The sequence below is a fragment of the Streptomyces sp. NPDC055506 genome (assembly GCF_053643595.1).
On the sequence record NZ_JBSHKH010000055.1, the window covers coordinates 1 to 50,590 of the forward strand.

At 68.1% G+C, this 50,590-nt stretch carries 43 protein-coding genes, 2 tRNA genes and 3 pseudogenes; 37 read left to right on the forward strand and 11 right to left on the reverse strand.

Annotated elements, in window-relative coordinates; all coding sequences use genetic code 11:
* Positions 1–134: 134 nt before the first annotated feature.
* Positions 135–695, forward strand: a complete 561-nt coding sequence (locus ACWIF2_RS21505) for an HD domain-containing protein (RefSeq protein WP_454362241.1) — start codon at positions 135–137, stop codon at positions 693–695.
* On the opposite strand, the gene ACWIF2_RS21510 is transcribed toward ACWIF2_RS21505, so the two are convergent.
* Entirely contained in the window at positions 683–1,153 is a 471-nt protein-coding gene (locus ACWIF2_RS21510) for an NUDIX hydrolase (RefSeq protein ID WP_454362243.1), read from the reverse strand. The genes ACWIF2_RS21505 and ACWIF2_RS21510 overlap by 13 nt on opposite strands.
* A 92-nt stretch (positions 1,154–1,245) precedes the next feature.
* Positions 1,246–1,977, reverse strand: coding sequence for an XRE family transcriptional regulator (locus tag ACWIF2_RS21515; RefSeq protein WP_401445113.1), 732 nt, complete (start codon positions 1,975–1,977; stop codon positions 1,246–1,248).
* Positions 1,978–2,137: 160 nt separating this feature from the next.
* On the opposite strand from ACWIF2_RS21515, the gene ACWIF2_RS21520 reads away from it, so the two are divergent.
* From ACWIF2_RS21520 to ACWIF2_RS21570, 11 genes are all read left to right on the forward strand, one after another.
* Positions 2,138–2,491 (forward strand): SCO3933 family regulatory protein, encoded by a 354-nt coding sequence (locus ACWIF2_RS21520; RefSeq protein WP_338783408.1) that lies wholly within the window; start codon positions 2,138–2,140, stop codon positions 2,489–2,491.
* Between the two features lie 2 nt (positions 2,492–2,493).
* Complete coding sequence (locus ACWIF2_RS21525; protein ID WP_454362246.1) at positions 2,494–3,849, forward strand: FtsK/SpoIIIE domain-containing protein; 1,356 nt, start codon at positions 2,494–2,496, stop codon at positions 3,847–3,849.
* Positions 3,850–3,931: 82 nt separating this feature from the next.
* Positions 3,932–4,621 (forward strand): DUF2637 domain-containing protein, encoded by a 690-nt coding sequence (locus tag ACWIF2_RS21530; protein ID WP_454362248.1) that lies wholly within the window; start codon positions 3,932–3,934, stop codon positions 4,619–4,621.
* A 19-nt stretch (positions 4,622–4,640) separates the two neighbouring features.
* On the forward strand, positions 4,641–4,835 hold the full coding sequence (locus tag ACWIF2_RS21535; protein ID WP_454362250.1) for a hypothetical protein: 195 nt from the start codon (positions 4,641–4,643) through the stop codon (positions 4,833–4,835).
* Positions 4,835–5,026 carry a mobile element transfer protein gene (locus ACWIF2_RS21540; protein WP_193507144.1) on the forward strand — a complete coding sequence of 64 codons (192 nt, stop codon included), beginning with the start codon at positions 4,835–4,837 and terminating at the stop codon, positions 5,024–5,026. The genes ACWIF2_RS21535 and ACWIF2_RS21540 overlap by 1 nt, the downstream gene beginning before the upstream one ends.
* Before the next feature lie 14 nt (positions 5,027–5,040).
* The gene (locus ACWIF2_RS21545; RefSeq protein ID WP_454362251.1) at positions 5,041–5,196 is read left to right on the forward strand and encodes a hypothetical protein; all 156 of its coding nucleotides are present in this window, start codon (positions 5,041–5,043) and stop codon (positions 5,194–5,196) included.
* 24 nt (positions 5,197–5,220) lie between these two features.
* Positions 5,221–5,544: a SpdD-like protein gene (locus ACWIF2_RS21550; protein ID WP_454362252.1), complete on the forward strand. Its 324-nt coding sequence runs from the start codon at positions 5,221–5,223 to the stop codon at positions 5,542–5,544.
* A gap of 88 nt (positions 5,545–5,632) precedes the next feature.
* Positions 5,633–5,818 (forward strand): hypothetical protein, encoded by a 186-nt coding sequence (locus ACWIF2_RS21555; RefSeq protein ID WP_454362253.1) that lies wholly within the window; start codon positions 5,633–5,635, stop codon positions 5,816–5,818.
* On the forward strand, positions 5,811–7,190 hold the full coding sequence (gene repSA / locus ACWIF2_RS21560) for a replication initiator protein RepSA (RefSeq protein ID WP_454362254.1): 1,380 nt from the start codon (positions 5,811–5,813) through the stop codon (positions 7,188–7,190). The genes ACWIF2_RS21555 and repSA overlap by 8 nt, the downstream gene beginning before the upstream one ends.
* Positions 7,187–7,399, forward strand: coding sequence for an excisionase family DNA-binding protein (locus ACWIF2_RS21565; RefSeq protein WP_454362255.1), 213 nt, complete (start codon positions 7,187–7,189; stop codon positions 7,397–7,399). The genes repSA and ACWIF2_RS21565 overlap by 4 nt, the downstream gene beginning before the upstream one ends.
* Positions 7,399–8,556 (forward strand): tyrosine-type recombinase/integrase, encoded by a 1,158-nt coding sequence (locus ACWIF2_RS21570; RefSeq protein ID WP_454362256.1) that lies wholly within the window; start codon positions 7,399–7,401, stop codon positions 8,554–8,556. The genes ACWIF2_RS21565 and ACWIF2_RS21570 overlap by 1 nt, the downstream gene beginning before the upstream one ends.
* A gap of 66 nt (positions 8,557–8,622) precedes the next feature.
* Here ACWIF2_RS21570 and ACWIF2_RS21575 read toward each other — a convergent pair.
* Positions 8,623–8,696: transfer RNA gene (locus ACWIF2_RS21575), tRNA-Gly, on the reverse strand.
* Positions 8,697–8,859: 163 nt separating this feature from the next.
* On the opposite strand from ACWIF2_RS21575, the gene ACWIF2_RS21580 reads away from it, so the two are divergent.
* The 5 genes from ACWIF2_RS21580 to clpX all read left to right on the forward strand — a co-directional run bounded on the left by ACWIF2_RS21580 (position 8,860) and on the right by clpX (position 13,754).
* Positions 8,860–8,936 (forward strand) — tRNA-Pro (locus ACWIF2_RS21580).
* A 202-nt stretch (positions 8,937–9,138) separates the two neighbouring features.
* On the forward strand, positions 9,139–10,527 hold the full coding sequence (tig, locus tag ACWIF2_RS21585) for a trigger factor (protein WP_454362257.1): 1,389 nt from the start codon (positions 9,139–9,141) through the stop codon (positions 10,525–10,527).
* Positions 10,528–10,864: 337 nt separating this feature from the next.
* Positions 10,865–11,470 carry an ATP-dependent Clp protease proteolytic subunit gene (locus ACWIF2_RS21590; RefSeq protein WP_454362281.1) on the forward strand — a complete coding sequence of 202 codons (606 nt, stop codon included), beginning with the start codon at positions 10,865–10,867 and terminating at the stop codon, positions 11,468–11,470.
* A gap of 109 nt (positions 11,471–11,579) precedes the next feature.
* Positions 11,580–12,287 (forward strand): ATP-dependent Clp protease proteolytic subunit, encoded by a 708-nt coding sequence (locus ACWIF2_RS21595; RefSeq protein ID WP_454362258.1) that lies wholly within the window; start codon positions 11,580–11,582, stop codon positions 12,285–12,287.
* A 180-nt stretch (positions 12,288–12,467) separates the two neighbouring features.
* On the forward strand, positions 12,468–13,754 hold the full coding sequence (gene clpX, locus ACWIF2_RS21600; protein ID WP_010041898.1) for an ATP-dependent Clp protease ATP-binding subunit ClpX: 1,287 nt from the start codon (positions 12,468–12,470) through the stop codon (positions 13,752–13,754).
* Between the two features lie 61 nt (positions 13,755–13,815).
* On the opposite strand, the gene ACWIF2_RS21605 is transcribed toward clpX, so the two are convergent.
* The gene (locus ACWIF2_RS21605) at positions 13,816–14,766 is read right to left on the reverse strand and encodes a hypothetical protein (RefSeq protein WP_454362259.1); all 951 of its coding nucleotides are present in this window, start codon (positions 14,764–14,766) and stop codon (positions 13,816–13,818) included.
* A 138-nt stretch (positions 14,767–14,904) separates the two neighbouring features.
* Between ACWIF2_RS21605 and ACWIF2_RS21610 the strand changes: the two genes are divergently transcribed.
* From ACWIF2_RS21610 to ACWIF2_RS21675, 14 genes and pseudogenes are all read left to right on the forward strand, one after another.
* On the forward strand, positions 14,905–17,535 hold the full coding sequence (locus ACWIF2_RS21610) for a valine--tRNA ligase (RefSeq protein WP_454362260.1): 2,631 nt from the start codon (positions 14,905–14,907) through the stop codon (positions 17,533–17,535).
* 147 nt (positions 17,536–17,682) lie between these two features.
* On the forward strand, positions 17,683–19,206 hold the full coding sequence (gene folC, locus ACWIF2_RS21615; protein ID WP_454362261.1) for a bifunctional tetrahydrofolate synthase/dihydrofolate synthase: 1,524 nt from the start codon (positions 17,683–17,685) through the stop codon (positions 19,204–19,206).
* A gap of 5 nt (positions 19,207–19,211) precedes the next feature.
* Positions 19,212–19,586 (forward strand): DUF4233 domain-containing protein, encoded by a 375-nt coding sequence (locus tag ACWIF2_RS21620; RefSeq protein ID WP_454362262.1) that lies wholly within the window; start codon positions 19,212–19,214, stop codon positions 19,584–19,586.
* A gap of 77 nt (positions 19,587–19,663) precedes the next feature.
* Positions 19,664–20,077, forward strand: a complete 414-nt coding sequence (gene ndk, locus ACWIF2_RS21625; RefSeq protein ID WP_184592637.1) for a nucleoside-diphosphate kinase — start codon at positions 19,664–19,666, stop codon at positions 20,075–20,077.
* Positions 20,078–20,342: 265 nt separating this feature from the next.
* Complete coding sequence (locus tag ACWIF2_RS21630; protein WP_121888712.1) at positions 20,343–21,362, forward strand: rod shape-determining protein; 1,020 nt, start codon at positions 20,343–20,345, stop codon at positions 21,360–21,362.
* Between the two features lie 144 nt (positions 21,363–21,506).
* A complete protein-coding gene (gene mreC, locus ACWIF2_RS21635; protein WP_454362263.1) occupies positions 21,507–22,454 on the forward strand; it encodes a rod shape-determining protein MreC in 948 nt (315 codons plus the stop codon).
* Between the two features lie 13 nt (positions 22,455–22,467).
* Complete coding sequence (gene mreD, locus ACWIF2_RS21640) at positions 22,468–23,139, forward strand: rod shape-determining protein MreD (RefSeq protein ID WP_454362264.1); 672 nt, start codon at positions 22,468–22,470, stop codon at positions 23,137–23,139.
* 76 nt (positions 23,140–23,215) lie between these two features.
* Positions 23,216–25,462 (forward strand): penicillin-binding protein 2, encoded by a 2,247-nt coding sequence (mrdA, locus tag ACWIF2_RS21645; protein WP_454362265.1) that lies wholly within the window; start codon positions 23,216–23,218, stop codon positions 25,460–25,462.
* Positions 25,459–26,658: a rod shape-determining protein RodA gene (gene rodA, locus ACWIF2_RS21650; protein WP_454362266.1), complete on the forward strand. Its 1,200-nt coding sequence runs from the start codon at positions 25,459–25,461 to the stop codon at positions 26,656–26,658. The genes mrdA and rodA overlap by 4 nt, the downstream gene beginning before the upstream one ends.
* A gap of 54 nt (positions 26,659–26,712) precedes the next feature.
* A complete protein-coding gene (locus ACWIF2_RS21655; protein WP_454362267.1) occupies positions 26,713–28,218 on the forward strand; it encodes a CYTH and CHAD domain-containing protein in 1,506 nt (501 codons plus the stop codon).
* An 87-nt stretch (positions 28,219–28,305) separates the two neighbouring features.
* Positions 28,306–30,276 carry a TIGR03960 family B12-binding radical SAM protein gene (locus ACWIF2_RS21660; RefSeq protein WP_454362268.1) on the forward strand — a complete coding sequence of 657 codons (1,971 nt, stop codon included), beginning with the start codon at positions 28,306–28,308 and terminating at the stop codon, positions 30,274–30,276.
* Positions 30,277–30,706: 430 nt separating this feature from the next.
* Positions 30,707–31,054, forward strand: a complete 348-nt coding sequence (locus tag ACWIF2_RS21665; protein WP_454362269.1) for a trypco2 family protein — start codon at positions 30,707–30,709, stop codon at positions 31,052–31,054.
* Positions 31,055–31,081: 27 nt separating this feature from the next.
* Positions 31,082–34,378, forward strand: a complete 3,297-nt coding sequence (locus ACWIF2_RS21670; protein ID WP_454362270.1) for an NACHT domain-containing protein — start codon at positions 31,082–31,084, stop codon at positions 34,376–34,378.
* Positions 34,379–34,513: 135 nt separating this feature from the next.
* A pseudogene (locus ACWIF2_RS21675) lies at positions 34,514–34,729 on the forward strand (aminoglycoside phosphotransferase family protein); the annotation flags it as partial.
* Between the two features lie 57 nt (positions 34,730–34,786).
* Here the strand turns inward: ACWIF2_RS21675 and ACWIF2_RS21680 are convergent.
* The 6 genes and pseudogenes from ACWIF2_RS21680 to ACWIF2_RS21705 all read right to left on the reverse strand — a co-directional run bounded on the left by ACWIF2_RS21680 (position 34,787) and on the right by ACWIF2_RS21705 (position 42,607).
* Positions 34,787–36,406 carry a recombinase family protein gene (locus ACWIF2_RS21680; RefSeq protein WP_454362271.1) on the reverse strand — a complete coding sequence of 540 codons (1,620 nt, stop codon included), beginning with the start codon at positions 36,404–36,406 and terminating at the stop codon, positions 34,787–34,789.
* A 100-nt stretch (positions 36,407–36,506) separates the two neighbouring features.
* Entirely contained in the window at positions 36,507–38,288 is a 1,782-nt protein-coding gene (locus ACWIF2_RS21685) for an amylo-alpha-1,6-glucosidase (RefSeq protein WP_454362272.1), read from the reverse strand.
* A 60-nt stretch (positions 38,289–38,348) separates the two neighbouring features.
* Complete coding sequence (locus tag ACWIF2_RS21690; RefSeq protein ID WP_454362273.1) at positions 38,349–39,173, reverse strand: carbohydrate ABC transporter permease; 825 nt, start codon at positions 39,171–39,173, stop codon at positions 38,349–38,351.
* Positions 39,170–40,042, reverse strand: a pseudogene (locus ACWIF2_RS21695) (carbohydrate ABC transporter permease); the annotation flags it as partial. The gene ACWIF2_RS21690 and the pseudogene ACWIF2_RS21695, both read right to left, overlap by 4 nt.
* Positions 40,043–40,146: 104 nt before the next feature.
* Positions 40,147–41,394 carry a sugar ABC transporter substrate-binding protein gene (locus ACWIF2_RS21700; protein ID WP_454362274.1) on the reverse strand — a complete coding sequence of 416 codons (1,248 nt, stop codon included), beginning with the start codon at positions 41,392–41,394 and terminating at the stop codon, positions 40,147–40,149.
* A 166-nt stretch (positions 41,395–41,560) separates the two neighbouring features.
* Positions 41,561–42,607 carry a LacI family DNA-binding transcriptional regulator gene (locus ACWIF2_RS21705; RefSeq protein ID WP_454362275.1) on the reverse strand — a complete coding sequence of 349 codons (1,047 nt, stop codon included), beginning with the start codon at positions 42,605–42,607 and terminating at the stop codon, positions 41,561–41,563.
* Between the two features lie 347 nt (positions 42,608–42,954).
* Between ACWIF2_RS21705 and ACWIF2_RS21710 the strand changes: the two genes are divergently transcribed.
* Positions 42,955–46,599 (forward strand): LamG-like jellyroll fold domain-containing protein, encoded by a 3,645-nt coding sequence (locus ACWIF2_RS21710; RefSeq protein WP_454362276.1) that lies wholly within the window; start codon positions 42,955–42,957, stop codon positions 46,597–46,599.
* A gap of 123 nt (positions 46,600–46,722) precedes the next feature.
* On the opposite strand, the gene ACWIF2_RS21715 is transcribed toward ACWIF2_RS21710, so the two are convergent.
* Positions 46,723–47,412: a GAF and ANTAR domain-containing protein gene (locus ACWIF2_RS21715; protein WP_454362277.1), complete on the reverse strand. Its 690-nt coding sequence runs from the start codon at positions 47,410–47,412 to the stop codon at positions 46,723–46,725.
* A gap of 156 nt (positions 47,413–47,568) precedes the next feature.
* Here ACWIF2_RS21715 and ACWIF2_RS21720 point away from each other — a divergent pair.
* The 5 genes and pseudogenes from ACWIF2_RS21720 to ACWIF2_RS21740 all read left to right on the forward strand — a co-directional run.
* A pseudogene (locus tag ACWIF2_RS21720) lies at positions 47,569–47,922 on the forward strand (DUF2975 domain-containing protein); the annotation flags it as partial.
* Positions 47,922–48,140: a helix-turn-helix domain-containing protein gene (locus ACWIF2_RS21725; protein WP_382493662.1), complete on the forward strand. Its 219-nt coding sequence runs from the start codon at positions 47,922–47,924 to the stop codon at positions 48,138–48,140. The pseudogene ACWIF2_RS21720 and the gene ACWIF2_RS21725, both read left to right, overlap by 1 nt.
* Before the next feature lie 25 nt (positions 48,141–48,165).
* Positions 48,166–48,645 carry a GNAT family N-acetyltransferase gene (locus tag ACWIF2_RS21730; protein WP_454362278.1) on the forward strand — a complete coding sequence of 160 codons (480 nt, stop codon included), beginning with the start codon at positions 48,166–48,168 and terminating at the stop codon, positions 48,643–48,645.
* Positions 48,646–48,734: 89 nt separating this feature from the next.
* Entirely contained in the window at positions 48,735–49,847 is a 1,113-nt protein-coding gene (locus tag ACWIF2_RS21735; RefSeq protein ID WP_454362279.1) for a hypothetical protein, read from the forward strand.
* A 48-nt stretch (positions 49,848–49,895) separates the two neighbouring features.
* Positions 49,896–50,590, forward strand: a 695-nt coding sequence (locus ACWIF2_RS21740; protein WP_454362280.1) for a TIGR03936 family radical SAM-associated protein, incomplete at its 3' end; no start/stop codon positions are given.

Genomic DNA, 50,590 nt, shown 5'->3' on the forward strand with positions numbered 1-50,590 from the left:
GCCGCGCCGCAGAGGCGGCGCGCGCCCGCGCCGTGCGCGGGCCTTGATGAAGTAGGGAAAGTCTTACCGCGCCATGATCCCTGGGGCTGGTCCGGGGCTGTCGGCTGCTTGCCCACTGGGTTACCGTGCGATCTATGTCCTCTGCCCTAGACACGCCCCAAGGTGCGGCCGAGCTGGCCGAGTCTCTGCTTCCTCCCCTCGGGAATCGCTGGCTGCACACTCAGGCTGTGGCGGCTCGTGCCAGTGAGGCGTCGGCGGCAGTGTCTGAGGGTGACCGCGATCTGCTCATTGCTGCCGCGTGGCTGCATGACATCGGCTACGCCCCGGAATTGCGGGACACGGGCTTTCATCCCCTCGACGGCGCGCGCTACCTGGAGACGCTTGGTGCGCCGTCCCGGCTCGTGCGCCTGGTCGCTCACCACTCCGGCGCCGTGTACGAGGCTGAGCAGCGCGGCCTGACTGCTGAGCTGGACGTGTACGACCGAGAGGAATCCCCGGTCCTGGACGCGCTGATCTACGCGGACATGACGACCGGCCCGGCCGGTCAGTCCTTCGTCTTCGACAGCCGCATTGATGAGATCTTGGAGCGGTACGAGCCGGGTAGCGAGGTGCACAACGCGATCAGCAAGGCGCGGCCGTACCTCGGCGCCGCTGTCGGTCGGACGCTCGCTCGCCTAGGTGATCAACCGACGTAGGGCCCAGGGCGGTCAGCCAGGCCGTGATCGATCCGCATCCGCATCGACGGATGAATGTTCAGGCTGTCCAGCCGACTGGGATCCACGAACGCCACTTCCTTGCTCTCGCTGCTCGTGCGCAGCTCGCCGCCGACGATGCTTGCTCGGAAGCAGATCGAGAACTGTTGGCGGACCTCGCCGTCGTCGTACGCCATGACGTGAGCAGGGTTGGTGTAGGTGCCGACCAGTCCCGTCACCTCGACGTCGAACCCGGTCTCTTCCTTGGTCTCGCGCACGGCCGCATCGGGTGCCGACTCGCCGACGTCGACCCCGCCGCCGGGCAGGGCCCATAGGTCGTTGTCCGTTTTGTGGATCAGCAGTACTTCCCCGGCGTCGTTGAGGGCCACCGCGGTAACGGACGGCACGATGCTGTTCGCCTTCGGCGCGTTCGGATCGTTGAAGTAGTCGACTCGGGCCATGACTCCAGCGTCGCACGCTCGTCGTCGGCCGGAGACCAGGTGCCGGTTCCGCCGGCGCCCGCAGCCCCGGTCTCCAACGTGTCGGCGCTTGCCTATGCGGGTCGACCGCGCTCCCAGGTGTAGTCGAAGCTGCGCATGTAGTGCCGGAACGTGCGGGCGCCCGGGATGTAGCGGAAGTGCAGCACGGGGTTCTGCCCGGCGGGTGCTCCGAGTACGTGCGGGTTCACCAGCACGTCGTCATCGAACCGGTAGATCGAGTTGTAGAGGATCGTGTCGTGCAACCGGACTTCGACGCCGGGCGTCGTCATCGCCGGTTCGAGGTAGCGCCGCGTGATCCGGGCACGTGCGGCCAGGTCGCCCCCTATGCCTTCCTCTTCACCTCGCTGGCGGACCATCTCGGAGTCCGGATCGCCAAGCAGGACACGAACCTGGGCCCCGGCCTTGGCCTTCTCTGCTAGCTGGTCCGGCAGGTCGGGGTGGTTGTCGAAGAGGAACAGCCCTGCGTACACGAGGATGTCCACCTGGTCCTTCGCCTTTTCGATCAGCGATGACCACAGTGCTGCCGGAACCGCGCCCCGGTGGGGGTAGTACGTGATCAGCTCGGATGTGCTGGCGGACTCGGCCTGCTTCTCGACGGTGGGCCAGAGGTAGACCTCATCGGCACCGAGGAAGCTCGCGGCCTTCCAGCGGTGTCCCCGGTGCGGTGTGCGGTTGGTCGTGATCCAGCGTTCCACGCTCTTGGGGTCCACCCCGACGTGCTGAGCCAGGGACTGGATGGTCTCGCCCTTCGCTGAAATCGCCGCGCGCAGACGCTCGTTCGCCATGGCTGCCCTCTCGTAGGACCTCTCGGGGACGTTTTGACGATAACTCAGACGTCCCTAAACGTCCATACGGACCGTGATACGTCCACTGCCTCTCGCGGTCTCCTGATCTCACCGGCGCTTCCGTCGGTTCGAACAGCCCTCCAAATTCAGGAGACAGACCATGCGTCAGATTCCCGTCGACACCGCCAACGCGACCGTGATGGTTGCCAAGGCTCCGCAGCCCAAGGTCAAGGACCGGCGTACCGGTGAGATCGCCCTCGACAAGGACGGCGTGACGCTGATGACCGTGGAGGTCATGTTCTCCACGCCGGATGAGGTGGAGATCCTCAAGCTGACCGTTCCGCAGCCCGGCGTCTCCGAGGACCTGACCATGGGCACCCCGGTCGCCCTGACGGGCCTGGTCGCCTCGGCGTGGGAGAACGAGTTCAACGGTCAGAAGCGCCACGGGATCGCGTTCCGCGCGGTCGCCGTCACCTCGCTGGCCGCCACCGGCTCGGCATCCGAGGCGGCCTGATCATGACCTGGTTCATGGTCGCTGTGGCTGTGGTCGTCGCCGCTGCGGGTCTCCTGCGGTGGCGGCGCCCCGCCTGGTACTGGCTGACCTTCGGGGTCCTCCTCGCCACGGTGCGGGTTCTGGTTCGCTACGCCTCGGTCATGGACGCCTGCGGGCTGACGGTCCCGCCTTCGCGCTGGCGGCTGGCTCTGGCCCGGGTGGCTAACCGGCCGGTGCCGGAGTCCCGCCCGCCGCGCATCCTGCGGCTGCGGCCCACCCGGACTGGCCTGGTCCTGCGGCTGAAGCTTCGGCCCGGCCAGGACGCCTTCGACGTGGCGGCCTCGACGGACCGGCTGCGCCATTCCTTCGGGATGTACGGCGTGACCTCCCGGGAGGTTCGCTCCGGCGTCGTTGAGGTGCGGATGACCGGCTATGACGTGCTCAAGCAGGTCCAGATGCCCGCGAAGGTCGACCCTGCCCCGATGCGGGTTCCCGTCGCGCTGCGGGAGGACGGCTCGGTGCACTACCGCGACTACCGCGCCGTCCCGCACGGTCTGACGCTCGGGGCCACGGAGTCCGGCAAGTCGGTCTACCAGCGCAACCTGGTGGCCGGTCTGGCCCCGCACCACGTCGCTCTGGTCGGCATCGACTGCAAGCAGGGGGTAGAGCTGTTCCCGCTGGCCCGCCGGTTCTCCGCGCTGGCCGACAACCCGGACACCGCGCTGGAGCTGCTGGAAGCGCTGGTTGGGCACATGGGGGAGGTGTACCAGCTGATCCGGGCTGAGCAGCGCATCAGTGTCGCTGTGCCGGATGCGGAGATCGCCGCCGACATCTGGGACCTGCCGACCGATCTGCGTCCCGTGCCGGTCGTGGTCCTGGTCGACGAGGTCGCCGAACTCGCCCTGTTCGCCAGTAAGGAGGAGGAGAAGCGCCGGGACCGGATCATCACTGCCCTGGTCCGTCTCGCCCAGCTCGGCCGCGCGGCCGGGATCTACCTGGAGATCTGCGGGCAGCGCTTCGGCTCCGAACTCGGCAAGGGCATCACCATGCTCCGCGCCCAGCTCACCGGCCGTACCGCCCACCGCGTCAACGACGAGACCTCCGCCAACATGGCCTTCGGTGACATCTCCCCGGACGCCGTCCTGGCCGCCATCCAGATACCCGCCGAGACACGCGGAATAGCGATCGCCGGGGACTCCACCGGGGGCTGGCACCGCATCCGCGCCCCGCACACCTCGCTGCGCCAGGCCGTGAATACCTGCAACAGGTACGCCGACCGCACCCCGGACGTGCCCGCCCTGGCGGCCTACCGGCCCGCGACTGGCTCTCTGCCCTCGGCCCGGGTGCCGCTGTCCAAAGCAGCCCCCGCCACGGCCTGACTCTTCCCGCTTAACCGGTCGGCGTGACCGCTTCGCGCCAGGTCCCTACCCCCGCCATGCCTCACGAGAGGAAGGAACCGTGATGACTCGCCCCGCTCTCCGCGTCGACGCCGTCCTGGTCCAGGCCGTCATCGCCGGGGCGCTGTCCTTCGCCCACCTGCACGACCTGGCCGCCGCTGCCGGACAGGACGGCTGGAAGGCCTGGGCCTACCCGATCTCGGTGGACCTGCTCCTGGTCGCCTCCTGGCGGCGACTGCGTTCGCACGGCCCGTCCCGGCTGGCCTGGTGCTGGTTCGTGATCGCCCTGGTCGCCTCGCTCGGCGCCAACGTCGCTACCGCTGGACTCCTCGACCTCGACCACGTCCCGGCCTGGCTGCGGATCCTCGTAGCCGCCTGGCCCGCGCTGGCGTTCATGGGCGGAACGCTGCTTGCCCACTCGGCCACCGACCGGGTGCCGGAACCGCCGGCACCCGCAGCCCCGGTCACCGAGCCGGACCCTGAGCTGGTCACCGAGACCGAACCGGAGCCCGAGCTGATCCCGGCTGTCGACGACACCCCGGCCCTTCCGGCTGCCGAGCCCGCCCTGGCCGAGCCCGCCCCGGCCGAGCCTGCTCCGGCTGTGCCGGTCCCGGCCGCGCTGGTCGACCACGCCCGCAAGGTCGCTGACGACCACCGCACCCGTACCGGTACGCCGATCGACACCGACACCCTGCGCGCCCGCCTCGGCGTCCCGCCCCAGCTGGCCGACGCCATCGCCGCCCAACTCACGTGACATCGACGGGAGACACGCCATGACCAGTGACCCGGCCGACCTGACCGCCGCCGACCACCTTGACGCCGCCCGCGAGATGACCGCCGCGAACCGGCCCTTCCTCGCGCACCTGCTCGCCGAGGAAGCCGCCCGCCGCACCGCCAACCCGGCCACCGCCGCCGGGATCCGCGCCGCCTTCCCCAACCCGGCCCCGTCCCGAGAGGAGACCGACTGATGCCCGCCCGCGACCACTTCCACTCCGTGATGCGCATCGGACCCGTGCAGATCGGCACCCACCGCGACCGCCACGGCCAGACCAAGTACGCCGCCGTGTGCACCGCCGACCGCTGCGGCTGGTCCTCCGACTACTCCAGCCAGTCCGCCGCCCAGCTCGCCGCCCGCACCCACCGCTGCAAGGTCCGCTGAGGGAGGCCACCGCCGTGGAAGTACCGCTCTGGCTCGCACTGCTCGTCGTCGGCTACCTCGGCGTCAAGCTCATCCGCCCGCCCGCCTGGCTCATCGCCGTCTTGCTGCTCGGCGGCTTCCTCCTCGCCGACAGCGTCCTTGCCCCTGCCATCGACACCCTCGTCAAGTAACCGCTGCCGGAAGGGAGTTCACCGATGTTCCGTCCGAAGATCCCGACCATGCCCACGCCGACCGGCCACGTCACGCCGCCCGCCGTGGTCGAGCCGACCACCATCGTCCCGGCCGTCCAGACCCCGCTGCCCGCTCCGGTGGCCCCGGCCCCCGCGCCCGCACGGCCGACGGTGCAGCTCACCCCCGGCACCGCCCTGGCTCTCGTCGGCGGCGGCACTGCCGTGGTCCTGGTCGTCGGCGCCGTCCTGGTCTCCATGCTCCTGGCGGTCGCCATCACCGGCGCCTCGGTCGCCGTCTGCGCCGTCGTCCTGCGCTCGCTGCTCGCCTCGGAGATGAAGCGGCGCTGACCGGCCCCCGGAGCGGCCTCAACCGCCAAGTCTCGTCCGCTCCGGGCGCCGTCCCTGTCCGATCTCGCAACCGGAAGGAACGTCCAGCATGACCGACCGCACCGCACCCGCGCCCCGCATCTGCCCGAACTGCGACGGCTTCGCCACCGCCGCCATTACCACCGGCGGCCGCGACCGGCACGGCCACCTGCGGACCATCCCCGTCGGCTGCCGGGCCTGCAACGGCCTGGGCGCCGTCCAGCCCCGCCCCGTGCGGGAGGGCGCCCGTGCCTGACACGCTGCTCGACCCGACCACCCTCGGCGACCTGCTGAGGGTGGCTTCGGCCTCCGACTTCGACCGCTGGCACGAGCAGATCCGCCGCACCGGCGGCTGCGCCGACCCCATCCACCTCACCGGCTGGACGCTCCACAAGGACAAGACCACCGGCGAGACCCTGCACCACTACTCCACCGAGAACGAGCCGGGCGGACGCCTTCGCGTCGCCTGCGGCAACCGCCGGGCGTCCCGTTGCCCGTCCTGCGCCTGGACGTACGCGGGCGACACCTACCACCTCATTCGCGCGGGCCTGGCCGGGGACGACCGACGCGACATCCCCGCCACCGTCCGCGACCACCCCCGCGTCTTCGCCACCCTCACGGCCCCCTCCTTCGGCCCAGTCCACAACCGACCCGACCGAGGAGTCTGCCGCTGCGGCAACCACCACACCGCTGACGATCCCGCCCTCGGCACGGCCCTCGACCCGGCCACGTACGACTACTCGGGCGCCGTGCTGTTCAACAACCACGCCGGACAGCTCTGGCAGCGCTTCACCAACCGGCTCCGCCGCGAGATCGCCGCCCGCGCCGGCATAACCCAACGCGAGCTGAAGGAGTGCGCCCGCCTCTCCTACGGCAAGGTCGCCGAGTTCCAGAAACGCGGCGCCCTGCACTTCCACGCCGTGATCCGCATCGACGGCCCCGACGGACCCGAGACCACCCCGCCGCCCTGGGCGACGGTCGACCTCCTCGCCGACGCCATCCGAGCAGCCGCCGCACACTCCTACACCTCGACCTCTGTCCCGGCCGCCGAGGACCAACCGGCCCGCACCTTCCGCTGGGGGAGCCAGCTCGATGTCCGGCCCGTGAAGGCCTTCGGTGACGGCTCCGACATCACCGAACAGGCCGTCGCCTCCTACGTGGCCAAGTACGCCACCAAGGCCGCCGAGAACACCGGCACCCTCGACCGCCGCATCGGCGAACTCGCCGAACTCGACCGCCACAAGGTCCCCGACCACACCCGCCGCCTCATCGAGGCCTGCAAGCAGCTCGACCCGCTCTACCCCGACCGGCGCCTATGGGCCTGGGCTCACATGCTCGGCTTCCGCGGCCACTTCTCCTCCAAGTCCCGCCGCTACTCCACCACCCTCGGCACCCTCCGCCAGGCCCGCGCCGACTACCGCGCCGCCCAGGAACACGCCGCCCTCGGCCTGGAGGACCGCGAGCCGGACACCGTCCTCGTCCTGGCCGACTGGCAATACGCCGGACACGGCCACACCCCCGGCGAATCCGCCCTCGCCGCCACCATCGCCCGCGACCTCCAGCTCAACCGCGAAACCGCCCGCGAAGCCCTAAGTGACCAGCTCTCCATGGAAGGAGCCGCAGCGTGAAAGACCGTTACCTCAGCGTCGACCAGGTCGCCGAACTCCTCGGCACGACCGTGCGCTTCCCCCGGCGCCTGATCGAAGAGCGCCGCATCACGTACGTGAAGGTCGGCCGCCACGTCCGGATACCCGAGAGCGCGGTTCGCCAGTTCATCGACGTCAACACGGTGCAGCCGCGGCGGCGTGGAGCAGTCCTTCGGGGGGTGGCTGCCTGATGGCACAGAAGCGCCGGCACTTCGGCCGGGTCCGCAAGCTTCCGTCCGGTCGCTACCAGGCTCGCTACCTTGGCCCCGATGGGCAGCTTCGGCCTGCGCCCCACACGTTCCGCACCAAGAAGGATGCCGACGACTGGCTTGCCGACAAGCAGACCGAGCTGCGGCGCGGCGACTGGCACGACCCCGACGCCGGGAAGGTGGCGTTCGGCGAGTACGCCGCTGCCTGGATCAAGGAACGCGAGCTGACCACCACGACTCGGCAGCTCTACGGCTCGCTCCTGCGGCACCACCTCGAACCCGCCTTCGGGGTCGTCAACGTCGCGGAGATCTCGCCCCCGCTCGTGCGACGCTGGCGCGCTGACAAGCTCGCCTCTGGCACTGGCCCGACCACGGTCGCCAAGGCCTACGCCTTGCTGCGCGCGATCATGGGCACGGCTGTCGCCGACCAGATGATCAGGCGCAACCCGTGCACGATCAAGGGCGCCAGCACCGTGCACACCCCTGAGCGGCCGACCGCCACCGTGCAGGAGGTCTACGACCTGGCCGAGGCCATGCAGCCCCGATACCGGGCGCTCGTGCTGATGGCCGGATTCCTCGGCCTGCGCTGGGGTGAGCTGATCGGCCTGAACCGCCGTGACATCGACCTCGACCATGGCGCCGTACGAGTCCGCCGGGCCGTCGCCGAGCTGTTCAACGGCCAGCGCGAGATCAAGGCACCCAAGAGCGCTGCGGGCAAGCGCACCGTGGCTATCCCGCCCGCGATCATCCCGGACATCCTTGACCACCTGGAGCGGTACGCCGAGCCGGGCGCCGACGGCCGTGTCTTCATCGGTGCCAAGGGAGCGACTCCACGCCGGAACCACTTCAACCGGCTGTGGCGCAAGGCCAGTGCAGATGCCGGGATCAAGAACCTGCATTTCCATGATCTCCGGCACACGGGCAACACCCTCGCCGCGTCGACCGGGGCCAGCACGCGAGAGCTGATGTCCCGCATGGGCCACAGCACGGCCCGGGCCGCGCTGATCTACCAGCACGCAAGCGCCGAACGTGACCGGCTGATCGCCGACGCCCTGAGCGCCCTCGTCGACAAGGGCCGGAAGACCAAGAGGAAGCAAGATCCAAAGCGGAAGGGGCACGCGGGGGACACGGCGGACTGAACGCGCCCTCTACAAACGATCAGGGCCAGGCGGAGGAATGATCCTCTGACCTGGCCCTGAGTCGTATGGAGCGGGCGACGGGAATCGAACCCGCGTAGCTAGTTTGGAAGACTAGGGCTCTACCATTGAGCTACGCCCGCACGGTGCGCGCCGCAGGTCGGGTGACCGCGGCACGCAAGCATCGTAGCGGGTTGTGCGCCCTCGTCGCACACCGCATTCGCAACCGGACCCTCCCGGCGCCGACGCTGCGGAAATGCGGCGGCCGTACGGCCTTGCGCCATGTACCCTACGTGTCGCACCAGACGGGGTGTGGCGCAGCTTGGTAGCGCGTCCGCTTTGGGAGCGGAAGGCCGTGGGTTCAAATCCCGCCACCCCGACCAGCCACCCGATCATCTCGAGTCACTTGGGATGATCGCCTTCCGGTCACTCGTGTGATCGCCTTTTGGGCGGTGTAGTCGCTGCCGTTACTATGCAAGCTGCACGCCCGTGTGTCTCAGCGTCTGAAGTCTCCGGGCGGCGAAATCCGCCGGGCCGCTCTGGCCCCGGCAGAACCCAAGAAGTCAGCCACAAGGAGACCGAACCGTGAAGAGCGCCGTGGAGACCCTGAACCCGACTCGGGTTCGGCTCACTGTCGAGGTGCCCTTCGAGGAGCTCAAGGACAGCCTCGACGCGGCGTACAAGAAGATCAACCAGCAGGTCACGGTGAAGGGCTTCCGCAAGGGCAAGGTCCCGGCCCGGGTCATCGACCAGCGGTTCGGCCGCGGTGCGGTGCTGGAGGAGGCCGTCAACGACGCGCTGCCGAAGTTCTACACCGACGCGGTCAACGAGGCCGAGCTGAACCCGCTGGGCCAGCCCGAGGTCGACATCACGGAGCTGAAGGACGGCGAGACGCTGAACTTCACCGCCGAGGTCGACATCCGCCCCTCCATCGAGATCCCGGACTACTCCGGCATCGAGGTCGAGGTCGACGCGGTCGAGGTCACCGAGGAGGACGTCGACAAGGCGGTCGAGGAGCTGCGCGAGCGCTTCGCCTCCACCGCCCCGGTCGAGCGTGCCGCCGAGGACGGCGACGTCGTGACGATCGACCTGGAGGCCAAGGTCGAGGGCGAGGTCCTGGAGGACGGCGTCGCGGACGGCGTGTCCTACACCATCGGCTCCGGCGAGCTGCTGGACGGCATCGACGACGCCGTGAAGGGCCTGGAGGCCGGTGGCGAGGCCACCTTCACCTCCGAGCTCAAGGGCGGCTCGGCGGCCGGCAAGGAGGCCGAGGTCACCGTCAAGGTCACCCAGGTCGCCAAGCGTGAACTGCCCGAGCTGGACGACGAGTTCGCGCAGCTCGCCTCCGAGTTCGACACCATCGAGGAGCTGCGGGCCGACAGCCGCAAGCGCCTGGAGAACATGAAGCAGTACGACCAGGCCACGCAGGCCCAGGAGCGCGTCCTGGAGAAGCTGCTCGAGCTGGTCGAGGTGCCGGTCCCGGACAAGCTGCTCGAGGACGAGGTCAACACCCGCAAGCACAACCTCGAGCACCACCAGCTCGGCCAGATGGGTCTCGACCTCGAGAAGTACCTCGAGATCCAGGGCAAGACCGCCGAGGAGTTCGACGCCGAGACCAAGGAAGCCGCGGTCAAGGGCATCAAGACGCAGTTCGTCCTCGACGAGCTCGTCAAGCAGGAGAAGCTGAACGTCAGCCAGGAGGAGCTCACCGAGCACCTCATGCGGCGCGCCGCCTCCTCCGGCATGTCGCCCGACCAGTTCGCCCAGGCCGTCGTCGAGGGCGGCCAGGTTCCGCTCCTGGTCGGCGAGGTCGCCCGCGGCAAGGCCCTGGCCGTCGTGGTCGAGAAGGCCGCGGTCAAGGACACCAACGGCGAGGTCGTCGACCTCGACGACGAAGAGGACGAGACCGAGGCCACGGAGGCCTCCGCCGAGGAGACCCCGGCCGAGTCCGCCGAGGAGAAGACCGAGGGCTGAGCCCCGGTAGCGGTGAGTTCGTGAGGAAGGCCCTGGGGCATGCCCCAGGGCCTTCCTGTTGTCCCAAGAGGCAGCGCAACCTCAGGGGGCGCGGGGAACTGCGCGACAAGCCCCCACGTACCCGCGGCCGCCCACACCCCGAAACCACTCCCGGCCCAGCCGCGCAGCGCTACGCCCCCGGCGAACACTCCCATCTCCGGGATTCCCCGAAGGGACCCGCGCGTTAGGGTCCATGAATACGAGGGCAGTGGAGTCTGCGAACGGCTCCAGCCCGCAGGGAAACGTGAGACGGCCCGGCGCCGTCGTAAGACGAGCAGGTGGATACGTGACGAATCTGATGCCCTCAGCCGCCGGCGACCCTTCCATCGGTGGTGGCCTCGGAGACCAGGTCTACAACCGGCTGCTCAACGAGCGGATCATCTTCCTCGGCCAGCCGGTCGACGACGACATCGCCAACAAGATCACCGCACAGCTGCTGCTCCTTGCCTCCGACCCGGAGAAGGACATCTACCTGTACATCAACAGCCCCGGCGGTTCGATCACGGCCGGCATGGCGATCTACGACACCATGCAGTACATCAAGAACGACGTGGTGACCATCGCCATGGGCCTCGCGGCCTCGATGGGCCAGTTCCTGCTCAGCGCGGGTACCCCCGGCAAGCGCTTCGCCCTGCCGAACGCCGAGATCCTGATCCACCAGCCCTCCGCCGGCCTGGCGGGCTCGGCCTCGGACATCAAGATCCACGCCGAGCGGCTGCTGCACACCAAGAAGCGCATGGCCGAGCTGACCTCGCAGCACACCGGCCAGACGATCGAGCAGATCACCCGCGACTCGGACCGCGACCGCTGGTTCGACGCCTTCGAGGCCAAGGACTACGGCCTCATCGACGACGTGATGACGACGGCCGCAGGTATGCCGGGCGGCGGCGGCACCGGGGCCTGAGAGGTCCCCACGGGGCCTGTGGAGCCCCGTGAGGCCCCCGGAGCCCTCCCGGGCCCCAGCGACCCCAGACAGCCCCAGCCGACCGCCTCAGCCCTTTTCAGGAGACACCGTGAACCAGTTCCCCGGCAGTGGGATCTACGACCGTATGCACGCCGTGCAGGACATGAACGCCTCGCAGGGCCGCTACACCGGCCCGCAGGCCGAGTCCCGCTACGTCATCCCCCGCTTCGTCGAGCGCACCTCCCAGGGCATCCGCGAGTACGACCCGTACGCGAAGCTCTTCGAGGAGCGCGTGATCTTCCTCGGCGTCCAGATCGACGACGCCTCCGCCAACGACGTCATGGCGCAGCTGCTGTGCCTGGAGTCGATGGACCCCGACCGTGACATCTCGGTGTACATCAACAGCCCCGGCGGCTCCTTCACGGCGCTCACCGCGATCTACGACACGATGCAGTACGTGAAGCCGGACATCCAGACGGTCTGCATGGGCCAGGCCGCCTCCGCCGCCGCCGTCCTGCTGGCCGCCGGTACGCCGGGCAAGCGCATGGCCCTGCCGAACGCGCGCGTGCTGATCCACCAGCCGTACAGCGAGACCGGCCGTGGTCAGGTGTCCGACCTGGAGATCGCCGCGAACGAGATCCTCCGGATGCGCTCGCAGCTGGAGGAGATGCTGGCCAAGCACTCCACCACGCCGGTCGAGAAGATCCGTGACGACATCGAGCGCGACAAGATCCTCACGGCCGAGGACGCGCTGAGCTACGGACTGATCGACCAGATCATCACCACCCGGAAGATGGACAACTCGAGCCTGCGCTGAGGCGAGAGGCTGTATCGTCTGCCGCCCCTTGGCACGGTTTGGCACGGTCCACGTCAAAGTGAACCGCGCCAAGGGGGGCCCGAACGAGGGGCCCGGCAAGGTACCGTCGGACATAAGGCTGCACCAGGAGCCGCTGGACGTGGACGTCCAGTCGTCTCCCAGGCGAAGGGGAAGCACACCGTGGCACGCATCGGTGACGGCGGCGATCTGCTCAAGTGCTCGTTCTGTGGCAAGAGCCAGAAGCAGGTCAAGAAGCTCATCGCAGGGCCCGGTGTGTACATCTGCGACGAGTGCATCGACCTCTGCAACGAGATCATCGAGGAAGAGCTCGCGGAGACCAGCGAGGTGCGCTGGGAGGAACTCCCGAAGCCCCGCGAGATCTACGAGTTCCTCGAGGGTTACGTGGTGGGTCAGGAGGCCGCCAAGAAGGCCCTCTCCGTAGCGGTGTACAACCACTACAAGCGCGTCCAGGCCGGTGAGAACGGCGGGGCGAACGGCCGTGACGACGCCATCGAGTTGGCGAAGTCCAACATCCTCCTCCTCGGCCCCACGGGCTCCGGCAAGACCCTCCTCGCGCAGACCCTCGCGCGCATGCTGAACGTCCCCTTCGCGATCGCCGACGCCACGGCGCTGACGGAGGCGGGATACGTCGGCGAGGACGTCGAGAACATCCTCCTCAAGCTGATCCAGGCCGCCGACTACGACGTCAAGAAGGCCGAGACCGGGATCATCTACATCGACGAGATCGACAAGGTCGCGAGGAAGAGTGAGAACCCGTCGATCACGCGTGACGTGAGCGGCGAGGGCGTCCAGCAGGCCCTGCTGAAGATCCTGGAGGGCACCACGGCCTCGGTCCCGCCGCAGGGCGGCCGCAAGCACCCCCACCAGGAGTTCATCCAGATCGACACGACGAACGTGCTGTTCATCGTGGGCGGTGCCTTCGCCGGGCTTGAGAAGATCATCGAGTCCCGGGCGGGTGCCAAGGGCATCGGCTTCGGCGCGCAGATCCGCTCCAAGCGCGAGATGGAGTCCAAGGACCAGTTCCAGGAGGTCATGCCGGAGGACCTGGTCAAGTTCGGCATGATCCCCGAGTTCATCGGTCGGCTCCCGGTCATCACCTCGGTCCACAACCTCGACCGCGAGGCCCTGCTGCAGATCCTCGTCGAGCCGCGCAACGCGCTCGTCAAGCAGTACCAGCGCCTCTTCGAACTCGACGGTGTGGAGCTGGACTTCGAGCGCGAGGCCCTCGAGGCCATCGCCGACCAGGCGATCCTCCGCCAGACCGGCGCGCGTGGCCTGCGGGCCATCATGGAGGAGGTCCTCCAGGGCGTGATGTACGAGGTCCCGTCCCGCAAGGACGTCGCCCGCGTCGTCATCACGGCGGACGTCGTCCAGTCGAACGTCAACCCGACGCTGATCCCGCGGGACGCGCGGGGGCGGGGGCCGGGCGAGCAGAAGACGGCGTAGTCACCCACCGCACGCGAAAGGCGCCCAGCACTGCTGCTGGGCGCCTTCGTCGTTGTCTGCCTCAGGCTGCGACGCGGACTTCCCCACGGACCTTGGTGGTGAGGTCGATCGCCACGTCCTTGGTGACGCCCCGCGCCGCCTCACCCGGCGACACGAGGGCGATCGTGCTGTAGTCGGCCCACGCGCAGAACCAGTTGGTCTTCTCCTGCTTGGTCCGCTCGTCCTGCGCCTTGACCGACTGGCACTTCATGACCGCGCCGTCGAGGTCCGCCTCCTCGGGCTCGCCGATCAGCTCGGGCTTGCTGGACCCGGAGGCGGATTCCTTCTCGGAGGACTTCTTGAAGTTGGCGAGGAACAGGTCCAGCGTCGCCTCCGGGTCGGAGATCTCACCGTAGGCACCGGCCACCGTGAGCGTCTTGGCCGACGCCATCTTGGCCGCGGACGACGGGTCGTCGGGGTCGTACTCGCTCAGGTCCACGTTGGAGTAGAGGGCCGCCGACGTCTTGGCGTTCTTCACGCCGCTCTTCTCCAGCTCCGACTTCTCGTTCTCACCGGTGGTCTGCCCGTCCTTCGTGGTGCGCTTGTACTCGCTGAGCACGGTCGACGGTGTCGTCAGCTTGTGCGGCCCGTCGTCCTCGAGGCCACCACCCCCGCCGATCACGAAGTACGCGCCCACAGCGAGGGCCGCCACGACTGCGACCGCGCCGAGGATGATGCCCGTCTTCTTCTTGCCGCCGCCCGGCGCCGGGGGCTGCGGGACGCCGTAGGGGGCCTGGCCGTAGGGCGGCTGCGGCTGCTGGCCGTACGGGGGCTGCTGGCCGTAGGGGCCGGGCTGCTGGGGCGGGGCACCCTGCGGGTAGCCGTAACCCGGCTGGGGCGGAGGGGCCTGCTGGGGGTAGCCGTAGCCGGGCTGGGGCGCCTGCGGCGGCTGGCCGTACGGACCGGGCTGGCCGTACGGTCCGGGCTGCTGAGGCTGCTGCCCGCCGTACGGGCCCGGCTGGTTGTAGCTCATGTTCTGGGTTCCCCTCCAGATGCTTATGTGTTCCAGACATCCTGGCGCAGACCCGTCGTGTGCATGGCATCGGGGCCCCCACCGTTACAAAGCAAACGCGTTTCGGGACAGGGGAGTGACACCTCTAAACTGACCCCCGTGACCGAGAACGCTCAGCAGCAGCCACCAGCGCCCAGCACCGACCTGCCGACCCAGTACGCGCCGGCCGACGTAGAGGGGCCGCTGTACGAGCGCTGGGTAGAGCGGGGTTACTTCGAGGCGGACGAGAAGAGCGACAAGCCGCCGTACACCGTCGTCATCCCGCCGCCGAACGTCACGGGCAGCCTGCACCTCGGGCACGCCTTCGAGCACACCCTCATCGACGCCCTGACGCGTCGTAAGCGCATGCAGGGCTTCGAGACGCTCTGGCAGCCGGGCATGGACCACGCCGGTATCGCCACACAGAACGTCGTCGAGCGGGAGCTCGCCAAGGAGGGCAAGTCGCGGCACGACCTGGGCCGTGAGGCCTTCGTCGAGCGGGTCTGGCAGTGGAAGGGCGAGTCCGGCGGCCAGATCAGCGGCCAGATGCGCCGGCTCGGCGACGGTGTCGCCTGGTCCCGTGAGCGCTTCACCATGGACGAGGGCCTGTCCCAGGCCGTCCAGACCATCTTCAAGCGGCTCTACGACGACGAGCTGATCTACCGCGCCGAGCGCATCATCAACTGGTGTCCCCGGTGTCTGACGGCCATCTCGGACATCGAGGTGGAGTACCAGGACGACGACGGCGAGCTCGTCTCCATGAAGTACGGCGACGGGGACGACACCATCGTCGTCGCCACCACCCGCGCCGAGACCATGCTCGGTGACACGGCCGTCGCCGTTCACCCCGAGGACGAGCGCTACAAGCACCTCATCGGCAAGCTGGTCAAGCTGCCGCTGACCGACCGCTCCATCCCGGTCGTCGCCGACGAGCACGTCGACCCGGAGTTCGGCACGGGCGCCGTCAAGGTGACCCCGGCGCACGACCCGAACGACTTCGAGATCGGCCAGCGCCACGACCTCCCGGCCCTGACGGTCATGGACGAGCACGCGGTCATCACGGCCCACGGCCCCTTCCAGGGCCTGGACCGCCTGGAGGCCCGCTCGGCCATCGTCGCCGCGCTGCGCGCCGAGGGCCGGATCGTCGCCGAGAAGCGGCCGTACGTCCACTCCGTCGGCCACTGCTCGCGCTGCAAGACCACCATCGAGCCGCGGCTGTCCATGCAGTGGTGGGTCAAGGTCGGTCCGCTCGCGAAGGCGGCCGGTGACGCCGTCCGCGACGGGCGCGTCAAGATCCATCCGCAGGAGATGGAGAAGCGCTACTTCGACTGGGTCGACAACCTCCACGACTGGTGCATCTCGCGGCAGTTGTGGTGGGGTCACCGGATTCCGGTCTGGTACGGCCCGAACGGCGAGGTCGTCTGCGTCGGCCCCGACGAGGAGCCGCCCGGCACCGAGGCCGATGGCTGGCGCCAGGACACCGACGTCCTCGACACCTGGTTCTCCTCCGGCCTGTGGCCGTTCTCCACGATGGGCTGGCCCGAACAGACCGAGTCGCTCGCGAAGTTCTACCCGAACTCCGTCCTGGTCACCGGCTACGACATCCTCTTCTTCTGGGTCGCCCGGATGATGATGTTCGGCCTCTACGCGATGGACGGCACCCCGCCGTTCCACACCATCGCCCTGCACGGCATGGTCCGCGACCAGTTCGGCAAGAAGATGTCGAAGTCCTTCGGCAACGCGGTCAACCCGCTGGACTGGATGGACAAGTACGGCAGCGACGCCCTGCGCTTCACCCTGGCCCGGGGTGCCAACCCCGGCGTCGACGTCCCGATCGGCGAGGACTGGGTCCAGGGGTCCCGCAACTTCGCCAACAAGATCTGGAACGCGACGCGCTTCGCGATGATGAACGGCGCGACGGTGGACGGCCCGCTGCCGGACGCGTCGAAGATGTCGTCGACCGACCGCTGGATCCTCTCCCGCCTCAACTCGGTCGTCGCCGAAGTCGACGCGTTCTACGAGGACTACCAGTTCGCGAAGCTGTCCGACGCCCTGTTCCACTTCGCGTGGGACGAGGTCTTCGACTGGTACGTCGAGCTGTCCAAGACGACGTTCCAGGCGGGCGGGGAGGCGGCCGAGGTCAGCAAGCGGGTCCTCGGCGAGGTCCTCGACGTCACGCTGAAGCTGCTGCACCCGGTGGTTCCCTTCGTCACCGAGACGCTGTGGACCACGCTCACCGGCGGCGAGTCGGTCGTCATCGCCGAGTGGCCGAGCGACAGCGGTTTCCGTGACAAGGGTGCCGAGCAGGAGATCGAGTCGCTCCAGTCGGTCATCACCGAGGTCCGCCGCTTCCGCGCCGACCAGGGCCTCCAGCCCGGCCAGCGGGTCCCGGCCCGGCTGACGCTGGACGGCACGCCGTTCGCGACCCACGAGGCCGCCATCCGGCAGCTGCTCCGCCTCCAGCCGGAGGGCGACGCCTTCACGGCCACGGCGACCCTGCCGGTCGCCGGCGCCGAGGTCGCCCTCGACCTCTCCGGCACGATCGACGTCGCGGCGGAGCGCAAGCGCCTCGCGAAGGACCTCGCGGCCGCGGAGAAGGAGACCGCCCAGGCGACCGGGAAGCTCGGCAACGAGGCGTTCCTGGCGAAGGCCCCCGACCACGTCGTGGACAAGATCCGCACCCGCCTCGCCAAGGCGGAGGAGGACATCGCCCGCATCCAGGCGCAGCTGGAGCGCCTGCCGCAGGCGTAAAAGGTTCGTACGGTCGTGGCGGCCCCGGTGCTGTCAGCGCCGGGGCCTCCATGTGGTTAGGGGCGCGGGGAACTGCGCGACCAGCCCCCACGGACCCGCACCCGCCCACAGCGAACAATGTCACTGCCCCTCCGTAGACTGGGCCCCGTGAGCGAGCTCCCTCCAGACCACAACGCCGACGACCAGCCCGACCCCCTCGACAGCTTCGAGGAGATCATCGCGGAGGAAACCGACCGCGACCCCGACCTCGCGGTCATCGAGGCCGGCAGCCGAACCCTCCGCACCCAGGGCGGCCCGCCCGAGGCCGACATCCCGACCCGGCCCGCCGACCCCGAGGTGGACAAGGCCCTGCGCGAGGTCGAGGCGGAGCTCGCCACGCGCTGGGGCGAGACCAAGCTGGAGCCCTCCGTCAGCCGTATCGCCGCGCTGATGGACGTGCTGGGCGAGCCGCAGCGCTCGTACCCGTCGATCCACATCACGGGGACCAACGGCAAGACCTCCACCGCCCGCATGATCGAGGCCCTGCTCGGCGCCTTCGAGCTGCGCACCGGCCGCTACACCTCGCCCCACGTGCAGTCGATCACGGAGCGCATCAGCCTGGACGGCGCCCCGATCTCCGCCGAGCGGTTCATCGAGACGTACCAGGACATCAAGCCGTACATCGAGATGATCGACGCCCAGCAGGAGTACCGGCTGTCCTTCTTCGAGGTGCTCACCGGCATGGCCTACGCGGCCTTCGCCGACGCACCCGCGGACGTCGCCGTCGTCGAGGTCGGCATGGGCGGCTCCTGGGACGCGACGAACGTGATCGACGGTGACGTCGCCGTCGTCACGCCCATAGACCTCGACCACACCGACCGGCTCGGCTCCACGCACGCCGAGATCGCCACGGAGAAGGCCGGCATCGTCAAGCAGGGCGCGACCGTCATCATGGCGCAGCAGCCGGTCGAGGCGGCGCAGGTGCTGCTGAAGAAGGCCGTCGAGGTGGACGCGACCGTGGCCCGGGAGGGCCTGGAGTTCGGCGTCGTCGACCGGCAGGTGGCCGTCGGCGGGCAGCTGGTGACCCTGCGTGGCCTGGGCGGCGAGTACCCGGAGGTGTACCTGCCGCTGCACGGCGCGCACCAGGCGCACAACGCGGCCGTGGCGCTCGCCGCCGTCGAGGCGTTCTTCGGGGTCGGCGCGCAGCGGGCCGATGCGCTGGACCTGGACGCGGTCCGCAAGGCGTTCGCGGCCGTGGCCTCGCCGGGGCGGCTGGAGGTCGTGCGCCGGTCTCCGACCGTCGTGCTCGACGCGGCCCACAACCCGGCGGGTGCCCGGGCCGCGGCGGATGCGATCGGGGAGGCCTTCCAGTTCAGCCGTCTCATCGGTGTCGTCGGCGCGAGCGGCGAGAAGAACGTGCGCGGGCTGCTGGAGGCCTTCGAGCCGGTGTTCGCCGAGATCGTGGTCACCCAGAACTCCAGCCACCGCGCGATGGACGCCGACGAGCTGGCCGGTATCGCCGTCGAGGTGTTCGGCGACGACCGCGTTCAGGTCGAGCCGCGGCTGCCCGACGCGTTGGAGGCCGCGATCACGCTGGCCGAGGAGGAGGGCGAGTTCGCGGGCGGCGGTGTGCTGGTCACCGGTTCCGTCATCACCGTCGGCGAGGCCCGACTGCTCCTGGGGAAGGGCTGAGACCCGTGCGTACGCTCTGTTCTTCGACCCTGATCGGCGAGTTCTTCGTCATCGGCTTCGCCGGTCTGGTCGCCATGAAGGATCCCGGTCTGTCCATGGCGACGGTGTGGACGGTCAGCGGTGTCGCGATGTTCCTGTGTCTGGTGCTGTGCGGACTGGTGACGCGCCCCGGCGGGGTCGTGCTCGGCTGGGCGCTGCAGCTCGCGCTCATCGCGTCGGGCTTCGTCGTGCCGATCATGTTCTTCCTGGGCGCGATCTTCGCGGCCCTGTGGTGGGCGTCCGTGCACTACGGGCGGAAGGTGGACGAGGCGAAGGCGAGATTCGCGGCCCAGGCGGGCTCCCCGAGTGCTCCCGGTCCCTCCACACCTGACGCTGCGTAACGAGCGCCCCGACACGCCGGGTAATCTCGTCTTTCCGTAAAACCTTCACGCATACCTTGACGCTATAGGAGCCCGTCGTGACCCAGCGCACCCTCGTCCTGCTCAAGCCCGATGCCGTCCGGCGTGGCCTGACCGGCGAGATCATCGGCCGCATCGAGCGCAAGGCGGGCTGGCGGATCACCGCGCTGGAACTGCGCACCCTGGACCAGGACACGCTGGAGCAGCACTACGGCGAGCACAAGGGCAAGCCCTTCTACGAGCCGCTGGTGGAGTTCATGGCCTCCGGCCCGGTCGTGGCGCTGATCGTGGAGGGCGAGCGGGTCATCGAGGGGCTGCGCGCGCTCGCCGGCCCGACCGACCCGATCGCGGCCGCGCCCGGCTCCATCCGCGGCGACTACGGCGTCATCGTCCGCGAGAACCTGATCCACGCCTCGGACTCGGAGGAGTCCGCCGAGCGTGAAGTGAAGATCTTCTTCCCGGGTCGCGCCTAAAGCGCGAAGGGCGAGCAAAGTCCGGGAGCGCCGCTCCCGGACTTTCCTGGCATATACGTGCCGATCGAGGGAACGATCGCCCCCGAACGCCCGTCTCCACAAGCGAACCCGCACAGCATCTGCTGACATTGGCGGAGACCCTCCCGCAGTGTTCGCGAAGGCGCGTCTACGATGGAAGCCTTCACGTCACAGCACCCACCTTTGCCTACCTGAAAAGCCCTCAAAAGCTAGTGGGAAGGCCAGACGAATCCTGATGGGGAACTCAATGTCGTTCATCGGCCGTGACATGGCTGTCGACCTCGGGACCGCCAACACGCTGGTGTACGTCAGGGGTCGCGGGATCGTACTCAACGAACCGTCCGTCGTCGCGATCAACACCAACACCGGTGGCATCCTCGCGGTCGGGGCCGAAGCGAAGAAGATGATCGGGCGCACGCCCGGCAACATCGTTGCCGTACGTCCTTTGAAGGACGGCGTGATCGCCGACTTCGAGATCACCGAGCGGATGCTCCGCTACTTCATTCTGAAGATCCACAAGCGGAGGTATCTGGCTCGTCCGCGGGTCGTCGTCTGTGTGCCCTCGGGCATCACGGGCGTCGAGCGCCGCGCCGTCATCGAGGCGTCGTCCCAGGCCGGCGCCCGCCAGGTGCACATCATCGAGGAGCCCATGGCCGCGGCCATCGGCTCCGGCCTGCCGGTCCACGAGGCCACGGGCAACATGGTGGTCGACATCGGCGGCGGCACCACGGAGGTCGCGGTCATCTCCCTCGGCGGCATCGTCACCGCCCAGTCCATCCGTGTGGCGGGCGACGAACTGGACAACGCGATCATCCAGCACATCAAGAAGGAGTACTCCCTCCTGCTGGGTGAGCGCACGGCCGAGCAGATCAAGATCACGATCGGTTCGGCGTACGACCTCGACTCCGACGAGCACACCGAAATCCGCGGCCGGGACCTGGTGTCCGGGCTCCCGAAGACCGTCGTCATCTCCGCCGGCGAAGTCCGCAAGGCGATCGAGGAACCGGTCAACGCGATCGTCGACGCCGTCAAGACGACCCTCGACAAGTGTCCGCCGGAGCTGTCCGGCGACATCATGGACCGGGGAATCGTCCTGACCGGCGGTGGGGCGTTGCTGCGGGGTCTGGACGAGCGGCTGCGCCGGGAGACCGGCATGCCGATCCATATCGCCGAGGATCCGCTGGACAGCGTGGCGCTCGGTTCCGGTAAGTGCGTCGAGGAGTTCGAGGCACTCCAGCAGGTGCTGGACGCCCAGCCGCGCAGATGACATAACTCTTCGATTCCGCCGTACGGGACGATCTCCTCTCGTGCGGCGGATCGTTGATATAGAGGCATAAGCTCCCACAAAGCAGCCCCTCGGGTTTCCCTGGGGCTCCCCGAATTCCTATGAGGAAGGGCACGGCCGCCGCACGTGAGGGACACACGAGAGAGTCGGCTGCTCCTGGTGCTGCTGATCGCCATCGCGTTCGCTTTGATCACGGTGGACATCCGCGGCGGAGAGGACTCGCCCGTCGACGGTGCCCGGCAGGGCGCGGCGACGGTCTTCGGCCCGATCGAGAGCGGTGTCTCGGCCGCGGTCGACCCGGTCGGCAACGCGGTCTCCGCCATCCGCGATTCCGGCGAACGGCACGACCGGCTCGCCGTGCTGGAGGAGGAGAACGCGGCCCTGAAGGCGAGACTCGGCAGCGACGACCGCAGCCGTAGCCGCCTCAAGCAGCTCGACAAGATGCTGAAGGTCGCAGGCACCGGCCAGTACGGCATCAAGGGCGCCCAGGTCATCGCGATAGGAGCCGCGCAGGGCTTCTCCTGGACCATCACCGTCGACGTCGGCGCCAACGACGGCATCAAGCGCGACATGACCGTCCTGAACGGGGACGGGCTGGTCGGCCGCGTCACCACCGTCGGGCCCAACACCGCCACGGTCCTGCTCGCCAGCGACCCCGACTTCACGGTCGGCACCCGGATGGAGTCGGGCGACGAGCTCGGCTTCGCCTCCGGGCAGGGCGACCGCCCGCTGCGCGTGGAACTCCTCAACGGCAAGGCGGAGGTGAAGAAGGGCGACCGTCTGGTCACGTTCGGCTCGCAGGCCGACCGTCCGTTCGTGCCCGGTGTGCCCGTCGGCGTGGTCTCGCGTGTCGACCCGTCCGGCGGCGGCCTGACCCGCACGCTCTATGTCACGCCGTACGCGAGCTTCACCAAGCTCGACATCGTCGGTGTCGTCGTCGACGTCCCGAAGAAGGACCCGCGCGACACGGTGCTCCCGCCCAAGCCCAAGCCAACCCCCAGGCCGACGGTGACGGTGACCGTGACGCCGTCCGCCGAGGCACCCGCAGACGGCCAGAACCAGCAAGAGCAGTAGGAGCTGTCACCTCATGCGCGTCAACCGGATCCTGCTCTCCTCCGCCCTGGTCGTCGTCGCCCTGGTGATCCAGGTGAGCGTCCTCGCCCGCCTGCACCTGCCGGGCGCCGTGCCCGACCTGATGCTCCTCACCGTCCTCGGCCTCGCCCTGGTGTACGGGCATGTGGGGGGCGCCCTCGTCGGCTTCGGCGCGGGCCTGCTGGCCGACCTCGCCCCGCCCGCAGACCACGCCGCCGGGCGGTACGCCCTCGTGCTGTGCCTCATCGGCTATCTCGCCGGCCTGGCGAAGCCGGAGACGGGCCGGCTGAAGTCCGCCACCGGCCCCATGGTCGTGGTGGTCGCCGCCGCCGTCGGCACGACCCTGCTGTACGCCGGAGTCGGCGCCCTCGTCGGGGACACCGCCGCCCGCCATGTGGGCCTCGGCAGCCTGCTGTTCACGGCCGCCCTGTACGACCTGCTGCTCGCCCCGTTCGTCGTGCCGGGGATCATGGCCCTGGCCCGGCGCGCCGAGAACGATCCGCTCGCCGACACCGGCTCGTCCGCCAAGGCCACCGACATCTCCTCCGGCTGGCTCTCCGGCGGCACGGGCCTGAAGATCGGCAGCCAGCGCAACGGGCTGCGGGTGAAGGCGGCCCGGGCCCGGATGGCGCGGGCCGGGCGCATCAAGGGGGTCAAGCGGCTGTGAACGCAGGGGACTTCATCCCGTCATCACAGACGTCGTCAGGGACTCGTACGCGTAGGGAGAGGGGGAGGCAGCACCCGTGACCAACATTCCCGAGACCGGTCGGAACACACGGGTCCAGATCCGGCTCGTCGTCATCCAGGTTCTCGTCCTCTCGCTCCTGCTCACGCTCGGCGGACGCCTGTGGTACCTCCAGATCCGTGAGGGCGCGGCGTACGCCAAGGAGGCCTCCGGGAACCACGTACAGCAGGTCGTCCAGCCCGCCGTCCGGGGTTCGATCCTGGACGCGCGCGGTGTCGCCCTCGCCGACAACGAGACCCGGCTGGTCGTCTCCGCCTCCCGCACCGACCTGCTGAAGATGCCGGACGACGGCAAGGACGTCCTCGCCAAGCTCGCCAAGGTCCTGGGCATGAAGCCCAAGGAGGTCATGGCGAAGGTCCGGCTGTGCGACTCCGAGACGCCCCAGCCCTGCTGGAACGGCTCGCCGTACCAGCCCATCCCCATCACCGACGAGGCCACGCCCAAGCAGGCCCTGCAGATCCGCGAGCGCGCCGAGGACTTCCCCGGCATCACCGCCGAGCCGCAGGCCATGCGCCGCTACCCGAGCCCCGGCAAGGCCAACACCGCCCAGGTCCTCGGCTACCTCTCGCCGGTCACCGACGAGGAGATCAAGCAGGCGCAGAACACCAACTCGCCGTTCCTGCGCTCCGACCAGGTCGGCCGCTCGGGCCTGGAGCGTCAGTACGACAAGGCGCTGCGCGGCAAGGCCGGCGTCACCCGCTACGAGGTCGACAACCTCGGCCGCGTCATCGGCCAGGCCGAGGCCGACCCCACCCACCCGGGCGACAACCTCGTCACCAGCATCGACTCGCGCGTCCAGCGGATCGCCGAGTACCAGCTGAACGAGGCCATGAAGGAAGCCCGCAAGCAGAACGACCGGAACACCGGCACCAACTACAAGGCCGACTCCGGTGCCGTCGTGGTGATGGAGGCCAAGACCGGCCGGGTCGTCGCCATGGCGTCCAACCCGAACTACGACCCGAACGCCTGGGTCGGCGGCATCTCCGCCAAGGACTACGCGCGGCTCACCGGAAAGAGCTCCAACTACCCGCTGCTCAACCGCGCGATCCAGGGCCAGTCGGCGCCCGGCTCGATCTTCAAGGTCGTCCCGACCGCCGCCGCGATCAACGCCGGCTACTCCTTCGACGGCCCCTACCAGTGCTCCAGCTCGTTCAACCTCGGTGGCCAGGTCTTCAAGAACTTCGAGTCCAAGGGATACGGCCCGATCAGCCTCGGCCGTGCCCTGGAGGTCTCCTGCGACACCGTCTTCTACCGGCTCTCCCACGAGGAGTGGAAGCGCGACGGCGGCGCCAAGCCGAAGAAGAAGGCCAACGACTGGTTCTACAAGACCGCCCACCAGTTCGGCCTCGGCAAGGAGACCGGCATCGACCTGCCCAACGAGGTCACCGGCCGCATCCCCGACCGCCAGTGGAAGCTGGACTACTGGAAGGCCAACAAGGACGTCTGGTGCCGCACCGGCAAGCGCAACGGCAGCTACGCCGAGAAGATCGCCTACGAGAACTGCCTCGAAGGCAACCGCCTGCGCGCCGGTGACTCCGTCAACTACTCCATCGGCCAGGGCGACACCCTCGTCACCCCGATCCAGATGGCCACCATCTACGGGGCCATCTCCAACGGCGGCACCCTCTACGACCCCTCCGTCGGCAAGGCCGTCATCAGCGCCGACGGCAAGACCGTCACGCCGATCAAGCCCAAGTCGCACGGCAAGCTGCCGATGACGAAGACGACGCGCGACCGGATAGACGACGCCCTCGCGGGAGTCGCCACCCGCGGTACGGCCGCCTGGAGGTTCGGCGGCTGGCCGCAGGACAAGATCCCGATGCACGCCAAGACGGGTACGGCCGAGGTCTACGGCAAGCAGACGACCTCCTGGTTCGCCACCTACACCAAGGACTACGCGATCGTCATGACGATCGCCCAGGGCGGTACGGGCTCCGGCGCCTCGGGCCCCGCCGTCCGCAACATCTACAACGCGCTGTACGGCGTCTCCGAGGACGGCAAGATCGACAAGAAGAAGGCCCTGCTGCCCACCCCGCAGGAGGCCCTGCCGAAGGTCAGGACCGACGGCACCATCACCTCCCCGAAGGTCTCCAAGGACCCGGCCAAGGACCAGCAGGCCGGCAAGAAGGACCCCAAAGCCCCGGCCGACCCGCTCCAGCCCGCGACGGCGGCCCCGCCGACGCCCGAGAACCGTGACACCCGAAGGCGGCGGCGCCGCAGGGGAAGCCGGAGGCCGACGACATGACCGGCGTGAACAGCTTCCAGGTCTCCGGCTACGGGCCCGAGCGCACCGGCTGGACCCGGCTCCTCGCCCGTGACTCGGTGGTACGGCGGCTCGACTGGCCGATCCTGCTGTCGGCACTGGTCCTGTCCCTGCTCGGCACCCTCCTCGTCTACTCGGCGACCCGCAACCGCACCGAGCTCAACCAGGACGACCCGTACTACTTCCTCATCCGCCACCTGCTGAACACCGGCATCGGCCTCGCCCTGATGGCCGGCACGATCTGGCTCGGCCACCGCGCCCTGCGCACGGCCGTGCCGATCCTGTACGGCGTCTCGGTCCTGCTCATCCTGCTGGTGCTCACCCCGCTCGGCTCCACGATCAACGGCGCCCACTCCTGGATCAAGCTCCCCGGCGGCTTCTCCCTCCAGCCCTCGGAGTTCGTGAAGGTCACGATCATCCTGGGCATGGCCATGCTGCTGGCGGCCCGGGTCGACGCGGGCGACAAGCAGTACCCCGATCACCGCACCGTCGTGCAGGCCCTGGGCCTGGCCGCCGTGCCCATGCTGATCGTGATGCTCATGCCCGACCTCGGGTCGGTCATGGTCATGGTCATCATCGTGCTCGGCGTGCTGCTCGCCTCCGGGTCGTCCAACCGGTGGGTGTTCGGTCTGCTCGGCGCGGGCACCCTCGGCGCGGTCACCGTCTGGCAGCTCGGGATCCTCGACGACTACCAGATCGCCCGCTTCGCCGCCTTCGCCAACCCCGAGCTCGACCCGGCCGGCGTCGGCTACAACACCAACCAGGCCCGCATCGCCATCGGCTCCGGCGGACTGACCGGCTCCGGCCTCTTCCACGGCTCGCAGACCACCGGCCAGTTCGTCCCCGAGCAGCAGACGGACTTCGTCTTCACCGTGGCGGGCGAGGAACTGGGCTTCCTCGGCGGCGGACTCATCATCCTGCTGCTCGGCATCGTCCTGTGGAGGGCCTGCACCATCGCCCGTGACACCAGCGACCTGTACGGCACCATCGTGGCCGCCGGCATCGTCGCCTGGTTCGGCTTCCAGACGTTCGAGAACATCGGCATGACGCTCGGCATCATGCCGGTCACCGGCCTGCCGCTGCCCTTCGTGTCGTACGGCGGTTCATCGATGTTCGCCGTGTGGATAGCGGTCGGACTGCTGCAGTCGATCCGGGTGCAGCGGCCGATGTCCGCGTGACACGGGCGGGGCGGCACCCTGCCGCCCCGCCGCCGAGCCGACTAGATTCGGTTCATGGCGGACAGCAAGCGCGAGATCGAGCGGAAATACGAGTCAGAGGACAGCGGGCTTCCCGACCTGACCGGCGTCGCCGGGGTCGCGGCCGTTGCCGACAAGGGTGTCGCCCACCTCGACGCCACCTACTACGACACAGTCGACGAACGCCTCGCCGCGTCGTCCGTCACCCTGCGCCGCCGCACCGGCGGCTCCGACGCGGGCTGGCACCTGAAATTCCCGATCGCCCCGGGCGTCCGCGACGAACTGCACGCCCCGCTCTCCGACACCCTCCCCGACGACCTCGCCGGGCTCGTCCGCTCCCGCGTCCGCGACCGCGAGCTGCTGCCCCTGGTCCGGCTGCGCTCCGAGCGTGACGTACGCCACCTCCTCGACGCCGACGGCGGGCTGCTCGCCGAGGTCGCGGTCGACGCCGTACACGCCGAGCGGCTCACCGCCGGCGGCGGCCAGGCGCAGTGGACCGAGATCGAGGTGGAACTCGCCGACGGCGGCGACCCGGCCCTGCTCGACAAGGTGGAGAAGCGGCTGCGCAAGGCGGGCGTACGGCCCTCGGCGTCGCCGTCGAAGCTGGCCCGCGCCCTCGCCGAGACGGTGCCCGCCAAGAAGCGCCCCTCCGCCTCCGCCGGGGACCCGGTGACCGCCGGGGACCATGTGCTCGCCTATGTGCGCACCCAGCGCGACGCGATCGTCGAGCTCGACCCCGCCGTCCGCCGGGACGCCGAGGACTCCGTGCACAGCATGCGCGTGGCCACCCGACGCCTGCGCAGCACCTTCAAATCGTTCGGCAACGTCCTCGACCGGAAGGTCACCGACCCGGTCGGCGACGAGCTGAAGTGGCTGGCCGGCGAGCTGGGCCTGGACCGCGACCGGGAGGTGCTGACCGAACGCCTGACGGCAACCCTCGACGAGGTGCCCGCCGACCTGGTCCGCGGCCCGCTGTCCGAGCGGCTGCACTCCTGGTCGAGCGCCGAGCACGGCAGCGCCCGCGGCCGGCTCCTCGGCGTCCTGGACTCCCGTCGCTACCTCGCCCTGCTCGACACCCTGGACGCGCTGATCGCCGACCCACCGCTGCGCAAGGCGGCCGGCAAGAAGCCCCGCAAGGTGATCGCCAAGGCCGTGAAGAAGGACTTCCGCAAGGTCACCGGGCTGGTCCAGCAGGCACGGGACCTGGAGCCCGGCACCGACCGGGACGTCGCGATCCACGAGGCCCGCAAGAAGACCAAGCGCACCCGCTACGCGGCGGAGGCCGGCGGACCGGCCCTCGGCAAGCCGGCCAAGAACCTGGTCAAGTCCATGAAGGGCTTGCAGAACCTGCTCGGCGAGCACCAGGACAGCGTGATGGCCCGGCAGACCCTCCGCGAGCTGTCGGCGGTCGCCCACGCGGCGGGGGAGAGCACCTTCACCTACGGCCTGCTCCACGAGCGGGAGGCACAGCGGGCCCTGCGCGTGGAGGCCGAACTGCCCGGCTTCTGGGACGGGATCAAGGACGGTGCGGCGGCCCTGTGACCTTCCGGCGTACGGAGGCTCCCCGCGATCGCGTTAGTCTGGATGGTCACCCCTGTCAGTACAGTCCAGCTCACGAAGGTGCGCGACATGCCTGCCGAAGTCGCTGCGTCGGTCTTCCCGCAGCTCGAAGCTCTGCTCCCGCATGTGCAGAAGCCGATCCAGTACGTCGGCGGAGAGCTCAACTCCACGGTCAAGGACTGGGACTCCTGTGACGTCCGCTGGGCGCTCATGTACCCGGACGCCTACGAGGTCGGTCTGCCCAACCAGGGCGTCATGATCCTCTACGAGGTCCTGAACGAGCAGCAGGGCGTCCTCGCCGAGCGCACCTACAGCGTGTGGCCGGACCTCGAGGAGCTCATGCGGGAGCACAATGTCCCGCAGTTCACGGTGGACAGCCACCGGCCGGTCAAGGCCTTCGACGTGTTCGGCCTGTCCTTCTCCACGGAGCTGGGCTACACGAACATGCTGGCCGCCCTGGACCTGTCCGGCATCCCGCTGGAGTCCAAGGACCGCGGCCTGGACGACCCCATCGTCATGGCCGGCGGGCACGCCGCGTTCAACCCCGAGCCGATCGCGGACTTCATCGACTGCGCGGTGATCGGCGACGGCGAACAGGCGGTCCTCGAGGTCACCGCGATCATCCGCGCCTGGAAGGCGGAGGGCCGCCCCGGCGGCCGCGAGGAACTCCTCTTCCGCCTCGCCCGGACGGGCGGGGTGTACGTCCCCGGCTTCTACGACGTCGAGTACCTGCCGGACGGCCGGATCGCCCGTGTCGTACCGAAGCGCAGCGGTGTCCCGTGGCGGGTCTCCAAGCACACCGTCATGGACCTGGACGAGTGGCCGTACCCCAAGCAGCCCCTGGTCCCGCTGGCCGAGACGGTCCATGAGCGCATGTCGGTGGAGATCTTCCGCGGCTGCACCCGCGGCTGCCGCTTCTGCCAGGCCGGCATGATCACCCGCCCGGTCCGCGAACGCTCCATCACGGGCATCGGCGACATGGTCGACAAGGGCCTGAAGGCGACGGGCTTCGAGGAGGTGGGCCTGCTGTCCCTCTCCTCGGCGGACCACACGGAGATCGCCGACGTCGCCAAGGGCCTGGCGGACCGCTACGAGGAGGACAAGATCGGTCTGTCCCTCCCCTCCACCCGCGTGGACGCCTTCAACATCGACCTGGCGAACGAACTGACGAGGAACGGCCGCCGCTCCGGCCTCACCTTCGCCCCCGAGGGCGGCTCGGAACGCATCCGCAAGGTCATCAACAAGATGGTCTCCGAGGACGACCTGATCCGCACGGTCTCCACCGCGTACGGCAACGGCTGGCGCCAGGTGAAGCTGTACTTCATGTGCGGCCTGCCCACGGAGACCGACGACGACGTCCTCCAGATCGCCGACATGGCGACCAAGGTCATCGCCAAGGGCCGCGAGGTCTCCCGCTCCAACGACATCCGCTGCACGGTCTCGATCGGCGGCTTCGTCCCCAAGCCCCACACGCCCTTCCAGTGGGCCCCGCAGCTCTCCGCCGAGGAGACGGACGCCCGGCTGCAGAAGCTGCGGGACAAGATCCGCGGCGACAAGAAGTACGGCCGCTCCATCGGCTTCCGCTACCACGACGGCAAGCCCGGCATCGTCGAAGGCCTCCTCTCCCGCGGCGACCGCCGCATCGGCGCGGTCATCCGCGCGGTCTACGACGACGGAGGCCGCTTCGACGGCTGGCGCGAGCACTTCTCGTACGACCGCTGGATGGCGTGCGCCGACAAGGCCCTGGAGCCCTTCGGCGTCGACGTCGACTGGTACACCACCCGCGAGCGCACCTACGAGGAGGTCCTCCCCTGGGACCACCTCGACTCCGGCCTGGACAAGGACTGGCTCTGGGAGGACTGGCAGGACTCCCTCGACGAGACGGAGGTCGAGGACTGCCGGTGGACGCCGTGCTTCGACTGTGGGGTGTGTCCGCAGATGGACACGGCTATACAAATCGGTCCGACCGGCAAGAAGTTGCTGCCTCTGACGGTTAAGAACGCAGGTCAGGCGTCGGCTTCGAGTGGGCGCACGCACTGACGTGCGTGAGGCACTCGATCGTGTGATAGAGGCGCTGGCGGGGGTGAGCGAGGAGGAAGTGGCTGCGGCGTTGGCTGGCGCGAGCGCTTCGGCCTCTCGCCCTCCGGCGCCACAGCCGCCCCTGCGGACACCTCTGCCGGGCTGTGTAAGTACCCTGAACATCGTTTCTGAGGTGGAGTGGGTATGAGAGCCCCAGGCTGGTGTGCGGCTGCCTGCAACCAGCCATCTTCAGGCTCGGCGCTCGGAGGTGCGTGATGGCGGCCGGCGCTAGGTCTGGCACACCGCGAGCACAGCGGGCGTGGTCGGCTGAAGCCGAGAAGCTGCTTATGAAATTCATTCTCAACAAGATCGTTCATTGTGCTTTCCACACATCCAGCTCGCGAGCGGCGTAACGTTCTTGTCGATCGCATCTAACTCGGGGGTGGAGCACGTGCAGACGGACTTCGGCGGATTTGACCTTGTTCGCGCTGTGCAGGCCGTGCGTGACGATCTTGTAGCCGCAGCTCACGCTGGACAAGACGAACAGGTTGTTTTTGAAGTCGGCGATATCCACATGGAGTTCGCCGTGGAGTTTCGCGAGGATTCCACTATGAAAGGTGGAATCAAGGCATGGGTGGTTTCCCTGGACGCCGGCTCCACTGCCTCCGCTGCGCAGACGCACAAAATCTCCTTTACGTTGACAGCGAAGAATGCTTCCGATGGCAGCGGCTTGCTAATCGCCAATGATGAACATGGCGACACTACAAGTTTTGGCGTTCCTGCTCCGGCAAATTCTTAGAGTAACGCGTTACAGCCGGGGATCGATGTGGCCAGCCATGAAGATCGTATCGTTGCGATTCTCGCAGAGCGTCAGGGCAGTGGAGTATTACTGACGCCAAAACTCGTTCTCACTAGCGGGCATGTAATTGGAAATGCTCAGGCGGTGAAGGCGATATCACCCTACGCGAATAAGCCAACCAACTGCGACGTCATCTGGGTGGGCACTGGATCAGGGTGCGACGCGGCCTTGCTGCGCTCTGACCACGATCTGATCGACACGGAGCTAGCAGAAACCCTTCCCGTCCTGCGCTGGGGACGCCTTGCGACTCGTTCTCCGCTAAGTGAATGTCAAATACTTGGTTTCCCAGCGGTGCAACGCTATGACGGCAACCATTTGGAATGCGAGCAGGTTACAGGCACCGTGAAGGCTGCTGCCGGCCTTTTGCGAAATATGTATGTTCTTGATATCGACCATACTCCTCCTTCGGAAGTGGCAGGCGGTTCGCCATGGGCTGGCTTGTCAGGGGCTCCGCTTTTTGTAGGATCTGTCCTTGTTGGAATAGTAGCGAGAGATCCTGCAAACCGACAGCACGGTAGAATCGAGGCTGTGCCAATAGACCGAATCCTCGCCGATGGAGAACTAGTAACTGACCTATCCTTGCTTTGGAAGTCAGTTCCGATCGTGGAGGATTTGACCAGCTCGCACCCTGACGACTGCAATTATGAGAAGCAATACGCTAAGGCGATCAGGGCTCGTTATAGGCGAACTGAGATATTCGGCCTCGATGAGATTCCCAGTAACGATAGCAACTGGGATCTCGATACGGCATACCTCAGTCTTGAGGCTGAGATCGTAGAGCCGGGACGGCTGGAGGTAGCGGAAGCTCACACCGTCCCAGCTACAACCGAGCGGCGCGTCATAGACGAACTCTTGGCCATGCATCCGAAAATTGTGGTGAGAGGTGAAGCGGGTGCGGGAAAGACAACTTTGGTTTGGTGGCTAGCGTCGCATGCTGCATGTGGGACGCTAACGGGGAGCTTGGCTGCTCTTAACGGACTAGTTCCCTTTGTGATTCCAATGCGTAATCTTGCAGACCAGGAATTCCCAACCCCCGCGGAATTACCCCGTGTCACGCGGCTCCCTTTGGATGAGGCACCGTCAGGATGGGCTGGTCGCGTTCTTGACGCGGGACGTGCTGTGCTATTGGTAGACGGCCTTGATGAGGTAACCCAAGACAAAAGGGAGGGCGCAAGAAGATGGTTGTCCGACTTGTTGCGCATGTACCCGAACTGCCGTTGCATAGCCACGGTTAGGCCGCTCGCTGTAGAACGGGATTGGCTGCAATCCGAAGGGTTTCGGGAAACGCGCCTGCTCCCTATGCGGGACGCCGAGATTCGGGAGTTCGTCGCGTCATGGCATGCTGCGGCGTGCCTGGAACAGCACTCCCATACTGTTCTAGAGGAACGCGCCGCGCAGAACGCACGAGTGCAGGAGCTGAAGAATGAGCTGCTACGAGAACTCTTCCGCAACGAGCCGTTGCGTGACCTCGCCCGCGTACCACTTCTCTGTGCTGTCATTTGCGCACTGCACCGTCGACGTCGTGGCGTCTTGCCGCAAACACGGTGGGAATTGTATCGTGCAGCACTGACGATGCTCCTTGGTGAGCGTGATTCTCGGCGCAGCATCACAGCCCCCGAAGGTATAACTCTGAGCTTTGAAGAACATCAGCAGCTACTTCAGCGCATCGCCATTTGGCTCGTGAGAAATAATCGCTCTCAACTCTCACGAGAGCAAGCCCGTAAACAGATATCGACTGCGCTTCAGGGAATGCCCCAGGTTCGCAGTCAGGGAACAGAGGAAACGGTTTTCGCTCATCTGCTCAACCGGACCGGACTACTGCAAGAATTGTCTAGTGATTTTGTGCAATTCATTCACAGGACCTTTCAAGACTATCTTGCGGCTAAAGAATTTGTAGAGAACGACAGCCTGAACGAGCTAGTTTCGCATGCAGACGATGAGGCCTGGCAAGATGTCATCAAGATGGCGGTCGGCCATTGCAACCGGCCGGACAGTCGCCGCCTCGTCCAGGACCTACTGAGAGTGGGGGAACGGTTTGCAAGGGCGAGGAGCCGGCAAGACGCTTTCATCCTAGCGGCGATCTGCGCTAACAGTGCGATCTTCCTTGATGATTCAGTGCGAGCGAATGTTTGGGAGAAAATTGCTTCTCTAATCCCGCCGCGAAATTATCGAGACGCCGTCCAGCTCGGACGACTTGGCCCGAAGGTCTTGGACATGCTGCCCGGCCCTGATGGCTTGGATCCTGCTAGCGCTGCGGCAGTCGTCACAACCGCTGGAGAAATTCGCGGGAAGAATGCGCTGGCGCTGATTAAGCAATTCGCGACGCATCCCAGTGTACATGTTCGGCGAAATATCGTGGAAGTTTGGGATGAGTTCCCTGTCGAAGAATTTGCCATCCAGATTTTGTCCGCGATGCCGTTGAGTGATGTCCAACTAACCCTTGAAAATCGTCAACAGTTCGACTGCCTTAGGCACCTTACTGGTGTATGCAGCTTGCGGTGCATAGGGGATTGGGATGAAGACTTCCTTCTTGAGAGCACTCGTTCCATTGAAGTGCGCGAACTGATATTCCATGAAAACACTGCGTTGCGCGGCCTAGATTTTCTGCGAAAGTACCCGAACCTCAATTCGCTGTGGCTGCGCGGGTGTACTAATGTAGAGAGCCTGTCTGCACTTGCCGGAACCCAGTTGAGATTTCTAAATATTGTGCATGCGCGACCCGATATAGATGTATCCGTACTGTCGGGTCTCGACCATCTACGCTCGCTCTCTATCAACACAAGGCTGCCATGGTCAGATTTTCGACAGGCGCCGGCTCTAGAGCAGGTTGAAACCCTATGGTTCGGCGCAGGGATGAACCGGAGAATCTCTTTGCGTGGCATAGAGCGCTGGGTCAAATTGCAGAGAGTTCGCCTAATGGGGCCTTGGGACTCGGCGGAAGTCGCACATCTCCAGCCGCTTAAATCTATGGACGAGTTGGAAATTCATCTCCATGCTTTGGAAAGTCTAGGCAGCCTCACTTTCCCCCAGTTGAAAGTACTTGATATTCGATGTCCTCGGAAAGTCTCCGTGGCTCCTATTCTGAAGAATTTTCCGAGCTTGCATAAGCTGACCTTGAACAACGTCACAGGTGACGGAGTGGTTGACTTCTGTGACGTGCAGTTCAGGGATGGGCTAAGGATTCAACTTCGCGGCTTTCGTGAACGGCTAAATGTGCATGATGGCATCTCTGGGATGCTCAGAATATCGGGAACGCTCTCTTGATGGTTGTTTCTAATTGACGCTGGTCGGTCTTCATCCCCCTAAGGCCTGGGTACGGTTGTCTCTGGCGCGCGTTGGGTTGGTCACCCGTGGGCGTGCGTCTGTTGGTCGCGCGCGACTAGGGGAGCTGGTACAGGCATGGCGGTTGACGCTGCTCGATTGGAAGAGGGGTTCACGTCGGCAAGGGCTACGCGGGTGATGAGTGCCGCGTGCCGGGCTGCGGGACTCGATGAAAGAGGCGCCGAGCTGATCCGGCTGGGAGAGAACGCGCTGTTCCGACTGGCCACGGCGCCGGTAGTCGTTCGAGTGGCTCGGGGCGAGCCATGGTTGCCGAAGGCTGGTGTCGAGGTTGCGGAGCCGCCCGCCCGGTTGTGTGGGGGGCGGCTCCGCTCGTGTGTCCGCCAGAAGGCGTCAGAATGCCTCGGCGAATTCATCCTCTTTCATGATCAGCCGGTCTCGTACGTCTTTGGGGATCATGAGCTTCATGTGGATGTGAGGGGCGCGAACCCCCTTCACCTTGCTCCGCTTGATCACGCATTTGACGCCGACCCTGAGCAGATCGGCGGCCATAGCTTCTATGCCGCCTTCTTCCCAGTGCTGCCGGAAGGTCTTGCCGTTGTGCACGGCTACCCATCGGTCCTTCGTGGACTCCGGATCGATGGCTTCCAACTGCTTGATGAGGTCGTCCAGCGTCTTCTCGGCCTTCTCCTTGGTGAAGCGTGTCTTCGTGAATCGGCCTCCGGGCTCCAAGCCCGCCATGTAGTAGCTGATGGACTCTTCCAGCCGCTGTAGCTCCTTGCGGGCGTCGGCACCCTGGCGGTACTCGCGTGTCATGACCGGCTCGTCACCCAGGACCCTCAAGACGTCGTCTACGAGCTTGCCGTAGATCTCATCGGGGTTAGGGGCGCCGTGACCTCCGGCCTTGCACTTACCGCACCGCAGGTACGAGTACGACCGTCCGTTGACTCGGTTCTTCTGCACGGTCATGTTCGAGCGGCAGTCGTGGCAGATCAGCACGCCGAGGAACTTTGTCGCGCCACCGGGACGTCGTGTGGGCTGGTTCTTCGCTCTGCGATCCAGGGCCTTCTGCAGGCTGTCGAACTCTTCCTCGGTGAAGATCGGGTCGGCTACCCGGATGGGTTGAGCGTCGCTACCAAGGACTATCTTCGAGCGGCGCACACCTCCGTTCTTCTCCTCTTCTACGCGGTAGCCCATGAGCGCTGGGTTCCTGAGACGTCGGAGCATTGTCGCCGTGGTCAGCCCCGGTCCGCAGAGGCCGGCCCGTACTAGGACCTTGGCCATGCGCCGAGCGGAGGCGGGCTTCGGCCTCATGGCGGCGTTGCGACACCAGTGCAGTGCTCGGTACGCATCCTGGTCGATGACGAGAACGACCCGTCCATCCTCGTTCTCCGCCGTTTGATAGCCGTACGCTGGCTTACCCACCAGCCAGTCAGTCTGTGTCTTGACGTAGTTCCACAGGCTTGCGACGCGCGTGCTCGTGTTGGCCGCCTCGATCTCGGCGATACCGCCGATGATCGTGACCATGATCTTCCCGGCCGTGGTGGTCAGGTCGATCGAGTCGTTCTTGGAGACCAGGTTCTTCCCGTACTTCAGGCACCAGTCGATCACGGTGCTGAGGTCACTGAGTCGCCGTACGAAACGGTCCAGCTTCCAAAAAAGGATCTCGTCGAACTCCGGCGCCCTGTTGTTCAGCCAGTCTCCGAGTTCCTTGCGCTTCCACGGTGGAACCTTCGTCGCCGACACGTTGAGATCGCTGGCCACGCCGACAACTCGACAACCACGGTCCAGTGCCAGCTTCCGAAGATCGAGTTCCTGGCGGACCGGCGACGTCGTGTCGTCGGTGAGCACGGACAGCCGCACGGACAACAGGGCCCGTGGGGCGTCGTCGGGTAAGAGCGCTTCGGCCTTCTTCAGGTCCTCCAAGAGGGCTAAGTCAGCGTCGGTCCACTCGGCCTCAACTGAGTATTGAGCGCGGTCAGTTGCTGCGCGCGTCCTCGTTCGCTTCGCCATGACCAGCACCGTAGTGGATATGAGAGCGTTGGGGTATGGCTGCAGATGGACACGGAGATCCAGATCGGCCCGACCGGGAAGAAGCTTCTGCCTCTTACGGTCAAGAACGCCGGTCCGGCGCCCGCGTCGAGTGGGCACGTGCACTGAGTGGGTCGTCGGTGGCTGCCTCCGCGAGGAGGAGGTAGCCGGCGGCGGTCCAGGTGTAGGCGCGGTCCCGTAGGCCCGTGCCGGTCAGGGCGTCGAAGTTTTCGGCGAAGCCGTGGGTTTCGCAGAGGGTGCGGAAGCGGGTGCTGATGTCGGCCGCCAGTCGGTGGTGGCCGGCGCGGCGCAGGCCGTCTTCTATGAGGACCGTGGCGGGGGCCCAGATCGGGCCGCGCCAGTAGCCGTCGGCGAGGTAGTGCGGTGAGGTCGGCAGCTCCGTGGCCAGGCCGTGGGGGGTCAGGTGGGCCGCGATGCGGTCGGCCAGCCGGGCGCTGATCGCGGGCGGGAGGTGCTCGCCGAGCACGATGGGCATCAGGTCGAGGAGGCTTGAGCCGGTCCAGGTGTTCCCGCTGTGGACGCCCCGGGTCGTGAAGCGGTCGCCGGTCCAGAGTTCGTCCAGGAGGGATGCCTGGGTCGTATCGGCGGTTTGTGTCCACCGCGCTGCGTCGTCTGGTCTGTCCAAGTGTGCTGCCAGGGCGGCCAGTTCGTGCAGCTGGAGGATGAGGAAGGCGGCCAGGTCCGCGGTGACGACCAGGCGTTCGGGGTCGAACGTGGTGGCGTTGTCCCAGCCGCTGTCGTTGCCGTGGTGGTAGTGGGGGAGTGCCTCGCCGGGGGTGCGGCGGGCGGTGAGCCAGAAGGTCGTCCAGCGTTCCAGCCGGTCGTAGGCGCCTGCCAGTTCGGTGCGGTCGGGGGGTGTGGGCAGGCGGCGGCGCAGGTGGCCGAGGGTCCAGCCGTGGACGGGCGGTTTGACGAAGTTGCGCAGGACCTCGGAGTGGGTGACCGAATCGGGGAGCGCCCCGGTCTCGTCCTGGTGGTCGAAGGGCAACTGGTACTGGTCCCAGGCCAGTTCGGGGCGGCCGGGGGCCAGGGCCAGGGCGTTGAAGCAGTGGTCCCAGCTCCAGACCTTGTCCATCCAGTGCTTGGACATCAGGACGGCGGGGCGGGGGACCAGTCCGGCCGGGCGTACGGTCGCGGACCACAGGACGTAGGCGGCGAGTTCGGCGGCCGGGGTGGCCGGGGAGCGCCAGGGGGCCACCGCGTCGACGAAGTCCGTGAAGGCGTTCCGCGCCGCCTCGACGATCTTGCCGAAGGGTGAGGTCGACACGTACGGCGGGCGGGCCGTGTCGAGTTCCTCGACAGCGATCTCCCAGGTGTCGTCCGGGCCGGCGGTGACCGTGAGGCCGCGGTCGGCGGTGCCCAGGGTCTGGTCGCCGTGGGTGTGGGTCACCGTGCCGGACAGGACGGTGACGCGGCAGCGGCGGCCGGTCTCGTACGACGTGAAGACGTAGGCGTCGGTGGCCGCGTCGCGGAAGAAGTACGTGCCGCTGAAGGGGGTCAGGGTGCGGGCCGAGGCGGAGACGCGCAGCGGCAGTGCCGTGCCGCGCAGGCGGACGGTGTCCGGCGACTCGTAGGCGAGGTCGACGCGGCCGACCCTGCCGACGCCGATCCAGCTCAGCAGGGCCGGGGTGGCCTCCACCCGGGTCTCGGCCCGCTCGCCCGTCACACGGTCGAGGGGCGTCAGGGTCAGGACGGCGTGCATGCCGTTCTGGTGCGAGACGAGGTGGAGGTCGTCGGCGTACGTCTTCTCCGCCACCACGGGGGAGATGTCGAACCAGGATCCGTAGGTGCTGAACGGGATGTCCTGGACGGAGAAGGCCGGGCCGGAGCGGTCGGCGGTCATGAAGGGGCACTCGTTTCTCGAGCAGGGATCGTGGGGAACACCAGGTCGGTCCGCGCCAGGTCAGTCCTTGACCGCGCCGGCTGTCACACCCGCGGCGACATAGCGCTGGGCCAGGACGAGGATGACCGCGGCCGGCAGTGAGGCCACGACGGCGGTGGCCATGATGGCGTTCCACTCCTGGTTGTTGTTGCCGATGTAGTGGTAGATGCCGAGGGTGATCGGCTCCCGCGGGCCGCCGTTGACGAGGGTGCTCGCGAAGACGAAGTCGGACCAGGACCACAGGAACGCGAACAGCGACACGGTGACGACGGCGTTGCGGCTCATCGGCAGGACGATCGACCGGAAGGTGCGCCAGGGTCCGGCACCGTCCGTGAGCGCCGCCTGGAGCAGTTCGTCGGGGATGCCGGACATGAACGCGGTGAAGATGAGGACCGCGAAGGGGACGGCCAGGGTGGAGTCGGCGACGATCAGGCCGGGGACGGACTGGAGCAGGCCGAGCTGGAGGTAGATGGCGTAGAAGCCCATCGCCATGATGATGCCGGGGATCATCTGGGCGGCGAGCAGGACGAAGCCGAGGATGCCGCGGCCGCGTGGGCGCAGTTTGGCCAGCGCGTAGCCGGCGGGGGCGGACAGGGCCACGGTCAGGGCGACGGTGCCGAGGCCGATGACGAGGCTCGTGCCGAGGTAGGGCAACTGCTCGTCGAGGACGGTGCGGTAGCCGGCCAGGGTGCCGTGGGCGGGGAACAGGTCCGGCGGGCTCTTGCGCAGGTCCTGGTCGCGGGTGAGGGACACGTTCAGCATCCAGTAGACCGGGAAGAGCATGATGCCGGTCAGCAGGACGCCGATGGCCGTCTTCCCCCAGGTGCGCTTGCCGTTTCGGCTCATGAGAGCGCCTGCTTTCTCTGCGCCCGGACGTAGACCAGGCCGAACACCAGGGCGGCCACCACCAGCAGGTTGCCGACGGCCGCGCCCGGGCCGAAGGCGGGCAGCAGGTTGCCGAAGCCGAGTTGGTAGGACCAGGTGGCGAAGGTTGTGGAGGCTCCGGCCGGGCCGCCCTTGGTCATGATCCAGATGATGTCGAAGACCTTGAGCGTGTAGACCAGCCCGAGCAGCAGGGTGATCGCGGACACCGGCCGCAGCAGCGGGATGGTGATGCTCCAGAACCGCCGCCAGGGACCCGCCCCGTCGAGGGCGGCGGCCTCGTACAGCCCGGCCGGGATGGACTGCAGTCCGCTGTAAAGCACGACCAGGTTGAACGGGATGCCGATCCAGATGTTGGCGATGATCACGGAAGTGAGTGACCAGGACGGCGAGGTCAGCCAGTTCACCGGGTCGATGCCGATGGCGCTCAGCAGGGCGTTGACCAGCCCGGAGTCGCTGTTGAGCAGCCATGACCAGGTGGAGGCCGACACGATCAGCGGCAGCAGCCAGGGCACCAGGAACAGCGCCCGCAGGGTGGCGGAGAGCCGGAAGTGCTGGTTGAAGAAGACCGCGAGCGCCAGGCCGATGAGGTACTGGAAGACCAGGCACACGGCGGTGAACACCACGGTGTGGAACAGGGCGGGTGCGAAGGCCGGGTCGTCGAAGACGGTCCGGTAGTTGTGCAGGCCGGTGAAGGGGGCGTCACCCTGGACGAAGGAGCGGACGGTGTAGTCGCGCAGGCTCAGGTCGAGGTTGCGGTAGAGCGGATAGAGGTAGAAGAGGACGAGGTAGAGCGTCACTGGGGTGAGGAAGGCCCAGGCGGCCCACTGCCCGTTGTGGATCGACTGTCTCGTGCGGGTCGACTGCCTCGTGTGGATCGTCTGTCTCGTGCGGGTCGACTGCCTCGTGCGGACCGTCGGATGACCTCGGTCCATGGTCACTCGGCCGCGGACTGGGCGGTGGTGAGCGCGTCCTTCGGCGACTTGGAGCCGCTGAGGGCGGACTGCACGGCCTTCCACAACTGCTCGGAGATCTTGGGGTACTTGGTGCCGAGGTCGTCACTGGTGCGGCCCTTGGCCGACTTGACCGCGTCCACCCATGGCTTGAGGTCGGGGTCGGCCGCCACCTGCTTGTCCTGGACCTCGCTGGTGGGTGCGACGTAGGAGAGGGTGGTGTCGGTGTCGTACAGGTTCTTGGTGCTGGTCAGGCAGGTCGCGAGCTTGCGCGTGGTGGCGTAGCGGCCGGTGTCGCCCTGCACCGGGACGGTGACGAACTCGCCGCCCGTCGGGGCCGCGGCACTGCCGCCCTCGGCGGCCGGGACGGGCAGGACACCGAAGTCGAAGCCGGCCTTCTTGGCGGCGGCGAGCTGCCAGGTGCCGTTCTCGGCGAAGGCGTAGTCGCCGGTCGCGAACTCCTGCCAGCTGGTGGTCTGGGTGTTGTTGAGCACCGAGTTGGGGGCGTAGCCCTTGTCCAGCCAGTCCTTCCAGAGGGAGAGCGCGGAGACGGCCGCGGGCGAGTCGACGTCGGTCAGCTCGGCTCCGGAGCCCCAGAACCACGGCAGGAACTGGAAGCTGCCCTCCTCGGTGCCGATCGCGGAGAAGGTGATGCCCTTCTTCCCGGCCTGCTCGACCTTCGCCAGCGCGGCCGTCAGCGACGTCCAGTCCTTGACGGTGGCTATGTCCACCCCGGCTTCCTTCAGGACCTTCTTGTTGTAGTAGAGGGCGAGGGTGTTGGCGCCGATCGGGGTGCCGTAGGTCTTGCCGTCCGACTGGCCGGCCGCGAGCAGGTTGGGGTCCACGCCCGAGGTGTCGAGCTTGCTGTCGCCGGTGGTGGTGAGCACGCCCGCCTCGGCCAGGGTCGACACCACCGGGTTGTCGACGATGAGGACGTCGGGGGAGTTGCCCTGCTGGGCGGCGAGCAGCGTCTTGTTGGCCAGGTCGCTGGTGTCGAAGCCGGTCCGCTTGATCTTCACTCCGGCCTCGCTGCCGCAGGCGTCCAGCAGCTTCACCCACGCGGAGCCCTTGGCGAACTGCGGGTACGGGTCCCAGATCGTGTACGTGCCGTCGTCCGCCGCCTTCGCCCCGGTGCCTGCCGAGCCGGATCCGCAGGCGGTGGCGCTCGTGGCGACGGCCAGGGCGGTCAGGGCCGCGGCGGTCAGGCGGCGCCGTCTGGAGAAGCTGTTCATCGCGGGGTCCTTTGTGTCGGGCATGCGGGTGCCGAGGCGAGGGCGCTGCTGGAAGTGGGCACGCCGAACAGCGCTGATGGGCGTTCGGGCCTTTGACGGGGTGAAGGGCCTGTGACGGGGTGAAGGGCGTGCGAGGGGGGGGAAGGAGGAGGCCAGGGGGCCTCGGTCAGGCCGTCGTATCGGCCCCGGTGCCCGCCGCGGGCGTGACCCCCGCGGGTCCGGTGCTGGCCCGCAGGGAGATGGGCGGGGTGAGGAGGTGGTGCCGGGGCGGGGCATCGGGGTGGTCGAGCCGTTCCACCAGCAGCTCGACGGCGAGCCGGCCCAGGTCGGCCGCGGGCACGTCCGCCGCCGTGAGCCGCGGGGTCACCGTCTCGGCCCAGCGGGCGGCCACGACCCCGGTGACGGAGAAGTCGCGCGGGACATGGCGGCCGGCCTGGGCCAGCCCCCGGTACAGACCGCCCAGCGCGGCCTCGTTCAGTGTGACCAGGCCGGTGGTGGCCGGGTCGTCGTGCAGGATGCGTTCCACACAGGCCTGGCCGGAGGCGGCGTCGTCCCCGCAGCAGTAGGTGCGCACGGTCAGCCCGCGCTCGGCCGCGGCCTTGGTGAAGCCGTCCAGGCCGCGGTGCGCGGACTCGTACCCGGCCCGCAGCAGTTGCTCCGGGCGGTTGACGAAGGCGATCCGGCGGTGGCCGAGGTCCGCCAGGTGATGGACGCAGGCCTCCACGAGCGCGATGTGGTCCAGGCCCACCCACCATGTGCCTTCGGGGCGAGCGGTACGGCCGATGGCGACGGAGGGGAAGTCCAGGGCGGCCAGATGGTCGGCCCGGTCGTCCTCCAGCCTGATCTCCATCAGGATCGCGCCGTCGACCCGCCGCTCACCCAGCAGTCGCTGGAAGGAACGGTCGCTGTCCACGCCGCTGGGGGACAGCAGCACGTCGTAGTCGTAGACCGCGGCGGCCTCGACGACGCTGCCGATGAAGTCCAGCTGCATTCCCGTGTAGTGGTTCCCGGCCGGCGGGAAGACCAGGCCGAGGGTGCTGGTCCGGCCGTTGGCCAGGGCACGGGCACTGGCGCTGGGCCGGTACCCGAGTTCGTCGACGACCTGCTGGATCTTCCGGCGGGTGTCGTCCGACACCGGGCGCTTGCCGCTCAGCGCGTAGGAGACGGTGCTCCGCGAGACACCGGCCCGGCGGGCGATCTCACCGATGTTCACGGCAACTCCTTGCTCGAGGACCGAACCGGTTCGACAGCGACCGGTCGTTGTCGAACCGGTTCGCATGGAGGGAACGTAGGAACTGCCCGGAGGCCTGTCAACACCCGGGCCGAACTTCGCAGGCCGGGCGTCGCGACCGACAAGATCCCTGTGCCGGAGGGATTGCTGGCCCGAGGCGCCGGTGCTAGCTTCCCGAACCGGTTCGATGCGGCGATCCACTTCCCGGGCTTGCCCTGTCCGTTCGCAGGCTACTGCCGTCACCCACGTCTGCCCCCTACGCATGCCATCGAGTCGAACCGGTTCGACGGCAGTGTCACAACCGCCCCCGACGATTGAGGACGCTACCCATGCCATCCCCTGACAGATCCCCGCGGCGCCGCGCCCCGGCCGCCGTGGCGCTGACCCTCGGCGCGGGCCTGCTGGCCACACCGGCAGCCCCCGCGCACGCGGCGGAGCCGCCCCCGCCCGCCGCCCGCTACACCTTCGACCAGGACGACATGGCCTCCGGGAAGATCACCGACAGTTCCGGCAACGGCCTGACGGCAGATCTGGTGAACGCCTCCACCGCCCGTTCCGTCGAGGGCACGGCCGGGGGCAAGGCCCTCGCCCTGCCCGGCGGTGCGGCCGGCTCCAGTGGTGCCTATGTCCGCCTGCCCCGCGCAGTGGTCGGTGACGCGGCCGACCTGACGGTCTCCGCACGCGTGAAGTGGAGCGGCGACAAGTCGCCCTGGCAGCGGATCTTCGACCTGGGCACCGACACCACCAAGTACCTCTTCAGCACCCCGTACAACGGCGGCGGACTGTTCCAGACCTCCGTGACCACCGGCGGAGGGGGCGCGGAGGCACAGGTGCGCGGCTACGCGCCGCTCCCCGCGGACCAGTGGCGGACGGTGACCGTCACCCTCGACACCTCCGCCGGCCGGCTCACCACCTACCTCGACGGCGTGGCGGTCTCCTCCGCCGAGACCGGCATCAAGGCCAAGGATCTGCTGGAGAGTTCGGCCACCGCCGCCGGCTACATCGGCAAGTCCCTCTACCCGGACCCGCTGCTCAAGGGCGCGATCGACGACTTCACCGTGTGGCACGCGGCGCTGAGCGCCGAGCAGGTGGCCGGTACGGTCGGTGCCGTGCCGACCGTCCAGGAGCTCTCGAAGACATCCTTCGAGGTCCGTACCACCACCGGGACCGCCCCGTCCCTCCCGGCCGCCGCCCGCGCCTCCTTCACCGACGGCTACGACCGGGACGTGCCGGTCACCTGGGACGCCGTACCGTCCGAGAAGTACGCGAAGCCGGGCACCTTCACGGTGGCCGGGACCGCGGCCGGACGCGCGGTGCAGGCCACCGTCACCGTGGTCCGCGAGGGGCAGCTCACCGTCGACCTCGGCTCGGACACCGGCGCTTTCCACGGCGGCGCCTCCGGCACCCTGTACGGCGTGTACGGACCGGACGTCCCCACCAACAACCTCATGGAGGGCATGGGCCTGCGCACGGTCTCCACCAAGGCCCAGGACGGCCCGCAGCACCCGGGTGCCGACGCGCTGGAGGTGGTCAGGCCGCTGGCCGACTCCACCGACGGCGACGTGTACATCTACATGACCGACATCCACCGCGGCTTCCCGTACCAGTGGCCGGGCGACACACCCGAGGAGAAGATCGAGCTCTACCGGGAGAAGGTCGCCCAGCAGGTCGACCAGGTCCTGAAGCTGCCGAAGCGGTACCAGGACAACATCGTCTTCGTGCCGTTCAACGAGCCCGAGGGCAACATGTTCGGCACCGGCGAGTGGAGCTACGACAAGGTCAGCTGGCTCGACAAGCCCGACCGCTACTTCGCCGCCTGGGACGACTTCTACAAGCTCATCAAGGGCAAGATGCCCGAGGCCCGCATCGCCGGGCCCAACACCAGCGTCCTGTACGACCAGGTGAAGGGCTTCCTCACCCACACCCTGGCCGCAGGCACCCTCCCGGACGTCATCACCTGGCACGAGCTGAGCCACCCGGAGGCGGTGCGCGAGAGCGTCGCCAAGTACCGGGCGTGGGAGAAGGACCTGTTCGAGGGCACCGGCAAGGCGGGCACCGAACTGCCCGTCAACATCAACGAGTACGCCTTCAACTACCACACCTCGGTGCCCGGCCAGATGATCCAGTGGGTGTCCGCGATCGAGGAGTCCAAGGTCGACGCCGACATCGCGTACTGGAACATCGACGGCAACCTCTCCGACTCCGCGGTGCAGTCGAACCGCGGCAACGGCCAGTGGTGGCTGCTGAACTCCTACGCTTCGATGAGTGGCCACACCGTCGAGGTGACCCCGCCCTTCCCGGGCGAGAACTACACCATGCAGGGCGTCGGCACGCTCGACGAGAAGAGGAAGCAGGCCCGGCTGCTCTTCGGCGGCTCCACGGGCAAGGGCCACATCACTTTCGCGGGCGTCCCGAAGAAGCTGTTCGGCGACCGGGTGCACGCCTGGGTGAAGGAGATCGAGTGGAGCGGCCAGATCGGCGACAACTCCGGCCCGATGCTGCTCACCGAGCGGAACCTGAAGGTCGGTGACGACGGCACGGTCGTCGTCGACTTCGGTGACGGCGGGCTGCCGGCGCTGAAGGAGTCCTCGGCCTACGAGATCGTCCTCAGCCCGGCCGGGAAGGCGAAGAGCACCCAGTCGCCGCCCGTGCGCTGGCAGGGCTCCTACGAGGCGGAGGACGCCGCCCACACCGGGTCCGGCTGGTCGAAGAACGGCCCGGAGGGCTCGCCCCGCGACGTGTCGAAGTTCTACACCTCCGGCGGCTACGACGTGGGCGGTCTGCGCACCGGCTCTGACGTCACGCTGGACTTCACCGTGGACGTCCCCGAGGACGGCGTCTACGACCTGAGCGTCTTCGCCAACTCCCTCAACACCTTCGACAAGGTGAAGGCGCAGGGCCCGGCCAATGTCTTCCTGCGCGTGGACGGAAAGGCGGACAGCGAGCGGGAGCTGCACCTGCCGCTCGGCTACAAGTGGGTGGTCTGGGACCACACCGACACCGAGGTGAAGCTCACCAAGGGCAGGCACACCCTGACGCTCGCCGCGAAGAGCCTCGACGGCAAGCGCGCCACCAAGGGCGACGCCATAGTCGACCGCCTCACCCTGTCCCTGCCGGACGCCTCGGCCGGCACCCGGGTGTACGAGGGCGAGCTGGCCTGGCCGGGCGGCGGGGCACGGCCCGTCTACGACCTGCCGAATCGGTCGGGCTCGGGCGCGGTCCGGCTCGCCAAGGGCCAGACGGCCACGTTCTGGGTCTACTCACCCGCCGACCGCGAGGCCACCCTGAGGGTCGACACCCTCGGCGGCACCGGCGCCCGGCTCTCCGTCAACGGGCACGACGTGCTGCGCCTGGCCAAGAACCGGAGCAGTGTGGCCGTGTCCCTCTCGGGCGGCGTCAACAAGGTGACCGTGACCGGCGGCCCGGCCGCGACCCTCGTCGACCGTCTGACGGTCACACCGACCGAGGGCAGGCTGCCGACGCGCACCTACGAGGCAGGCCAGGCCGAGCTCGCGGGCTCGGCCACGCTCGCCCCGCTCTCGCTGGCCACCGACGGCACGGCGATCACGGGCATCGGCGGCGCCCCCGGCAACGGCAACACCGCGACGTTCACCGTCACGGCCGACCGGCCCGGCCTGTACGCGCTGCGCGTCCGCTACTCCAACCCCGAACAGTCCGAGGCCACGCACTACAACCCGGATCCGCTCGCCCGCCACGCCGACATCAGCGTCAACGGCGGCGAGCCGCGGCGCGTCGGCTTCCCGCACAGCTTCCACCAGAACAACTTCTGGGAGCTGACCGTCCCGGTCCAGCTCGGGAAGGGGAAGAACACGATCGGCTTCCGCTCCGAGGAGCTGCCGAACTACGACGGCACCACCTATGCCTCGGACACCTTCCCCGGGGTGCTGCTCCGCTCCCGCTACGCGCCGCTGATCGACCGGATCACCGTCGTGCCGTACGCGCGAGAAGACTGAGGAGGCCGAGGGGTGAGGTCGGTCCTCGGGGGGACCCGCTGAGAAGGGCGGGGTCGGTGGCGCTCCCCCGGGGGACCGGCCCGGCCCAGGTTCCCCCGGTTCAGCCACGAGCTGGGGGAGCCGTCAGCTCAGGCGGCCCTGTTCGCAGACGCGCCGGGCGACCTCGCGGAGCTTGATGTTCCGCTCCTGGGAGAAGCGGCGCAGCACGTCGAAGGCCTCCTTCTCGTTGAGGTTGTGGCTGCCCATGAGGATGCCCATGGCCTCGCCGATGAGATGACGCGTGGCGACGGCCTGCTCCATCTGGGCGTGGCTGCGGGCACTGGCGAAGGCGATGGCGGCGTGCGAGGCCAGCAGCCAGCCGGCGGTCTCGCTGTCCTCCGTGAAGGACCCCGCGCGGCCGGAGTAGAGATTGAGCGCGCCGAGCTCCTCGTCCTCGGTGTACAGCAGGAAACCCATCATGCTGCCCACGCCCAGTTCACGGGCCTGCTTCGCGTACGCGGGCCAGCGAGGCTGCTCGTCGGTGAAGTCGGGGACGCGGAAGACCCGTCCCTCGGAGCCGCTCCGCGCCGCGTCGAAGCAGGGGCCCTCCGCCAGGCGCTCCTGCAGCTGGTCGCTCTCGACGACCAGGTCGGACGTGGGGGCGAGCGTCTCCACCCGTTTGCCGTGCAGGAGGAGAATGCCGGCCGCGTCGCATCCGGCCACGAGCCTCGTGGCCGAGTCGGTGATGTGTTCGAGGGTGGCGTCGACCGACTCCTGGGCGAGCAGGTCCCGTGCCATGGAGGCCATCTGCTGCGCGAACACGCGCCATTCCACCGTGATTCTCCCTCGGTCGTCACCTCGGCGTCCTCCCTGCCCACGTTGTCACGTTTCCCCGGGGAGGGCCGCCCCGTTGCGTCATCTATCGAGTTTCGATAGATTTCCATCGTGGCCCGATCGAGGGAGTGGTGATGAGGAAGGTACGTGTATCTGCGCACCCCGATCCTCGTGATCACGATCCTCGGTATCGTGACGGCCCAGGTCGTTGTGGTCTGTGTGTGGCGGCTGGTGACGATGGTGCGCCGCGGGACGGTGTTCTCCACCGCCGCCTTCCGGTACGTGCACATCGTGATCGGCGCGTTCGTGGCGGCCGCCCTGCTGGTCTTCGCCCTCGCGGTCGTGCTCGCGCCCGGCGAGGCCGTCGCTCCCGGCGTGGTCCTGCTGCTGTGCGGGGTCGTCGTGGCCGTGCTGGGCGTCGCGCTGGTCGTGCTCGTGCTGCTCGCACAGGCCGTCGCACGCGACATCGAGGCGGCCCGGATGCGGGCCGAGTTGGAAGAGGTCATCTGATGGCGATCGCCGTCGACATCGACGTGATGCTGGCCAAACGGAAGATGTCCGTGGGCGAGCTCGCGGAACGCGTCGGCATCACCCCCGCCAACCTGGCGGTCCTCAAGAACGGCCGCGCCAAGGCGGTCCGTTTCTCCACACTCGCCGCACTCTGCGAAGTGCTGGAGTGCCAGCCGGGGGACCTGCTGCGCTGGGAGTCCGACGGCGTCGACGGGTGAAGTCGCCGCTCTGGACAATGCGGTGATGGAGAACATCAGCATCCGGCCCGTCCGGCCGGGCGAACTGGCCGCTGTCGCCGGGCTCCGATGGGAGTGGCTCGTCGAGAACGGCGGCGAGGCCCCCAGCGAACGCGAGGAGTTCGTACGGCACTTCGCCGCATGGGCCCGGGAGAACGCGGCGTCGCATCGGTGCATGGTGGTCGTGCGTGACGACGCCGCGGTCATCGGCATGGCGTGGCTGGCCGTGGTGCAGCGGGTGCCCACACCGCGAGCGATGCGGCGGGCCTCCGGCGATCTGCAATGCGTGTACGTCGTCCCCGAGGCCCGGGACGGCGGGCTGGGCGGGCGGCTCATCCAGGCCGTTCTGGACCGGGCCCGGGAGCTCGGGCTGGAGCGGGTCACCGTGCACTCGACCCGGCGGGCGATCCCCGCCTACGCCCGGAACGGTTTCCAGGAGTCGGCCCGCCTGCTGCAGGCCCATGTCGCGAGTCCCCGGGGCGTATGACCATGGCGCCGGGCGGAGGATCCGCGGAAGAACGGGGCAAGATTGTGCCGGGCCGCATCCGGACAGGGCGTTGAGGCGTCTTCGACGATATGGATCTGGAGAAGCCGGCCCGCGAGGACTCCGAGGCGCGGGTCGATCTGCGCAAGAGAGCGGCTGAGGCGTACGCGCCGCCCGTGCGTGAGGGCGCCGCGCCCGAGGGGTGTCTCGCCGTCGCGATCCGAATTCCCGTGCGGATCGTGGTGCTCGTGCTGGTCGTCCCGGTGCGCATGGTGTGGGACGCGCTCGTCGTGGCCGGACGGTTCCTGAACGACACGGTGTTCCGGCCGGTGGGGCGGGCCCTGCTCTGGCTCGGGCGGGCGGTGTTCGTCTGGCCGTTCGTGGGGCTGTGGCGGTACGTCGTCGTGCCGGTGGGCAAGGCCCTCGGGTGGCTCGGGCACGTACTCGCGATCGTGCCCCTGGTGTGGCTGTACCGGCATGTGCTGACGCCGGCCGGGCACGCGATCGCGTGGGCCGCCAAGGGGGTCGGGGCCGCGCTCGGCTGGGTGTACGCGCATCTGCTCACGCCCGTCGGGCACGCCGTGATCTGGCTGCTCAGGGGGCTCGTCGTCGTACCCGCCCTGTGGCTGTACACCTGGGTGATCGCACCGGTCGGGCGCGCGATCGCCTGGTGCGGCAAGGGTCTGGTGTGGCTGGTGAGCACGATCGTCACCGGCGTCGGAACGGCCCTCTACTGGATCACCCGGATCCTGCTCGTCCTGCCCGCCCTCGCCCTCTGGAACTGGGTTCTCGCCCCCGTCGGGCGGGTCCTCGCCGTCATCGGCCGGGAAATACGGGACGCCCTCGGGCACGCGTGGCGCGTCGCCGGGCACATCTCGCTCGCCGTCGGGCGATTCCTCGGCACCCTCTTCCGGTGGATCTTCGTCGAGCCGGTGCGGTGGGTGTACCGCAGCGTGCTGACACCGCTCGGACACCTCGTGCGGGACACCGTCCTGCGGCCCGTCGCCGAGGCCGCCCGCAGCGTGGGGCGCGCCACCCGGCAGGCCCTGGCCACGGCCCGGGAGTCCGTACGGCAGGCGCGTGCCGACTTCCGGCGGATGCTCTTCGGCGAGCCGAGGCGGCCGCGGCCGGTGGACCGCGGGGAACCTTCGGCGCGCGAGACACGTACTCTTGGTAGCAGTACGACCGCTCTCACGAAGGACTGAACGACACTGGGCAAGCGACAGCCCGAAGGCCCGCCGCCCGCACCCGCGGTGCAGCGCATCCGACTGCGCTACACCAAGCGCGGCCGCCTCCGGTTCACCAGCCACCGTGACTTCCAGCGCGCCTTCGAGCGTGCGTTGCGCCGTGCCGAGGTGCCGATGGCCTACTCGGCGGGCTTCACACCGCACCCGAAGGTGTCGTACGCCAATGCCGCACCCACCGGCACGGGCAGTGAGGCGGAATACCTGGAGATCGCGCTCACCGCACCGCGCGATCCGGAGCAGCTCAGGTCCCTTCTCGACGCGTCGATGCCCACCGGGCTCGACATCGTCGAGGCGGTCGAGGCCCGCACCTCGGGACTCGCCGACCGGCTGACGGCTTCCGTGTGGGAGCTGCGGCTGGACGGTGTGCCGCCGGAGGAGGCCCGCCGCGCGGCGGACACCTTCACCGCGGCCGAGGCCGTCGAGGTCCAGCGCCAAGCCAAGAACGGCGTCCGCACCTTCGACGCCCGCGCCGCCGTGGTGAGCCTGGAGATCCCAGACCTCACGGAAACGCACAGTTCGCAGGCTGATAGGCCGACCGACCAGCCCTGTGCGATACTGCGCCTGGTTGTTCGGCACGTGACGCCTGCCGTACGACCCGACGACGTCCTGTCCGGTCTCCGCGCCGTGGCCGACCTGGCGCCGCCGGTCCCCGCAGCGGTGACCAGGCTGGCGCAGGGGCTGTTCGATGAAGAGACCGGCAC

Coding starts and splice junctions, on each gene's coding strand:
- ACWIF2_RS21685 (WP_454362272.1), bottom strand. CDS start 38,288: ATGACCGCCGACCGCTCCGGCCCGGCCTTCTCCGTCCAGGACATCCCG.
- ACWIF2_RS21730 (WP_454362278.1), top strand. CDS start 48,166: ATGGAGAACATCAGCATCCGGCCCGTCCGGCCGGGCGAACTGGCCGCT.
- ACWIF2_RS21570 (WP_454362256.1), top strand. CDS start 7,399: ATGGCACAGAAGCGCCGGCACTTCGGCCGGGTCCGCAAGCTTCCGTCC.
- mreD (WP_454362264.1), top strand. CDS start 22,468: ATGCGCGTCAACCGGATCCTGCTCTCCTCCGCCCTGGTCGTCGTCGCC.
- ACWIF2_RS21605 (WP_454362259.1), bottom strand. CDS start 14,766: ATGAGCTACAACCAGCCGGGCCCGTACGGCGGGCAGCAGCCTCAGCAG.
- ACWIF2_RS21710 (WP_454362276.1), top strand. CDS start 42,955: ATGCCATCCCCTGACAGATCCCCGCGGCGCCGCGCCCCGGCCGCCGTG.
- rodA (WP_454362266.1), top strand. CDS start 25,459: ATGACCGGCGTGAACAGCTTCCAGGTCTCCGGCTACGGGCCCGAGCGC.
- ACWIF2_RS21590 (WP_454362281.1), top strand. CDS start 10,865: ATGCCCTCAGCCGCCGGCGACCCTTCCATCGGTGGTGGCCTCGGAGAC.
- ACWIF2_RS21630 (WP_121888712.1), top strand. CDS start 20,343: ATGTCGTTCATCGGCCGTGACATGGCTGTCGACCTCGGGACCGCCAAC.
- ACWIF2_RS21680 (WP_454362271.1), bottom strand. CDS start 36,406: ATGGCGAAGCGAACGAGGACGCGCGCAGCAACTGACCGCGCTCAATAC.
- ACWIF2_RS21550 (WP_454362252.1), top strand. CDS start 5,221: ATGTTCCGTCCGAAGATCCCGACCATGCCCACGCCGACCGGCCACGTC.
- ACWIF2_RS21725 (WP_382493662.1), top strand. CDS start 47,922: ATGGCGATCGCCGTCGACATCGACGTGATGCTGGCCAAACGGAAGATG.
- ACWIF2_RS21515 (WP_401445113.1), bottom strand. CDS start 1,977: ATGGCGAACGAGCGTCTGCGCGCGGCGATTTCAGCGAAGGGCGAGACC.
- ACWIF2_RS21525 (WP_454362246.1), top strand. CDS start 2,494: ATGACCTGGTTCATGGTCGCTGTGGCTGTGGTCGTCGCCGCTGCGGGT.
- ACWIF2_RS21555 (WP_454362253.1), top strand. CDS start 5,633: ATGACCGACCGCACCGCACCCGCGCCCCGCATCTGCCCGAACTGCGAC.
- ACWIF2_RS21510 (WP_454362243.1), bottom strand. CDS start 1,153: ATGGCCCGAGTCGACTACTTCAACGATCCGAACGCGCCGAAGGCGAAC.
- ACWIF2_RS21690 (WP_454362273.1), bottom strand. CDS start 39,173: ATGAGCCGAAACGGCAAGCGCACCTGGGGGAAGACGGCCATCGGCGTC.
- ACWIF2_RS21520 (WP_338783408.1), top strand. CDS start 2,138: ATGCGTCAGATTCCCGTCGACACCGCCAACGCGACCGTGATGGTTGCC.
- ACWIF2_RS21505 (WP_454362241.1), top strand. CDS start 135: ATGTCCTCTGCCCTAGACACGCCCCAAGGTGCGGCCGAGCTGGCCGAG.
- ACWIF2_RS21700 (WP_454362274.1), bottom strand. CDS start 41,394: ATGAACAGCTTCTCCAGACGGCGCCGCCTGACCGCCGCGGCCCTGACC.
- ACWIF2_RS21530 (WP_454362248.1), top strand. CDS start 3,932: ATGACTCGCCCCGCTCTCCGCGTCGACGCCGTCCTGGTCCAGGCCGTC.
- ACWIF2_RS21660 (WP_454362268.1), top strand. CDS start 28,306: ATGCCTGCCGAAGTCGCTGCGTCGGTCTTCCCGCAGCTCGAAGCTCTG.
- ACWIF2_RS21535 (WP_454362250.1), top strand. CDS start 4,641: ATGACCAGTGACCCGGCCGACCTGACCGCCGCCGACCACCTTGACGCC.
- ACWIF2_RS21655 (WP_454362267.1), top strand. CDS start 26,713: ATGGCGGACAGCAAGCGCGAGATCGAGCGGAAATACGAGTCAGAGGAC.
- ACWIF2_RS21540 (WP_193507144.1), top strand. CDS start 4,835: ATGCCCGCCCGCGACCACTTCCACTCCGTGATGCGCATCGGACCCGTG.
- ACWIF2_RS21735 (WP_454362279.1), top strand. CDS start 48,735: ATGGATCTGGAGAAGCCGGCCCGCGAGGACTCCGAGGCGCGGGTCGAT.